Raw genomic sequence first — 49,546 nt, 5'->3', positions numbered from 1 at the left:
AGGGAAGAAAGGGGCCCGGGAGGGAACGGGGGCGGTAACACAGGGGGGGGGGGGGGGGCCCCCCCCCCCCCCCGGCCCGTCGGCCCGTTCCCCCTCGCCAGCACAGTCCAGGAAGAGACCACGACATGACCGCCGACCCCATAGCGGCGACAGCCCCGCCGCCGGCGCAGACCGCCCCCGCCAGCGTCCCCGCCCGCCGCAGACGGAACTGGGCGCCCGTCTTCTTTCTCCTGCCGTTCTTCGTGCCGTTCGTGCTGTTCACCCTGGTGCCGGTCGGCTACGCCTTCTACCAGAGCCTGCTCAAGACCGAGCGGACCGGCGGCACCTTCGGCCACAAGACGACCGTGTTCGCCGGCCTGGACCAGTACAAGGAGGTGCTCGGCGACTCCGAGTTCCTCGGCAGCGTCGGCCGGGTGCTGGTCTTCGGGCTGGTGCAGATCCCGGTGATGCTGCTGCTGGCGCTGGTGCTCGCGCTGCTGCTGGACTCGACGGTGGCCCGCCTCAAGCGCTTCTTCCGGATCACCTACTTCGTGCCGTACGGCATCCCCGGCGTGGTGGCGGCGCTGATGTGGGCCTTCCTCTACGACCCGCGGCTGTCGCCCATCGTGGACCTGCTCGACAAGGCCGGCTCCGCGCCGGACTTCCTCGGCTCGTCGATGATGCTGTGGTCCATCGGCAACATCGTGACCTGGACGTACACCGGGTACAACATGCTGATCATCTACGCCGCCCTGCAGGCCATCCCGTCCGACATCTACGAGGCGGCCCGTATGGACGGCGCGAGCGAGGCGAAGATCGCCTGGCGGATCAAGGTGCCGATCCTGCGTCCGGCACTCATCCTGACGGGCGTCTTCTCCATCATCGGGACGCTGCAACTGTTCACCGAACCGCAGGTGCTGCGTTCCATCTCCACCAGCGTCACCAGCACCTACACCCCCAACCTGGCGGCCTACTCGCTCGCCTCGTCGAACAACTACAGCGAGGCCGCGGCCATGTCGGTGACACTGGCGCTGGCCACGTTCGTCCTGTCGTTCGGATTCCTCAAGCTCACGGGGCGAAAGGCCGAGTCATGAGCCTCCTCACCGACACCCGGGGCGCCCACGCGCCCCGTCAGACCGCACAGAACGCACCGCGCGGCCCTCGGGAGAGCCGCCTCTCGGTGATCGTGGCCACCGGTTTCCTGGCCGTCGTCGCCGTCTACATGCTGCTGCCGGTGTTCTGGCTGATCGTTTCCGCGACCAAGAGCCAGGGCGACCTGGTCGACTCGTTCGGTCTGTGGTTCTCCGACTTCCACCTGTTCGACAACCTGCGGGCGCTGTTCGCCAAGCAGGACGGGGTGTACCTGCCCTGGCTCCTCAACAGCCTCCTCTACGCGGGGGCCGGTGCGGCCGTCGGCACGCTGCTGTCCGCGATGGCCGGCTATGCCCTGGCCAAGTACCGCTTCCGGGGACGGGAGCTGCTGTTCAACGTCGTGCTCGGCGGTGTCCTGGTCCCCGCCACGGCGCTGGCGCTGCCGCTGTTCCTGCTGTTCGCGGAGGTGGACGCCACCGACACCTTCTGGTCGGTCTTCCTGCCCAGCATCGTCAGCCCGTTCGGCGTCTACCTCTCGCGCATCTTCGCGGCGGCCTCCGTGCCCGACGAGCTGCTGGAGGCGGCCCGGATCGACGGTGCGGGCGAGCTGCGGACCTTCTTCACCATGTCGCTGCGGCTGATGTCACCCGCCATGGTCACGATCTTCCTCTTCCAGTTCGTGGTCATCTGGAACAACTTCCTGCTGCCGCTGGTGATGCTGCAGAACGACCGTCTCTACCCGGTCACCCTCGGACTGTTCACCTGGCAGTCCCAGGTCAGCCGCGACCCCTCGCTGCAGATCCTGAGCCTCACCGGCTCCCTGGTGTCGGTGGTGCCGATCGTCATCGCCTTCCTGGTGCTCCAGCGGTACTGGAAGGCGGGCCTGGCGGCGGGAGCGGTGAAGTCGTGACCGACGCGCTCAAGACCGACGCGCTCAAGCAACTGTCCGACCGGCTCGGCGGCATCGCCTACGGCGGCGACTACAACCCGGAGCAGTGGCCCCGCGAGGTGTGGGACGAGGACGTGCGGCTCATGCGGGAGGCCGGCGTCAACCTCGTCACCGTCGGCGTCTTCTCCTGGGCTTTCCTGGAGCCGCGCCCCGGGCAGTACGAGTTCGGCCTGCTCGACGAGGTGCTGGACCTGCTGCACGCGAACGGCATCGCCGCCGACCTGGCGACGGCCACCGCGTCCCCGCCGCCGTGGTTCTCGCTGCGGCACCCCGAGGCGCTGCCGGTGACCGCGGACGGCGTCCGGCTCACCCACGGCTCGCGGCAGACGTTCTGCGCGAGCAGTCCCGCGTACGCCGAGGCGGCCGGCCGGCTCGTCGAACGGCTCGTGGAGCGGTACCGCGACCATCCCGCGCTCGCGCTGTGGCACCTGCACAACGAGTGGGGCAACCACAACGCGCACTGCTACTGCGACACCAGCGCCGAGGCGTTCCGGGACTGGCTGCGGGACCGGTACGGGGACCTCGACGGCCTGAACGAGGCCTGGGGCACCGCGTTCTGGAGCCAGCGCTACGGCGACTGGGCGGAGATCATGCCGCCGCGCGCCACCGCCGCCGTACCGAATCCGACGCAGCAGCTCGACTTCTGGCGGTTCTCCTCGGACGCGCTGCTGAGGCTGCACCGGCGGGAGGCGGAGATCGTGCGCCGCCTCTCCCCCGGCGTGCCGCTCACCACGAACCTCCTGGTCACGCTGGAGAAGAAGGTCGACGGCTTCTCCTTCGCCGGTGAGTGCGACTTCGTCTCCGTGGACCAGTACCTCACGGCCGCGGACCGCGAGGCGCACATCGGGCTGTCGCTCGACGCCGACCTCGCGCGCGGCATGGGCGGCGGCGCTCCGTGGCTGCTGATGGAGCACTCCACCTCCGCGGTGAACTGGCAGCCGCGCAACGTGGCGAAGACCCCGGGGCAGATGCGGCGCAACAGCCTCGCGCACATGGCGCGCGGCGCGGACGGCGTCCTGTACTTCCAGTGGCGCCAGTCGCGGGCCGGCGCCGAGAAGTGGCATTCGGCGATGCTGCCGCACGGCGGCACCGACACCAAGGTCTGGCGCGAGGTCACCGCTCTGGGGCAGGACCTGCGGGCCCTCGCCGAGGTGGGCGGCAGCCGCGTCGTGTCGGACGTGGCCCTGCTCTTCGACTGGAACGCCTGGTGGGCGCTGGAGATGGACGCCACTCCGTCGCGTGACGTGCGCTACCTCGACCTGGTGCGCGCCTGGTACGAGGCGCTGTGGTCGCTGGGTGTCACGTGCGACCTGGTGCATCCGGCGAGCGACCTGAGCGGCCGCCGGCTGGTGCTGGTGCCCAGCCTCCCCCTGACGTCCGACGCGGACGCGTCGTCGCTGGACGCCTTCGTCCAAGGCGGCGGGCACGCGGCCGTCGGCTTCTTCAGCGGTGTGGTGGACGAGAACGACCACGTGCGGCTCGGCGGTCACCCCGGGGCGTACCGGGACATGCTGGGTGTCCGCGTCGACGAGTTCTTCCCGCTGCGCGAGGCGGAGACCGTCCGGCTCTCCGACGGCTCCGGGGCCACGGTGTGGAGTGAACTGGTGGAGCCGCGCGGCGCCGAGACGATCGTGTCGTTCGCGTCGGACCCGGCGTGCGGCGGCCCGGTCGCTGGACACCCCGCGGTCACCCGCAACTCGCACGGCGCCGGCGTGTCCTGGTACGTGGCGACGCGGCCGGACGCGGACTCCCTGCGCGGGCTGCTGGCCCGGGTCTGCCGGGAGGCCGGCGTCACGGCCGCGGCCGAGGTTCCGGCCGGGGTGGAGGCGGTCCGCAGGCGCGGGCCGGACGCCGCCTACCTCTTCCTGCTCAACCACACTTCCCGGGACGTGACCGTCCCGGCGAGCGGCGTCGACCTGCTGACCGGCACCGTCGCCGACGGCAAGACCGTCGTCCGCGCGGGCGACGTCGTGGTGCTCCGGGAAGACGGCACGCCCTCGTCGGAGCGGTGAGGGGATGCTCGCGAGGCAACGGCAGGAGAGGATCGCCGAACTCGTCCGGCAGCACGGCTCCATCCGGGTCGGCGCGCTGACCGAACGGTTCGGCGTGTCCCACATGACGATCCGGCGCGATCTGGAGTCCCTCGCGCGCCGGGGCCATCTCGACAAGGTCCACGGAGGCGCGGTCACCCCGGAGCACGGCAGCACCGCGGAGCCCGCGTTCGGGGAGAAGCGGTCCCGCGAGGTCACCGCCAAGGAGGCCATCGCGGCCGAGGCCGCCCGGCTGGTGGCTCCGGGCTCCGCGGTCGCGCTGACCGCGGGAACCACCACCTGGACCCTGGCCCGGCACCTGCTCGACATCCCGGACATCACGGTGGTCACCAACAGCCTCCGGGCGGCGCAGACCCTGGAGGCCCACCGGCGGCAGAAGCAGACGGTCGTCCTCACCGGTGGCGTGCGCACCCCCTCCGACGCCCTGGTGGGGCCGGTCGCGGTCGCCGCACTGGCCTCGCTCCGGGTCGACGTGCTGTTCATGGGGGTCCACGGCATGGACGCCCGGACCGGCTTCAGCACGCCCAATCTCGAGGAGGCGGAGACGAACCGGGCGATGTGCCGCTCGGCACGGCGGGTGGTGGTGCTCGCCGACCACACCAAGTGGGACACGCCCGGCCTGGCGGCCATCGCCGGGCTGGAGGCGGCCGACCTGCTCATCACCGACTCGGGCATCGACGCGCGTGCCCGAGAATCACTGGAGGCCGGCGTCGGTGAGCTGACCGTCGTCGAGCCGGCCGCGCCCATCCGACCGATCGAAAGCGTACGCACGTGACCACCGAGCACCTCCTCCACTTCCGAGCCGGCGGCACGAGCCTCGTCCTCGACTGTTCCGGCCCCCGGCTGCCGCGGATCCTGCACTGGGGGGCCGACCTCGGGGATCTGAGCGACCCGGGCGACGACGCGCCCGGCGGCCCGGGCGTCCTCGCCTCGCTCGCCGTGGCGAGCCGCGCCGAGCTGGGCACCAGCGTTCCCGACGTCCCGGTCCCGGTGAGCGTGCTGCCCGAGCAGTCGGCCGGCTGGCTGGGCACTCCGGGGCTGTCCGGCCACCGTGAGGGCTCCGACTTCTCCAGCTCCTTCACCGTCCGGGAGATACGCGTCCCGGCCCCTCGCACCCTCACGGTCGAAGCCGTCGACGACCGGGCCCGGCTCGCCCTGCGGTGGGAGCTGGAGCTGACCGCGTCCGGTCTCGTGCGCCAGCGCGCGCGGCTCACCAACGAAGGCGCCGCCCCCTACACGGTGGACGCGCTGCACCTCACCCTCCCGGTGCCGGCGCACGCCACCGAGATCCTCGACCTGACCGGCCGTCACCTGCGGGAACGTTCCCCGCAGCGGCACGAGTTCACGCTCGGCACGCATCTGCGGGAGAACCGCCGCGGGCGCACCGGCGTCGACGCCACGCTGCTGCACGCGGCGGGCGAGCGTGGCTTCGGCTTCCGCGGCGGTGAGGTGTGGGCTCTGCACGTCGCGTGGAGCGGCAACCACCGCACCTTCGCCGAGCGGACGAACTCCGGGGTCTCGCTGCTCGGCGGCGGTGAGCTGCTGCTGCCGGGCGAGCTGCGTCTCCAGCCCGGCGCCGCGTACACGACGCCGTGGCTGCTGGGTTCGTACGGCCGGGGCCTGGACGACATGGCGGCGCGCTTCCACACCTACCTGCGGCAGCGCCCCCACCACCCGGCCACGCCGCGGCCGGTCACGCTCAACACCTGGGAAGCCGTCTACTTCCGGCAGGACCTGGACACCCTCTCCGCCCTGGCGGACGCGGCGGCCGAGGTCGGAGCCGAGCGGTTCGTGCTGGACGACGGCTGGTTCCGCGGGCGCCGCGACGACCGGGCCGGGCTCGGCGACTGGTACGTGGACCCCGAGATCTGGCCGCACGGGCTGCACCCGCTCGTCGGGCACGTCCGCTCCCTCGGGCTGCAGTTCGGCCTCTGGGTCGAGCCGGAGATGATCAACCCGGACTCGGACCTGGCCCGGGCGCACCCGGAGTGGATCCTGTCCGCCGCCGGGCGCATGCCGCCCGAGGCCCGGCACCAGCAGGTGCTGGACCTGGGCCGGCCGGAGGCGTACGCCTACGTGCTCGAACGCCTGGACGCCCTGGTCGGCGAGTACGCCATCGACTATCTGAAGTGGGACCACAACCGCGACCTGATCGACGCGGGCAGCGGCCCGTACGGCGTCGGCGGGGTGCACGCCCAGACCACCGCGGTGTACGCGCTGATGGACGAGTTGCGGCGACGGCACCCCGGGCTGGAGATCGAGTCCTGCTCGTCGGGCGGCGCCCGGGTGGATCTCGGCATCCTCGAACGCAGCGACCGGGTGTGGACGAGCGACTGCATCGACGCCCTGGAGCGGCAGCAGATCCAGCTCTGGACGGGGATGCTGCTGCCGCCCGAGCTGATGGGCGCGCATGTCGGCGCCCCCGCTTCGCACACCACGGGCCGCACGCACGGTCTCGACTTCCGCGCCGGCACCGCCCTGTTCGGCCACATGGGCATCGAGTGGGACCTGACCCGGGCGACGCCGGAGGAACGCCGCCGGCTGGCCGAGTGGATCGAGACCCACAAGCGGCTCCGGCCGCTGCTGCACACCGGAACAGTCGTCCACGGCGACCACCACGACCCCGCCGTGCTCGTGCACGGCGTCGTGGCCCCCGACCGGTCCCGTGCCGTGTACGCGGTGGTGCAGAAGGCCACCAGCGTGCAGGTGCCGACCGGCCGCGTGCGCCTGCCCGGCCTTGCGGAGGACGCGCTCTACACCGTCACCCCGCTGCCGCCGGGGGACGCGGTGCGGGGCCCGGTCACCAGTCCGCTGCCCTGGTGGACGCCGGAGGGTGTCGAGCTGCCGGGCCGGGTCCTGTCCGCGCTCGGTGTCCAGGCGCCGACCCTCCACCCGGAGAGCCTGGCGCTGATCGAGGTCCGGCGGGTCACGCCCGGGGCCTGACACGGCCGTGCGGGGGAGGCGGAGGCCGGTATGCCTCGTCGCCTCCCCCGCTCGGGACCGGTTCCCGCTGCTCGCCGCTTGCTACTTGACGAAGCCGTTGTCCACCAGCCAGTCGTGGGCGATGTCCTCCGGGTCCTCGCCCTCCACGTCCGCGAGCGCGTTGAGCTTCTGCATCTCGGTCGTGGTGAGCTTCTCGGCCAGCGGCGCGAAGATCTTCTTCAGGGCCGGGTACTTCTTCAGCGTCTCCTGCTTGAGCGTGAGCGCGGGCTGGTAGACGGGGAAGAAGTGCTTGTCGTCCTCCAGGACCACCAGCTTGTTGGCCGGGATCCGGCCGTCGGTGGCGAAGACCTCGCCGAAGTTGCAGGTGTCGCCCTTGGCGGTCTCGGTGTAGATCAGCCCGGTGTCGAGCATCTTGACGTTGTCCTTGGGCGCCTTGATGCCGTAGGCCTTCACGAGCCCGGGGAAGCCGTCGTCGCGGGTGGAGAACTCGCTCTCGATGCAGAACGTGGCCTCGTTCGGCTTGCTCTTGCTCAGCTCGGCGAGGTCGGACAGGGTCTTCACGCCGAGCTTCTCGGCCTCGTCCTTGCGGACGGCGAACGCGTAGGTGTTGTTCAGCGGGGCCGGCGGGTCGATCCAGGCGATGTTGTTCTTCGCCAGGTCGTCGGCGGCCACCTTCTCGAACTGCTCGCGCTGGTCGGCGATCGGCTTGGTGTTCTGCAGGTAGGTGATCCAGCCGGTGCCGGTGTACTCCCAGTACATGGAGATGTCACCGGACTCCAGCGCCTTTCTGGTGCTGGCCGAGCCCTTGATGTTTGTCTTGTCGGTGACCTTGGCGCCGTTCGCCTCCAGCAGCTCGACGGTCATCCGGCCGAGGATGATCTGCTCGGAGAAGTCCTTGGAGCCGACGGTGAAGGAGGCGCCCTTCAGCGCCGTGCCCGACCCCGAGACGGGCTTGACGTCCTTGTCCCCGCCGCAGGCGGTCAGCAGGAGGGAGGCGGAGGCGAGGGACGCCGCGAGGGCCAGTGAGGTACGGCGGGAAGGCATGGCGGTACTCCTGAGTGGTGCGGGTGACGGGGAGATGCGGGGACGGTTCGGGGTGGGCGGGCAGGGGACGCCCCGACGGAGAGGGAGAGGGAGACGCAGGGGGCCGGGCGGACGCCGTCGGGCAGCGGTCAGACGCCCTTCGGCTTGAGGACCTTCTCGGCCAGGCCGCCGGTCCAGTCGACGAGCAGCGCGATGGAGGCGGTGACGACGCTTCCGGTGATCAGGACGGGGTCGCGGTCCAGCTTGATCCCGTTGACGATGATGTCCCCGAGTCCGCCGGCGTTGACGAAGGTGGCGAGGGTGGCGACGCCCACGCAGAACACCAGCGCGGTGCGCAGCCCCGCCAGTACCACCGGGACGGCGAGCGGGAGTTCGACGCGCAGCAGGATCTGCGCCGGCTTCATGCCCATGCCGCGGGCCGCCTCGATCAGTGAGCGGTCGACCTGCTGGATGCCGATCAGCGTGTTGCGCAGTACGGGCAGTGCCGAGTAGGCGACCAGGCTGGTCATGGCGATGCCGAAGCCGGGCCCGTACACGATGGTCAGCAGGACCAGCACGCCGATGGCCGGGGTGGCCTGCCCGATGTTGGCGAGGCCCAGCACCAGGGGCGGGATCCACCGGGCGCGGACCCGGCTGATCAGGATGCCCAGCGGTACGGCGATCACCATGATCAGTACGGTGGCGACGACGGTGAGCGTGAGGTGCTCGGTGGTCTTGCTGACCAGGTAGTCGCTGTTGAGGGTGCGCTTTTCGATGCTGTCGAGCTGGAGCGAGCGCACCCAGAGGTAGTCGGCCAGCAGAGCGACCGCGACGATGACCGGGGTGGCGATGCCGCCGCGCAGGCCGCGCATCCTTCTCGCTCCCGCCCCGGAGGCGGCACGGGTGCCGGTCGTGAGGGCGGTCACCGTGCGCCCCCGGTCTCCGCCGCCGTCGCGAGGGTGTCGAGGTCCAGCTCGCCGCGGACGGTGCCGTCGGCGTCGAGCACGGCGATCCGGTGCGCACGGTGCGCCACGATCGCGTCGAGGGCGTCGCGCAGGGTGGCGTCGGCGGCGACGGAGGGCAGCGCGCCGGAGCCCGCGGGCAGCAGGTCCAGGTCACCGGCCCGGATCAGGCCCAGCCGCTTGATCGCGGCCTGTCCGCCGATGAAGGAACGGACGTAGTCGTCGGCGGGCGCGGCGAGGATGCGTTCGGGCGTGTCGTACTGCACGATCCGGGACCGCTCGCCGAGCACGGCGATCCGGTCGCCGAGGCGGAGCGCCTCCTCGAAGTCGTGGGTGACGAAGATGATCGTCTTGCGCATCCGCTGCTGCAGCGCCAGGAACTCGTTCTGCAGCCGCTCCCGGGTGATCGGGTCGGTGGCGCCGAACGGCTCGTCCATCAGCATCACGGGGGGATCGGCGGCGAGCGCGCGGGCGACGCCGACGCGCTGCTGCTGACCGCCGGAGAGCTGGCGAGGGTAGCGGGAGCGGAAACGGCCGGGTTCGAGCCCGACGACGTTCAGCAGCTCGTCGACACGCTCGGCGATCCGCTTCTTGTTCCAGCCGAGCATCCGGGGCACCAGGCCCACGTTGTCCGCGATGCTCATGTGCGGGAAGAGACCGATCTGCTGGATCACGTAGCCGACGCGGCGGCGCAGGTCGTGCGGGTCGAGGGAGAGCAGGTCCTCGCCGTCCATGGTGATGCGGCCGCCGCTCGGCTCGATCAGCCGGTTGACCATCTTCATGGTGGTCGTCTTGCCGCATCCGGAGGGCCCGACGAAGCAGACCAGTTCACCGGCCGGGATCACCATGGAGAAGGACTCCACGGCGGGTTCCTCCTGGCCCGGGTAGACCTTGGTGACATCGGTGAGTTCGATCCGCGCACCGTGTCGTGCGGCGGTGTCCTCGCCGGAGCCGGCCGTCGCCGCAACGGTTGCGGTCAGCGAGACGTGGTCAGACACGGAGCCCCCTCGGGGTGGTGAGTCGCCGGACGGCGAAGAAGAACAGGTCGAACAGCAGCGCCAGGACGATGACGCCGAGGGTGCCGGCGAGCGCCTGATTGATGGCGTTCTTGGAGCCGAGGCGCGAGAGACCGTCGAAGATCTCGTTGCCCAGGCCGGGGCCCGCGACATAGGCGGCGATGGCCGCGATACCGACGGTGAGCTGGGTGGAGATCCGCACGCCGGTGAGGATCACCGGCCAGGCCAGCGGCAGCTGCACACGCAGCAGCCTGCGCACGGGACCCATCCCGGTGCCCCGCGCCGCCTCCAGGATCGCCGGGCTGACCTCCCTCAGACCCACGATGGTGTTGCGCGTGATCGGCAGCAGCGCGTACACGACCAGAGCGACCACGGTCGGTGTCCAGCCGAGTCCCAGCAGCGGGATGAGCAGGCCGAGCAGCGCGAAGCTGGGGATGGTGAGGAACGTCCCCGTCGTCGCGACGGCGGCGGTACGGGCCGCGGGCCGGTCCCAGGTGGCGACCCCCAGCGCGACACCGATCACCGTGGCGATGGCGATCGCCGTGCCCACCACGGCGGCATGATCCAGCCCCTGCTGCCACAGGTCGTCGGTGTGCCTTCCGACGTACTCGACAAACCGATCCATTTTCCCTCCGGACCCGGGCGCCTCGGGGGCGGGCGCCGATCGGTGGCCTGAACGGTAGGGGCGCGTAACATGCTGGACAACTAGAGTTGCCGATGCTGCAACAGAAAGGGGTTTATCGTGGCACGTCCGACGTCAGGGCTGCGCCGGGACACCGATCTCCTCGAAGTCCTCGCGGGCCAGGAAGCCCACACCCAGGGCGGTCTGGGGGTGACCCGGATCGCGGAGATCGCCGGACGTGAGAAGAGCCAGGTCTCCCGCGCCCTGGCCAACCTCGCGGAGGAAGGCCTGGTGGACCGGGATCCGGACACCCAGGCCTACCGGATCGGCTGGCGGTTCTACGCCCTGGCCGCCCGCACCGGCGAGGCCAGGCTGGCCTACGTCGCGAAACCCTTCCTGCGCCGGCTCGTCGCGCAGATCTACGAGACCGTCCACCTCTGCGTGCTTCGCGGCAACGGCGTCCTGACCCTGGTCAGCGAGTCGTCCACGCACGCCTTCCGCAGCCTGGGCTGGGAAGGCGTCATGGTCCCCGCCCTGCACACCTCGGCCGGCCGGGTCCTGGTGTCCGACTGGGAAGAGCCCGTGCTGCGCGCGTGGTTCCCCGAGAAGCAGTTCGCCGACATGCCCGCCAGCCAGCGCATCCGTACCATCGACGACCTGCTGGAGGAGATCCAGGCCATCCGCTCCCGCGGCTACGCCACGGCGGACGAGGAGTTCGAAGCCGGACTCGTCGGCGTCTCCGCGCCGGTCCGCGACCACCACGGACGCGTGATCGCGGCGATCAACATGGGCGCCCCCAAGGGCAGGATGGGGCAGCGGCTCGACGCGGCCGGACGGACCACCGCCCGCTGCGCCCTGGAACTGTCCCGCGCCCTGGGCTACGAGAGCACCAACGGCCACACGGGAGCGCCCCACACACCTCCTCTCCCCTCCCTCCGCGCGAACACCCAGCCGCCCAGGCATGGCTGACGAGACGTCAGATGGTTACGGCCCCGTCGTCGACGCGGAGCCGTGGCCCTCTCGCACCCTCTCGCCGGGCGCCGGGGCCGCGCCGGTGATCCGGCACGGCCCCCCAACTCGCGCTCCGGTCAGCCGGAGGCGAGGCGGTTCTTCAGCCCCTGCCCATAGGCGGTCGGGGTGCCGCTGTAGTCGGTGATGAGCGACGGGCCGGAACTGCAGTCCCAGGTGTTCCAGGTCCAGCCCAGGTAGCTGAGGCTGCGGGCGTCCAGCCAGTTCATCAGGGTGTCGATGTAGCCGTGCGCGCAGTCGTTCTCGCCGATCTCACCCACCACCAGCGGGTACTTGGCGGCGACCGGCGCGATCTGGGAGTCCCAGCAGCTCTGCGTGTTGCAGTAGTTGAAGTTGTACGAGTGCCAGGAAGCGGCGAGCTTCCCGGCGGAGTCGGAGGGCGCGTAGGTCAGCCACTGCGACAGGTCGTTGGAGAAGCTGATGCCGCCGACCATGACGTAGTTGGTGGCCCCGGTGGACCGCACGGCGTTGACCAGGGTCTGCATGCCGGCGACCGTGTAGCTGAAGCCGGTGCACGCCGAGCCGCCGTCGCGCCAGCACTTCCACGAGGCGTTGTAGTCGGACATCACCATGTTCGGGAAGGGCTCGTTGAACAGGTCGAAGAGCACACCCTGGTCGCTCTTGAAGGTGCCGGCCACCGACTTCCAGAAGGCCGGGGCGTGGTCGTTGTCGGGCATGGGCTTCTGGCACTGCGAGGCGTACGTCGAGCAGTTGGAGCCGGAGCCGGTGTAGACGCCGCTGCTCCAGTGCAGTTCGAGGATGACGTACAGCCCGGCCGAGCGGAGCCGGGAGACGAAGCCGGAGATGGCGGTGCGGTAATTGGTGCCGCTGTACGCGGAGTTGACGCCGTTGATGCCGAGCCAGCAGTCCTCGTTGAGCGGCACCCGGACGGTATTGGCGCGCCAGCTCGTGATGGCCTGGATCGAGGCGGCGTCGGAGGGCCCGTCGAAGATGCCCCTGTTCTGCACGCACATGAACTCGGTACCTGAGCGGTTGACTCCGCGCAGCCGAGCGGGCAGCGCGGCGGCGGCCGCGGCGGCGGTCTGCCCGGAGACGGACGTCCCCTGCGGCGTCAACTGCGCTGCCGACACCGCGCCCGGCACGAGCAGGGCGCCGACCAGGCCCAGCAGTAGGACGAGAACACCCGCGGCCCAGCGGCTCCTCGCGGTCGAGCGGCGATCTCTCATCGTGTCTCCCGATGGTGTGTGGGGAGCGTGGGGCGCGTCCCGTTGAACACCCCACGCGTGGACGATCGGGGGCGGGCCGGCTCAGCGGACGCGGCGGCCGTGCGCGCCGCGCGGCCCCGCAGCAGGCCCGCCGTGCAACGGAGTTGACGGGACCGTCGGTCCCGGTGAAGCGACTCCGTCGTGGTCCGCGCCGCGGCTCACACGGTCATCGCCGTTCCCGGGAGGCGTAGCCGCCGTCCGGCCACCGACGGCCTGACAACGTTGTCCGAGCTGCTGGGGAGCAGAGCCACGGATACCTCCGGATTTCGGGTGGGAGCAGCACTCGGGCCGACGACGCACAGGGGTGAGCGCGACCCGTCCACGGTGCGGACGCGGAGCCGATGGAAGCACTGATCCGGTTCAGAGGTCAACAGCTCTGACATCACTACTGACTTAGCAGCTGGGGAATTCGTTTTGCTAAACCGCTTTAGTCAGTCGCTCGCGATGGTCCGTCAGCGGAGCCGGCGGCGCGGCCAGACCGCGAGGACCGGACGAGGACGTCTGGTCGGGCTGCGTGCGATGGATCCAGCGGCGGGCCGAAGCGCCGACCGGGCATGTCCGGCCCTGGTGAGCGACGGCCAGAGCCCGCTCCGGGCCGGGGTCGGCCCTCGCCGTTGCCGAGGGCCCTGCTCTGCCGGCGAGCGAAGCACCGGTGCCCTCGCTCAGAGCTGCAACGGCACCAGAATCCGCAGGCGTTGCAGCTCGGCGATGTGCTCCGCCGCGCGTCGCGGTGCTTCCCCACCGGTGATCAACACACCGGCTTCGATGTTGCGCCGGGCCGCGGACTCGGTCAGGTTGGCGCTGCCGAGGAAGAGGGTGTGGCGGTCGGCGACCGCGAGCTTCGCGTGCTGGCGTGATCCGGCCTGTCGGACCGGGTCACGGGCCCACGCCCACAGGCTCAGTCCGGGCACCGACGTGAACGCGTCGGCTGGCTCCCTTCCCGAGAGAAGCCCGCCGGCGCCGGCCAGGGTCTCGACCACGATGTGCGTCCGCACACCCCGGTCCGCGGCCTGGGTCAGTGCCTGTGTCAGGGCGGCGTAGGGACGCGCCGCGTACGTCATGGCCAGCAGTTCATGTCGAGCCGCGTTGATGACTTCGACGAGCACCTGGGCGGTGGCGCGGACGGGTACGGCAGGAGTAGAGGGTCCGCTCCACACCGTGCGGACCCGGACCATGTCCCGCGCCCGGTGCAGGGCGGCGACGTACCCGCGCAGATAGGCAGCCGCCTCGGCCGGCGGCACCGAATCCGACTCCATCGCGTCGCAGAGCCGCGCCACGGCCTCGCCGACCCGCGGTGTCGCCAGTTCGGTCAGTATTCGTTCCCTGGATCGCGCCTGGGCGAGCAGCCCGACGAGGTCCTTGCTGCGGGAAAGGCCGAGGACCGCGACGGCCGCCTCGGCCGCGGCCTCGAACTCGGGTCGGCTCACGGCAGCAGGACGGTCGGCGTCAGCACCGCTTCCTTGTCCCCGGCCAGGGGGACCAGGAACCGACGGTCCAGGAACCGGTTGCCGCGTTCGCACGTCGTCTCCGACACGAACAGGCAGACGTGACACGCGGCTCCGTGCAGGAAGTCCGCCGGGTCGTGCGGCAGGCGCTCGGCGCAGAGCGGATCGGCCGAGCAGTGGCCGGCGTCGGTCAGGGCCCGGCGCACGATCCGGTCGAATTCGCGCTCCTCGGCCAGGGAGACCAGACCGCCCAGCGTGCCCTCGGAGTCCGGAACCGCGGTGTAGATGAGGATGCCCGTCCTGGGGTTCTGTTCGTCTCCCGCGTAGATCCGTTCGGCGAGCGAGGCCGAGTTGTAGCCGCATTCCAGGGCGATGGCGCGGATCAGCAGGTGGGAGAGGGTGTGCAGGGCGATGTACCGTGATCCGGGCCAGCCGTAGTGAGGGTCGAAGTCGCCCTTCTTCCGGTCCGACCTCCGGTTCTCGCGGAATCGTGCGTACGCCTCTCGGTGCGCCTCCATCTGCGGCGACTTCTCCATGCGGGCGGCCCATTCGGCCATCAGATCGTCCCGCACGCGCAGGAATACACCCTCACCGCGCACCTCACTCGCCGGCACCCAGTCCCGGGCACCGCGGGACAGTTCGACGCGCGTGGCGATCTCGGGGGATTCCGGGTCGGGCGCGTCGAGCCGGGTGAAACCGATCAGTGCCCGCGCTTCGCGCAGCCGCTCGACCTGCCTGATGTCGGCGAAGAACTCGCCCAGCCGGGGCGGCACCGGGACCTGCCGTAGTGCGAAGTCGTCGCTGGGAGTGGGGACGGGGCCGGAGAGGGCGTCCCATTCCGGCCCGAAGAGGTCGGCTTGCACATCGGGCGCGGACGGAGCCGGCCCGGCCGTCCCCTGCTTGCGCGCCGCGATGGCCGCGACCACCGCGTCGGCGTCGAACTCCTGCAGAAATGCGAACTTGGGCATGCGCGCCATGAAGTCGAACTGTCCTCGCTCCTCGATGAGTTGGATGTCGGGCCAGTGGTCGTCGAGGAGCTTGTCGACGTCCCCGCCCTGCGCCTTGGGCAGGGCCAGGGCGCTGAGCGTGAGCGGGAACCACTGGTTGGAGGCGCCCGCCACCATCAGGACCGGTTCCTGCGCACAGCCGTTCGACTCGAAGGTGCCCAGGTGCGGGTGGCGTCCGCGGCACGCGGGCAGGTTGCGGCGGCCCCGCTCGCCCATGGCCTCCCGGATGTTGCGCTTCACGCCGCAGGCGACGCATTCGATGGTGACATTGGCGGCCTGGTTGCCGCCGTGGTCCTTCATGCGCAGTTTCGGGCGCACGGTCTTGCCACAGGCCTGCCCGTGGTGGACATACGCGGTGTACGGGAACTCGTCGAGATGGCCGGCCGTGCAGACGAGGGTGAAGCGCGCGGCGACGGCGAGCGGCTTGCCCCGCTTGCAGTCGTGGACGAACTTCGCCTCGTGCGGTGTCCGTGCGTTGGAGTTGACGAAGGCGAACTCACCGGAGTCGATGGCGGCCAGCACGTTGCACGCGGTGCAGCGCAGCCACTGCGGGAAGGGCATGACGGGCACGCCGACTCCCTGAGCCGCCCAGCCCTTGGGGTCCGAGTCGGCGCCTTCGAGCCAGGGAGCGGCACGCAACTGCTCGACCTGTCCGCGTCCGTAGCGCTGGAGGGCGCGGTTGACGGCGGCGCGGAGCCGGGGCTCGTCGATGTCGTAGTCGGTGACGCCGGAGTGGCTCCAGGCATCGATGCCCCGGATGAGGACGGAGAAGTTGGGCAGGTCGACCAGGGCGCCGACACCGGCGGTGAACATGAGGTGGCTCGGCCGTACCGCACCGACCCTGCGGTTGCCATGGTTGCTCATCGCTGTGCCTTCCTGACCACGTCAGCCGTGACGGGACCGTACTCGTCGCTGTCCACGGTGATCACCGCGTCGGGGTCGGGGTCGGTCCCGGAGACGCCGAACGACCATTCGGGACCGGTACCGGAGGGTTCTTCCAGGAACGCGCCGCCGCCGGGCAGGAGGAGGTTGATCTCGTTCTCCGTCTCACGCATCGACATTCCGACGGTGAGTTCGGTCCACCGGGACCCGTCCGCCCGCCTCAGCAGTCCGTTCACGACGGTCGTCTTGTGCTTTTCCTTGCGGTAGCCGAGCGCCGAACTGCTCTCGTCCCGCTTGCGGCGCCATTCGTCCTTCAGCCGGTCCAGCCGTTCGCTGAGGTACTGGCGCGACCGGTCGCCTCCGACTCGCTCGGCCCGTTCCAGGAACCGCCGTTCGACATCCTGCGCCAGCGGTCCGTCGAGGTCCACGTGGTGGGCGTCGAGGTTGCGGGAGGTGTCGTAGGCCGCGTGCCGCAGGGCGGCGACGTAGGTGGCGGCGACGCCCCGGTCGAGGGCGCGGCGGGTGTACGGGGTGACGGAGAGTGCTTCCACCTGGCGGTAGAAAGTGGCGTGATAGTGCTCGAAGTCCTCGTAGTGCGCGAGGTCGCGGGGGCGCGACCAGTTGTAGAGGGTCACCACCAGGCCCGGGCGTCCGGCATCACGGCCGACCCGGGAGGAGGCCTGGATGTACTCGGCGGTGTTCTTGGGCTGGCCGACGACCAGCATCAGGCCGAAGCGGGAGACGTCGACACCGACCTGCAGCATGGAGGTGGCGAGGACCACGTCGACGGCCTGCCGGACGCTCGGCGTCATCGACGCGCGGGGCTCGCGCTTCTCCTTCATGGCGGCCGCGTACTCGCGGATGAAGGCCCGCCGTCGAACCGAGGTGTCACGCTCGGGGTCGAACTCGATTTCCAGCCGCTTCAGCGCGGCCCCGATGTCGGCCGAGGAGATACGGGAGGTCAGCTCCTGGATGCTCAGCATCCCCGCTTTGCTGACGATGCGCTCCGAGAGCGTGTCCTGTCCCTTGCGGCTGCCGTTGGAGCGCACCCGAGTGGTGATGTCGTCGTCCATGTACCGTCGCATGCCGGCGAGTTCGCGGGTCGCGTTGAAGTAGCCGACAAGAGTCATGTACGGGTCCGCGGGCCTGCCGTAGTCGTCGAAGAGCTGCTGTGCCGCGAGCAGCAGGATCTCCGCGACGCGGATCTCGGCGGCCTTCAGCCGCGTGCCGTGCGCGCATACGCCGAGGTAGCGCCGCCCGGGGTTCTCTCGGCTCAGCTTCACCTGCCGGGAGAAGAACGTGTCGCCGACGTCCAGTACCTGGGGCGGGAAGACGGCGACATCGCGGCCGAAGACGCCGCGCACCTGGTCGGCGGCCCGCTTGGTGGTCGCGGTGGACGCGACGATCTTGGGGCCGGTCTCCTGGCGCCGTCCGTGGGCGTCGGTGAAGCTCCACGTGCACAACTGGTCGACGGCGGCCTCGAAGAGGCCCACGGTGGTGCCGAGGGCTCCGGAGATGAGATGCAGCTCGTCCTGGATGATCAGGTCCGGCGGCCGCAGGCGGGTGACCGGCTGGGCTGTGACACGAGGCAGGTCGCCCTTCGCGTTGTGCCGGCTGCCGCAGCCGGTCTTGGCGTCCAGGTCGTCATGACGGTAACCGTGGCGGGGGCAGAGCTCGGTGACCCTGCCGAACAGCAGGCCCGCGTAGCCGTTCCACGGCAGCTGGGCGAACTTGTCGACCGTGGCGATCAGCAGCGAGGGCGCCAGCCGGTAGATCTCCTCGTCGACGGTGAGCACCGGAATGCCCTCTCCGAGCGCGTCGCGACGGGAGAACGGGCAGCGGTCCTCTCCCTCGCCGCGCGGGCAGTACAGCAGGATCCTGCGGCGGCCTTCGTCGTACTCCATGTTGGAGCGGGCGGTCAGTCCGCTGCCGCACCAGGGGCAGGTGAGGACCTGGAGAACGCGGGCGTGCTTGTCACTGGCGCTCTCCTTGGCCTCGGCGATCTGTTCCTTCGCCTCGTCGAACCAGTTCGGCGAGACGGAGGTGCCCACCCACAGTCCGATACGGAAGGGAGTGGCTCCCCAGCGCCGGTCCCCGGCGAACTCCTCGCGACGCAACACCTCGCAGGCGCTCACCAGCGCGGCGGCACGCTGGAACTGCTGAGCCGTCAGCAGCCGCAGGGTGTAGCGCATGAGCACCCCCACCCCGGCCTCGCCGCTGCGGGCGTCGGCTCCCGAGCCGATCGTCCCCTGAAGGCGCCTGAGCGCGAAGGTGTAGGCGGCGAGGCCGAGATACGCCTCGGTCTTGCCGCCGCCGGTGGGGAAGAACAGCAGGTCGACGAGGGCACTGCGGCCGGTGCCGCGGTGCGGGTGCCCGGGCTGGGTGAGAGAGGCGAGGTTCAGCAGCACGAAGGCGAGCTGGAACGGACGCCAACTGGCCGCCTCCTTGCCCTTGCCGTAGACCTGCTCCCGGGCTTCCCGATAGGAGACGGGGTCGTTCTCACGGCCCGCGCGGGCCGCCGCGACGGCGGTGTTGCGCCGCTGCAGGGCCATGGCCCGGTTGGCGAACCGGAAGGCCGTCAGGGCGGTGTCGTCGGCCACGAGCCGGTCGATGCCGAGGGTGATGCGGTCACAGACCTCGAGTGCCTGCTCGATCGCGGCCTCGGCCGATTCCCGCAGGTCGTCGGGGAGCGAACGGGCGGCGCGGCGTTGCTGTTCCAGCCAGGTGCCGTACCCGTCGGCCAGCGGGGCGAGGGCGGCGCTGAGTTCGGACCTGCGGTCAGGCACGGCCAGCGCGGCCAGTTCATCCATGCCCAGTTCCAGGCCCTGGAGCAGGTCCTGTTCCTCGAGTGTCGGTGCGGTCGTGGCCCTCACGTCGTACCCGGGGAGCCAGACGGTGGTCAGGCGGTGGGCGTTGCGCTCGCCGTCGCGGACGTGTGCGTGGACGGCCACGTTGCGGCCCTTGGCGTGGCTGAGGCTGTCGCGGTAGAGGAGGCGAAGCCGCCGTTCCTCCGGGTCCTCGGGTGCCTTGCCGGGGCCGGACGCGTCGAGGGGGTCATCGACCGGCAGGAACACCGCGGCCTGGTCGTCGGGAAAGGCGGTGACGTCGACCTCCGTCTGGAAGAGCCAGTTGGCGTCGCGGGCGTCACGGCTGTCCGGCTGCCGGTTCACCAGGGCCAGCTCGACTATGCGCAGGTCCTCGGCGCCCGTACGGCCGGTGTGCCGGCGCACCTGGACGTCCAGGATCACGGCTTCCCCGTCGAGTTCGACGGCACGGTCGGCCCCGCCGGTCACGTCGATGTCCACCAGCCGCTCGACGGGCTCACGTGACCAGACCCTGCGGGTCGTCCCCCGCTCGGTGGCTTCCTCCGACTGCGTGTAGCGCCCCCAGCGGACGGTGGCGGTGAGGGTGCCGACGGAGGCCGGGACGGTGAAGGACAAGCCCATGGAGGAGGCCCAGATGTGCCCGGCGGCCTGCGGGCTCAGCCGTTCCTGCAAGTCGCTGTCATCACCTTCCTGTTCGTCGCCGGACTCGCCGTCCGCGCTCTGCGCGGCCGCACGGGCGATACGATCGGTGGTGACCGCCTCGGGGCGCGGACCGAGCATGCCGACGAGATACCGGTCGCGTGGCCCGGACGAGGCACTGGGCAGGGTCTCCGTCTCACCGTCCCAGGGCCCCAGCAGATCCCGGCGGATGTATGTCACGAGTGCGTCCCGGACCGCGTAGGAATCCCCCGCGCGGAACGTCTGGGGAACCTCGTCGAGCGGGTGTGGGACAGCGGCCTGGGCAGGCTGGGCCGGCATGCGGTGGGTCCTTTCGGACTGGTCCGTGGAAGCGCGGGCGTGCGCCGTCGGTGTGACAGCACCAAAATATAGGTCGTTGACTCAGTTCACACAACGAGTATCGGCAGCCTCGTCCCTCGGTATCCCGGTCAGTCTCTAGTCTGGTGCTCGCCAGCCGCCCGCAAGTGACCCGAGGACGCCCATGCCCCGCCTCGCTCTCTCCGACGACTTCGTCGCGGATCTGATCTCTCTGCAGAGACCGGTCCAGAAGGAGGTCAACGACGCCATCCAGATGTTCCGGAGCATGACCGTGCCTCAGTTGCACGCCAGCAAGGGGATGCACCTGGAGAAGCTCGAAGGAGCGCGCGACCCGCGGATCCGTACGATCCGGATCACCAGGTTCTACCGGGGTGTTCTTCTCGCCCCGGACGACGGGAGCGAGTTGTACACGCTGCTGCGGGTCGCCGCGCACGACGAGGCGATCAACTGGGCCTGCAAGCGCGCCTACTCGGTCAACGGCGCCACCGGCGGACTGGAAGTGCGCAATGTCGAGGCGCTCGAACAGATGGAGACCTACTTCGAGACGAAGGCGGTCGAGACCCCGACCCGTCTGTTCGCCCGGCACTCCGACACGGTGCTGCGCGACCTGGGCGTCGACGAGCAGGTCCTGCGGCTGGCGCGGGTGTGCGTCACGGCCGACGACCTGACGGTCATGGCTCCGCCGATGATGCCCGCGGACCAGTACGAGGTGCTGGAGTACCTGGCGGCCGGTTATTCGCCCGAGGACGTCTGGGAGCAGTTGATCGCTCCGCGCGGGCAGACGGTACGCTCGGCCGAGGACCGCCCGGCCGTCACCCTCAGCGAGGCGATCCTCAACACGCCCAACCGCATGGTGGAGGTCACCGGTCCCGGTGAGCTGGAGCGGATCCTCACCGAGGACTTCACCCGCTGGCGCGTCTTCCTGCACCCCGCCCAGCGCCGGTACGCCTACCACCCCGGCTTCAACGGACCGGCTCAGGTGACGGGCGGCCCGGGCACCGGCAAGACCGTCGTCGCACTGCACCGGGTGCGGCATCTGCTGCGCTCGGGAGGCGAGGGCGACCGGATCCTGCTCACCACGTTCACCAACGCCATGGCGGCAGCCCTGCGGGACAGCCTGGCCCTGCTGCTCGGCGACGCCGACGCCCACCTCCTCGGCCGGGTCGACGTCACCACGGTCGACTCGCTGGCCGCCCGCGTCATACGGGAGTCACGGGGCAGCTCTCCGAAGCCGTTGTCGGCGGCAGCGGAGAAAAGCGCCTGGACCCGTGCCGCCGCGCGTGAGGAACTGCCGTGGTCGGAGCGCTTCCTGTCCCAGGAGTTCCGCAACGTCGTCCTGGCCCAGGGCCTGCGGACTCCCGAGGAGTACCTGCGGTGCGTGCGCAAGGGGCGCGGCACACAGGTGGGACGGGTGCAACGGGCGCGCCTGTGGCGGGTCATGGAACGGTTCACCAAGGACCTGGCCTCGCGCGACTCGGCGACGTACACGATGCTCTGCGACCAGGCCGCCCGGATCCTGGCCGACGAGGGGCCCCGCTACCGTCATGTCGTCATCGACGAGGCGCAGGACCTGCACCCGGCCCAGTGGCGGGTCCTGCGCGCCGCCGTCGCCGAACAGGGCGACGACCTGTTCCTCGTCGGCGACCCCCACCAGCGCATCTACGACTGCCGGGTCTCGCTCCGCTCGCTGGGCGTTCACGTGCGCGGGCGCACGTCCCGGCTGCGCGTCAACTACCGCAGTACGGAGGAGATCCTGCGCTGGTCGGCGTCGCTCCTGGACGGTCAGCCGGTGGGCCGGCTCGGTGAGGACGACGACGATGACGGCGGCCGTGACTCGCTGCGGGGCTACCGGTCCGAGTTGCACGGCCGCGTACCGGCGGCCCGGGGCCACGCCAGCCAGGACGACGAGCTGCGCGCTCTGGTGGAACAGATCCGCGTCTGGGTGGACCAGGACGGCGTCAAGCCCTCCGAGGTGGCGGTGTGCGCCCGGTTCAACACGCTGGTCGACGCCGTCATCGCGCGGCTGCGCCGGGAGGGCGTCCCGGCGGTCGCGGTCAGGGACGACCCGGGGCCGGAGGTGTCGGGTGTCCGGGTGGCGACGATGCACGCGATGAAGGGACTGGAGTTCCGCTGCGTGGCCGTCGTGGGTGTGACGTCGAACGTGCTTCCCTTCGCGCCGCAGGTGACACCGGCCGACGAGGACGCCGTACAGCACCGTTCCGATCTGCTGGCCGAGCACTGTCTGCTCTTCGTGGCCTGCACCCGGGCACGTGACGCGCTGGCCATCTCATGGAGCGGAGAGCGGAGCCATCTGCTGGACCCGGTCGCCGGCTGAGACGCATCAGGCCCTGTCACCCGGACCGTGCGGTACGCGTGACAGGGCCGGCTGCTGTCGGCGTGCTCAGACCCGGATCTCCCGCACGGTGACCGTGCGGGTCTTGCCCTGGGACGCGTCGTAGGAGATCTCGCGGCCGGCGGGCTGCCACATCAGCGCATGCCCCAGGGGAGACGACGGGGAGACGATGTCCGCCTCCGCGGTGGGCAGTTCGGCGATGGTGTACAGGGTGTCCTCGTCGATGTCGCCGTCGAACTCCAGGACCAGCAGCGAGCCCGGGATCACGACGTCCGGGACAGCTCCTTCGCGGCCGACGCCGACGGCGTCGAGGAACGTCCGCAGAAACGCGAGGCGCTTCGTGCGCCGGTCACGCTGGTCGGCCTGGGTCTTCCTGAGGAAGACGAGCTGCGCCGGTTCCGCCCCGGCGGGGGTCTCGTCGGAAGCGTCGAGGGCCGCCTGCAACTGCTGCACCTCGCGCACGAGCCGCTGGAACGCCGCCGCGGGTATGTCCCGGACCGGGAGGGGGACCCGCCCGGCGGAGGTGAGCGCCGTCCGAGGACCCGCCGACCGGGCCGGAGCGTCCGCGGACGGTCCGGTGGCAGCGTCGGCCTGCGAGACGACCGCGGGCGGCTGCTGGGCAGCGGGCGTCGTCTCCCGGACCGGACCACGCGGTGACACGCGCGGGTCCGCGGGATGCGGCGCGGTGAGCGTGTCGGGGGCGGGGGTGATCCCGGTGCTCGCGTCGGGGGCGGCAGGAGCCGGGGGCACCACGTCAGTGACGGCAGTCGTCACGGGCACCACGCCCGGCACGGCGGTGCTCACTGCCACGGCGCCGGGGACGGCGGTGGCCGTGGTCGGCGTGTCCTCGCCGCCCGACTCCTCGTTCTGCTCCTCGCTCTGCCGCTCGGTCGACGCCGCCCCGTCGGCCGGCTCGGCACCTGCGCCTCCCGTGCCGGCCGCGCTGCCGGGCTCCTCGGCTCCCCGCGCCGGCTCGATGCCCAGGCGTTCCAGCTCGGCCCACAGTGGCGCCAGCGCCTGCTCGCGGTCGAGGTGGAACCTGCTCCCCCGGATCCGGACGAACGTCCAGTCGACGCGCTCCAGGTCGCGCTGTCTGGCGGCCGCGGTGGAGGCGTCCTCGCCCTCGGCGAAGGCGTCACCGTCGCAGGCGACCGCGAGCCGGCGCGTGCCGCCCTCCACGACCAGGTCGATGGTGTGGCGGCCCACCCGGTATCCCGGCCGGACCCGGTAGCCCCGCGCGGTCAGCTCCAGGTACACCTTCTGCTGGAACAGGCTGTCGAACGCTTCGTGTCTGACGTCGGGCAGGACCTCGCCCTCGATCGCGACGGCGTCCTCCTCCGCCGGCCGGGCGAGGTGGTCGAGCCACCGCCTGCGCAGGTCGTTCTCGTGGAACTGCCCGGCGCGCGCGCTGTGGAACACCCACACCTGGTCCTGGGCGCGGGAAGCCGCCACGTTGATCCGCTGCTCGTAGGTCTTGCCGTTGAAGCCGCCGGGGACGGAACCGGCCGCGGTGGACGGCGAGTTGACGCACGAGATGAACATGACGTGCCGCTCGTCGCCCTGGAAGTCCTCGGCGTCGCCGACGCGGATGCGCCGCGCCTCGCGCTGCTCGTAGTCGACGCGCTCGGCGAGCAGGTTCTCCAGCTCCGTGAGGTGGGCCTTGGCGCCACGGAGGCTGATGACGCCCATGGTCTTCCCGTCGTAGGCGGGGTCGGCGCAGCAGCGCACGATCGCGTCGACGAGCGCCTCGGCCTCGGCGGGGTTGGCCAGCCGGGAGTTGGCGCCGAGCGCCTCGCCGTGTTCGACGTGCACGGTGCGCACCGGGGGCAGCCGGTCGGCGCCGTACTGCCGCAGCGGCAGCAGGTCACGGTTGTAGCAGAGGTCGTTGGAGAAGGAGATGATCTCCGGCATGCACCGGAAGTGCTCCTTGAGCATGAGCGTGCCGCGGCCCGCCGAGAGCGCTTCGGTGAGGTCGAAGAAGCTGGACTCGGGGCCGAAGAGGCTGCGGACGTCCGGCTCCAGCGCGGTGAGCAGACGGTCCCTGAGGTGGAAGTACTCGTCCTGCTTGAGTCCGACGTTGGACGGGCTGACCTGCTTGCTGTCGCCGACGACGACCATCCGGTCGGCGAGCCAGCTCAGCAGCATGGCCTCCAGGCCCGACTGGCTGGCCTCGTCGACGATGACGACGTCGAACATGCCGGGCCGGTCCATGGGCACCGTCTCGGCGACCTGGTGCAGCGGCATGATCCAGGCCGGCACGGCCGTCTGTGCCTTGCGCAGGGCGGCCTGCGCGTCACGCCGGTAGCGGTGCTGGTACTTGCCCTTGATCCGCCGGGCGGCCTGCTGGTAGGCGCTGAGTGCCCGGGACTGGTCGCCCGTGAGCAGGCCGAGGCAGCGGTGCCAGGCGCGGGCGGCGGCGAGCCGGGCGAGCATGATGCGGGCCTCGTCGTCGGCCTCGGTCAGCCGCGTGCGCAGGGCGCGCTCGGCGTCGGGGTCGGTGAGCCGTTCCATGCGCTCGCGCCACGCGGACCAGGCCCACGCCTCGGCGAGGGAGGGCAGCCGGGTGTCCCAGGCGGTGTCCTCGTGCGTGGCGGTGATCCGCTCGGCGAGGGCCGAAAAGGCCTCGCTCACACGGGTGAGCGCGGCGTGCTGTTCGGCCCGCAGCCGGGTGGCCTCGCGCACCTCGGCCATCTCGTCGCTGAAGGAGCGGTAGCGGTCGGGGTCCCGGTCGCGCACGGCGTCGAGGGCGCGTACGACCGCGGGTGCGACACCGGGCCGGTCGCTCCAGGCCCGCAGCAGTTCCTCGGCGTCGGCGATGACCTTGCGGGACTGTTCGGCGGCGCGCAGGGTGGTCGCCGCCCGCAGCAGGGCGCGTACGGCGTTCTCGACGGGCGCGTCGTGCCAGGTGGCGACGGCGAGCGACGGCGAGGTGGCCGCGGCGGTCAGGACATCGGTGCGCGCGGCGGTGACGGCGAGCAGCGCGTCCAGCACCTCGGCGTCCTGACGCAGCCGGGCGAGGCGCGGGCCGTGTCCGTGCCAGGCGGAGGCGGGAGTGCCCCATTCGGACTCCACCTGGGCCAGGCGCAGTTCGAGCTGCACACGGGCGAGGACGACGGCCGCCGTCGGGACGTCCTCGGGGCTGCGTCCGTCGACCCGTACCGCCTCCACGAACGCGCCGACCGCTTTCGCCAGCTTGGAGCGCATGCCGAGGGGCCCGCGCAGCTTCTGGCCCTGGCCGAGTCCGTCGTGCAGGGCGGTGGCCTGGGCGAGCGCGGTGGCCGGGGCGTACTGCTCCAGGCCGCTGACCATGGCCGTGCCCAGCGTGGCGAGGGAGGCTTCGACGGCCGCCAGCGTCTCGGTGACGGCGGACCGGCGGCTGCGGGCCTGCCAGTCCTGGCCCTCGGTCACCTGCTTCAGGAGCGCTGTCGCCCAGTCGCCGGCCGGTGCGGCGAGTGACGCGGCGCGGGCCCGGGCGGCGGAGAACGCGTCCAGTGCCGCGGACAGCCGCTGCTGTTCGGTCTCGTTGAGGCTCCGTACGGCCGTGTCGTACTCCGCGCACAGCGGGTCCTGGCGTGCGGCGGCGTGTGCGTCCTCGGCCGACCGTACGACCCGCACGGCTTCCTCGAAGTCACCGGGTGCCGGCAGCTCGGACGGGCCGGGCACATCGGCCGCGAGCGCCTGGTGGTGCGGGGTGTACGCACAGGTGGCGTGCAGCAGTCGCAGGGCGTCGTCGGCGCCTAGGGCGGGCTGCTCCTGCGGGACCGGGCCGAGCCAGTCGTGTCGTGCCGTCTCCGCGGTGAGGCGCTCGGCGATCTCCTGGAGGCTGCCGCTGTAGTCGCCGATCTCGGCTTCGAAGCGGTGGGTCTCCTGCTGGCGGAGCACCGCGAGGTCGCGCAGCATTGCCTGCTGGGCGGCGCGGGCCTTGGCGAGGCGTGCCTGCAGGGTCTTGATCTCCTTGGCGGAGGCCTTCTCGTCGTAGCCGGCGTACTCCCTGAGGATCCTGGTCACGGACGCCTCCAGCTCCCGCTGGGCGGCGGCGCCGTCCTCGGTGCGGCTCACGCACAGGTCGCGGACGGACTCCGGCAGCTTGTCCCGCAGCACGCGCAGGGCGCGCGGGGTGTGGCTGGTGATGAGAACCCGCTTGCCCTGGGCGAGCAGGTCCGTGACGAGGTTGGCGATGGTGTGCGTCTTGCCGGTACCGGGCGGGCCCTGGACGACGACGAGCCGGTTGGCGCGCAGGCGTTCGGCGATGGTGCGCTGCTCCTCGTTGGCGGGGAGCGCGAAGTACATCTCGGCGCTGTCGTTCGCCGGGTCGTTGCCGTCCCCCTCCGCCGCGGCGAGGTCTCGCGCGGTGAGGGCGCCGTCCCGGCCCGCGATGTAGCTGAGCAGTTCGGTGGGCGGGGTGCCGGCGTCGATCTGCCGGGCGATGGCCTTGAGGGCGTCCATGGTCGAGCGGCGGCTGCGTTCCCGCAGCACGAGGGCGGGGGTGAGTCCCACCTGCGGGACCTCGAGGCTGCGCGGCTTGGCGCGTTCCACGGTCGGCGCGTAGCTTCCGGCGCTGTGCGCGGCGTTGACCCAGCTGCGCAGGGCGGTGTGTACGGCGTCGAGGTGCTGGGGGTCCGTCACGTCCGAGGCGCCTTCCAGCAGCTGGACGATCTCCTCCCGCACGGGGCCGGGCACGTGCTGGGCGCCCTCGAGCATGCCTTCCTCGAGTTCCAGGCCGGCGCCGGTCGGGTCGGGGGTGGCGGTGAGGGTGCCGGTGGACGGGTCGAGGTGGAGGTTGGCCCGGTGGGTGACGAGGTGCCGTTCCACCCGCTGCCCCGTGGTCGTCTGCCAGGTCAGCCGGCCCAGGCCGAGCACGAGTTCGTAGGCCTCACCGAGGTTGGCGGCGTCCTCGTGCATCTTGTGCAGCCGGTCGTACAGCCGGACGAGGGGGTCGATCGCGCGGCGCCGCTCCGCCCAGGCGAGCCATTCCTGTTCCCAGGCCGCGTACAGCTTCTCGATCTTCTCCCGCTGGGGGTGCTCTTCCAGCTCGTGGTAGGTCTTGTCGAGCGGGATGCCGTGCGACCAGTCGGGGAACTCCGGTTCGATGCGCCGGCGCAGGTGCGGAGCGCGGGTCTGCTTGAAGTCGCGGATGCGGGTGTCGTCCAGCCAGGGGGCAAGCAGCGCGTCGGGGTGGGGGGCGTCCTCGCGTTCGGGGCGGGCCACGGTCAGCCAGGCCGGTTCATCGGTGCCGAGCACGCCGTCGATCATCACCTGGACGCCGTCGTCGTCCGGCAGTTCGTCGAACCACACGGTGCCGGCCGCGCCGTCGAGCGTGCGCACCGGGCGCGTCTTCGACTCCTCCGCCTCGGCGAGGAACCGGAAGATCTGCCGCACTCGTGCGGCGTCGAGTTCGTCGGCGGACATATGGGGCGCGGGGGCCTGCGTGACCTGGCGCGGGGGGCCGGCCGGCTGGTCGGGTACGGCGTCGAGCGTGGCGTCGCGCACGGGCTCGGCTCCCGAGTCTGCCGGTAGGCGAGAGGTCGACACCGTGGCCGTGGCCGTGGTGAAAGTGACGCTCTCGCGGCCATGGTCACGCGGAAAACGGACCTCGACGTCCAACTCGTCGGTGGTACCGGCAGGGATGCTGTAGGCCCAGGTCGCGGAGATCCTGCGTCCCGCGCGCAGGGTTCCCTCCAGCTCGTCGTCGAGCACATCACTGCGGTAGTCCTGCACCTGACGGGCCGTCTTGCCGTACGGCCCGCCGCGCACCAGCAGGGTGATGCCGTCCACGTCGACGGGCCGTCCGGTGCCGTTGCTGAGGTGCAAGGTGCAGCGCACCAGGTCGTCACCCGGCCGGTGGCCGTGGCTGTCGTCGGGGTCGGCCAGTTCGTACGGCGCGACCTCGTCCACCCGTACGTACAGGCCGTCGTCGTACTGGAAGACGGAACCGACCGATCGCAGACCGTCACCCAGCACGCTCTCGTCCTGACTCACACGCCCCACCCCACTGGATACCGAGGGCCACCTGGTGACCCGTTCAGCGACATCACGCCCGGCCACCTCAAGCTGGCCACAAGGCGCCCCCCGGCGCGCAAAACTTGAGTGTGAACTGAGCACACGCAGCGAGGGTATCAGCAACGCCGACGCCTCACACGACCCCAGAAGCTCACCGATCCACTACGCCACCGACGGCGACTTCCCGACATCTCCGAGCTCCCCACAGCGACCCACGGCGACCACTGAAGATCATTGACTTAGTTCACGAAAAGCATCAACATGTCACCGGCGCCACGCACAAGATCTCGTGTGGGTCGAGGGCCGCGGCATCACACTGCCGCGCCGTCCCCCCCCGACGAGACGATGCCGCACGTCTCGTCGGGCCGCTCAGCCTCCGCATCGGCACACAACTACGCCTGAAAAGGCATAGATTCACCAGACAGCCGCTCCCGGCCCGAGAGACACGGGGCATGGACGGGGCCGGACCTGTGCGCCCGACAGGGGATGCCCGTAGGAAAGGAGGCGCATGCGCGCCCAGGAGATCACCTTCCTCAAGCTCGTCCAGGGGGACAAGCAGTTCCAGGTGCCGCTCTACCAGCGCACGTATAGCTGGGGCCGGGATCAGCTCCAGCGGCTGTGGGAGGACGTCGGGGAACTCGTCGAGCAGCATCTGGCCGGTGAGGCGACGGCCGCGCACTTCCTCGGCTCGGTGGTGCTCGCGCCGGGCCAGATCCAGGCGGGCGGGGTGCAGAGATGGCTGGTGGTGGACGGGCAGCAGCGGCTGACGACGCTGATGCTGGCGTTCACCGCGCTGCGTGACCATCTGCGGGAGACGGGCGACGCGCGCGGTGTGGACCGGGTGCACCGTCAGATACTGGTCAACGAGTTCCACGAGGGCGCCGACCACTACCGGCTGCTGCCCACGCAGGCGGACCGTGAGGCGTACACCGCCTGCGTCCAGTCCCGGGCCGACGCCGGCGGAAGCGACAACGTCGGGGCTGCCTACCGGTTCTTCCGCGGCGCGCTGGCCCAGGGTCATGAGGCGGGCGACGAGCGGTGGGCCGCCACGGTCGAGACGGTCCTCAAGGACCTGCTGTCCATCGTGGAGATCACCGCCGAGTCCGGCGACAACGTCTACCGGATCTTCGAGTCGATCAACAACACAGGGGTAGGGCTCAGCCAGAGCGACCTGCTGCGCAACTACGTGTTCATGCTGCTGCCCAGCCGGGGCGAGCGGATCTACCAGGAACTGTGGCTGCCCATGCAGCAGAGCCTGGGCCCGAAGAACCTCGAACTGCTGGTCTGGCTGGACCTGGTGGTGCGCGGCCACTACAAGACCAAGCAGAGCGAGATCTACCGTGAGCAGCAGAAACGGCTCCAGTCGCTGGCCGGCGACGAGAGCGCGCTGCAGCACGAGATCGAGCAACTGGCCGAGCGAGCCGCGAGGTTCCTGCGCATCGTCGACCCCACCCGCGAGCAGTCCCCCGCACTGCGCGCGGTCCTGGAGCGCCTGGCTTCCTGGGGCGGCCAGACCCACTACCCGCTCGCGCTGCACCTGCTGGACCTCGTCGCGGCCGGCAGGACGACCCCCGACGACGCGGCCCAGGCCCTGACCTACGTCGAGTCCTACCTGGTACGGCGGCTGATCTGTCAGACACCGACGACCGGCCTCAACCGGATCTTCATGGAGGCGCCGAAGGAACTGGAGACCGACCGGCCGGCCGCCGAGGCGGTACGGCGGTTCCTGTCCGGCCGGCGCCGCCGCTGGCCGAGCGACGAGGAACTGCGCGAGGCGATCCGCACCAAGCCGTTCTACTGGAGCGGCCGCCCGCCGCAGCGCAGCTTCATCCTGCGCCGCCTGGAGGAGAGTTACCGTCCCTCCGAACCCGTGGACTTCGCCAGGGCGTCCCTCAGCGTGGAGCACGTACTGCCACAGCGTCCCGCCCGGGCGTGGTTCGACCTGCTCGCCGAGGAGACGGAGCCGAACCAGACCCCGCAGGAGCTGCACGACCTGCTGGTGCACACCCTCGGCAATCTCACGCTCACCGGCGACAACGCCAAGCTGTCCAATCACCCCTTCGAGCGCAAGCAGCAGATCCTCGACTCCAGCGCCCTGCGCATGAACCTGGAGATCGCCTCCGCGCAGCGCTGGGGCAAGGCGGAGATCCTGGCGCGCGCCGACCGTCTGGCCGAGCGCGCGGTGGAGTTGTGGCCCGGCCCGATCGGCGGGGTCAAGCCGACCGGGGAGGAATCCCCGGGTTGGGCCGAACTGCGGGCCGCGCTGGTGGCGATGCCGAGCGGCACGTGGACCACGTACGGCGACATCGCCGAGCTGATCGGCAGTCACCCGGTCGCCGTCGGGGCGTACCTGAGCGGCAACTCGGCGGCGATCGGCGCCTACCGGGTCCTCACCTCGGAGGGCAAGGTCTCGCCCTCCTTCCGCTGGGCGGACGGCGACGACCGGCAGCCGCCGCAGGAACTGCTGGCGAGCGAAGGAGTGCGCTTCGACTCCTGGGGACGGGCGCACCGCCCGCAGCGCCTGACCGCCGCGGAACTGGCCACCTTGCTGGGCAAGGACGTCGCCCAGCCGGCCTCGAACGATCCGGTTCCCGAACAGGAGGACCCGGCGGCGGCCGAGCGCTTCCGGGCGCAGTTGCAGGAGCACTGGCCCGACGCGCATCCCGGCGTCATGGCGGTCCTGGACTTCTGGCGTCGGCAGGGCGGCTACGTCAACTACGGCCGGTACGAGGAGACCAGTTGCTTCCCGATGCTGGACACCGGGACGAGCCGTGGCCCCCACCTGCTCTGGCCGGTGGGGATCTACCCCGTGAGCGGCACGGTCGAGGTGGTCTTCCAGTACCTGAAGTCCCGCACGCCCTTCGACGACACGGAACAGCGCCGGGAATTGCTGAACCGCCTGAACAAGATCGACGGCATCGACCTGCCCGAGGCGAAGCTGGAACTGCGCCCGTCCTTCCCGGTGAGCGTCTTCGCGGAGCACGGTGAAGAGATCTGCGAGGTGCTGGACTGGTTCGTGGGGGTGGCGGCGCTGGATCTGGCGCGGCGGGACTGAGGCCCCGCCGCTTTTCACGCGTCGAGGCTCCGCCCCGCCCGGCGGCGGAGCCGACCGCGCGAAGGCTCTCCCACACCACCCCACTATCGTCTCATTGACGATAACAGGGGTTTTGTGCCAAGCTGACAAGGCGTCAAGCACCGTGGACCACCAACCGCGAGGGCGGACGCCGCGCCCCTTCCTCCCACCCCGGTCGCCCCCCGGACGGGATCCCGTCTCACGACCACCGCCGACCGGTCTTGCCCGCCGCACGCCGCCGAACGTCTGGAGTTGCCCGTGGCCAATACACGCATACCGAATCCCCGCCTCGACGCGCGCGGATCCGACCGGGCCGCAGGGGTGCTGCTCGGCGCCGCGGTGGGGGACGCGCTGGGCGTGCCGTACGAGTTCCAGGCGACCCTGTCGGACGACCAGCAGCCGCGGATGATCGGCGGCGGCCTGGGACCGTACGAGCCCGGCGAATACTCCGACGACACTCAGATGCAGGTCTGCATAGCCGAGGTGGCGGCGACCGGGGCCGATCTGCGCGGCCCCGACGCCCTCGACGCGATCGCGGCCAACTTCCAGCGCTGGCTCGCCGGGGGCGCCAGCGACGTCGGCAACCAGACCAGAGCCGTCCTGTCGGCCGCGGGCCGCGCTTCCGGGACCGCCGGCGCGGCCATGCTGGGCGCCGCCCGTGACTACGCCGCCCAGCACCCCCAGAGCGCGGGCAACGGCTCGCTGATGCGCACCGGGATCGTCGCCCTCGCCCATCTCGGGGACGCGGCCGCCATGGCCGAGGCGGCCGTCGCGGTCAGCGCGCTCACCCACCCGGACCCCGACTGCGCCGACGCCTGCGTGCTGTGGTGCTCCGGCATCCGCACCGCCGTGCTCGAGGGAACCTTCGAGGGCGTACGCGCCGGCCTGGACCTGCTGCCCGCGGACCGCCGAGGTCTCTGGGCCGAGCGGCTGGACGAGGCGGAGGCTCACCCTCCGCACCACTTCTCCCCCAACGGCTGGGTCGTCGCCGCTCTCCAGGCCGCCTGGTCGGCAATCACCCGCACCCCCGTCCCCGAACTGGTCCCCGCCGAGCAGAGTTTCCCCGCCCAGCATCTGCGCCTAGCCCTGGAGGCGGCCGTGCGTGCCGGGAACGACACCGACACCGTCGCGGCGATCGCCGGCGCCCTGCTCGGCGCGCGCTGGGGCTGCTCCGGCATCCCGCTGCAGTGGCAGCAGGCCGTGCACGGCTGGCCCGGTCTCACCGGCGTCGACCTGGTGCGCCTGGCGGTGCGCACCGGCAGGGGCGGGCAGGACGACAGCGCCGGCTGGCCCTCGGCGGCCCACGCCCCCGTCCCGGCCGGCGCGCACCGCGGCTTCTCCGTGCCCCACCCGCACGACCCCGGGGTGGTGCTGGGCAACCTCGCCCTGCTTCAGGGGAGCGAGCCGGTCGACGTCGACGCGGTGGTGTCGCTGTGCCGCATGGGCACGGCCCCGGTGCTGCCCGGCGCCGACGCCGAGCACGTCCGCGTCTGGCTGGTGGACAGCGACGGTGACAACGCCAACTTGCACTACGTCGTGGACCAGGCCGCTCGTGAGGTGCTGCGACTGCGCGGCGCGGGCAAGCGGGTCCTGCTCCACTGCGCCGCCGGTCAGAGCCGCACCCCGGCCGTCGCCGCCGTGTACAGCCACCTGGCCACCGGCGCGGACGCCGGAACCGCGTTGAAGGAACTGCGCGAGGTGCTGGTGGGCGGCTGGCAGCTCTCGGCGCACGCCGAACTGCTGGACGCCGTGCACGCGTTGGCCGGCCCGGCGGTCAACAGCCAGGCTTCGCTGTTCAACTGGTCCGAAGAGGAGAACGGGGAGCAAGGGGCCCTGCTGGCCGTTGATCCGGAGCCGGAGGCACGGACCGAGTTCCTGAAGAAGAAGTGGGCGGCTTCGCGTGTCCGAGGGCTGCTGCTCGGCCTGGCCGTGGGGGACACCCTGGGCACGGCCCGGGGCAAGCTGCCCGCCGACGTCTCGTTGCGGGCCGGAGTGAGTACCCAGTTGGCCTGCTTCACGGCCGAGGGAACCATCCGCGCGTTCGTGCGGGGTGACCACAAGGGCATCTGCTCGCCCTCGGGGATGGTGTGGCACGCGTACTGCCGTTGGGCCGCCCTGCAGGGCATAGAGGTGGACCGGATGCGGCGCCACTACGCCTCGGACGGCGACGAAGTGTGGCCCGACGGCTGGCTCGCCCAGGTGCCGGTGCTCGCGCAGCGGCGGGGTTCGGCGCCCGCGACCGTCACCGCCTTGTCCGGGAGTGAGCCGGGCACCATGGGCAAGCCCACGGCGAGCCGCGGCTGCCATGCCCTCACCCGCACCCTCCCTGTCGCCGTGGCCGCCGCCGGAACCGGGCCACAGCTCTGGGCACGGGAAGCCCGCGCGATGGCCGCCCTCACCCACGGCGACCGCGCCGCCCAGTCCGCGGCCGCTCACGCGGTCGTGCTGGCCGGTCGCTGCCTGACCAGTACGCCCAGGACACAGGAGAACATGTTCGGTGAGCAGTCTCAGGTGCACCGTGCCCTGACAGACGGCATCGCCTCCCTCCACGACGTCGACCCCGAGGTGACGGCCGAAGAAGTCGAGCGGCTCACGACAGCCCTCCAGCTGGCCGAGACCCACCCCGCCGACGCGAAGCAACTCGCCGCCCTTGCCCCGGACGCCACCGCGCCCTCGGCCTTGCTGGGCGGTGTGTACGTCGCCGCGTCCTTCCCGGAGCGGGACCGGGTGGGCGACGCGCTGCGCTTCGCCGCCGGGGCACCGGACGGTGATTCGGTGGCCTGCGTGACCGGCGCGCTGCTCGGAGCAGCCCACGGCGCGGAGGCGCTGCCCGTCGATCTGGTGAGCCGGCACGAACTGGCCTGGGTGCTCGACACCTTGGCCCGCGACCTCATCGCCCAGATCACCGACTCCCCCAGCGGCGGCGAGTACACCGCGGGCTGGGACGAGCACTGGTTGGGCCGCTACCCCGGCTGATGACGCCTCCCGGCCCGGCACGTCGAGCGGCCGGGCACGATCCCTGTGGGATTGTGCCCGGCACTCACCGCGTTCGTACCCGACAACGCACGGGGTGAGTCTCGTCCGGTCCCTCTCGGCCGAACAGGGCCACCGCCGGCCGATGCGCCACCACCCCACGGCCGCCGCCTCCCGCCCCTCCGTCACACCCCGGCCCGCCCAGGCCACACCTCTGTTCAAGGAAGTGCTCGTGAGCGCAATCGGCTCCGTTGGAAGAGTGCAGCCGGCCCGTCCCGGCGACCCCGCCCGGATAGGCCCCTACCGCATCGTCGGCCGTCTCGGCGCCGGAGGCATGGGCACCGTCCACGCCGGAGTCGCGTCCGACGGAACACGTGTCGCGGTGAAGGTGATCCACCCTGAGCAGGCGCAGGATCCGCAGTTCCGCGCGCGTTTCCGGCGCGAGGTCGAACTGTCGTCGCGGGTCACCGGTCCGCACCTGGTCCCGCTGCTCGCCGCCGATCCCGACGCGCCGACCCCGTGGCTGGCCACCGCCTACGTTCCCGGGCCGACGCTGAACCAGCATGTCACCGCCCACGGCCCGCTCGCGGAGGGCAGCCTGTACGCCTTCGCCGCCGCCACGGCACAGGCGCTGGCCGCGATCCACGCCGCCGGTGTGGTGCACCGCGACGTGAAGCCGCAGAACGTGCTGCTCACCCCCGCCGGACCCCGCATGCTGGACTTCGGCATCGCCCACGCCGCCGACGGCACCAGCGTCACCCGCACCGGGGTGATGACTGGTACCCCCGGCTGGATCAGCCCCGAGCAGTACCGTCAGGGCACCGCGGGCCCGGCGGGCGACGTCTTCGCGTGGGCGGCGCTCGTGGCCTACGCCGCCACCGGGCGTCTGCCGTTCGGGACCGGCGCACCCGACGTGGTGGCCTTCCGCGTGATGTCCGGCGAGGCGGACCTGAACGGTGTCCCCGCGCCGCTGCGCGAGATCGTTGAGCAGGCCATGACCCAGGACCCGGCCGACCGCCCGTCGGCCGCCGAGGCCGTCCAGGCGTGCGCCGCCCCGCTGGCCGCCCAGGTCACCCAGGTGGTGCGCCCCGACGCGATGCCGGCGACGGCCGTGGACATGGTCGCGGCGGCGTGGGACATGCCCACCGGGGAGGATCCCGCCTGGCACCTGCCCCCGGACCGTGGCCGTTCCAGGAAACGACTGATCGGAGCGGTCGTCCTCGCGGCGGGCGTCATCGGCGGCCTGGCCGGAGGCGCGGCGGCGCTGCTGCCCCCGGGCACCGGGAACGACCCGCAGGCGTCGTCGACGGCGTCCGCCACGCCTGCCTCCGCGGCCGTTTCCGGGCAGCCTTCCACCGGCGCGGCGAAGGCGGACACGACCGCCGAGCAGCAGAGTACGGACGGGGCTTCGGCGACCGCAGAGAGCTGGAACCAGGCGCGGACGGCGCAGAGCGCGGGCGAGCACGACGTGGCGCGCGCCGTCCTGCACGACGAGGGCGTGGAGGCACAGGACCTCAGCGGCGGCATCGACTTCATCCCGGGGGCCGTGCGGTTCCACCCGTCACGCCGGGAGGTCTACCTGTCGTACACGCTGAGCTCCGACGAGGAGGGAGTGATGTACGCCGAAACGGAGATCGCCAGGATCATGTGTCTGTCGCTGCGGGACGTCGTTCCGCGCCTGCACCCGGATCTGCCGTACCGCAAGTACGTCATGGTGAAGTCGGAGAACGGACAGGGTCCCCAGGTCACGTGGCAGGACGACTTCATCACGAACACCGAGTGCCGGTCGGCCGCCGACAACGACACCGGGCAGGACTCGGACGGAACCGCGCAGGGCTGGCAGCCGGACGAGGACGGCCTGGGGCAGGCGATGATCCCCAGCACCGACGGCGACGAGATCCGGGTCGCAGATCGCGCCGCCCGGCAGATCATCCAGCGGAGCAACGCCATGCGCCAGGACCTCGGCACCGACCGCGTGCTCGGCAACGCCCAGATCAAAGTGGGCTTCGACCCCGGCAACTCGGTGATGTACGTCTGGTCGGACTATGCACCGTGGAATGGAGGGAAGGTGGAGTCATGGGCAGCCATGGCCGCCGGTGAGGCGTGCCGGGCTCTCGTGGCCCAACGGGAGAGCGCGGGTAGCGCGTGGCCGTACTCGCGCTACGCCGTGGCGCAGATCGGTGGATCCCACTACCTGATGATGCGTTGGGGCACGGCTACCACGCAGGCGGACTGTCCGGCCTGAGCGGTGTGCCGGAGCCGAGGCCGGGGTTGACCCTCGACCTTGTCGAGGGCCCAGAGTTCCGGGTGTGGAGAGCGAGATGCGCAGCATCGGGGAGATGGCCCGGGACAGTGGACTGAGCGTGAGCGCGCTGCGGTTCTACGACCGGGCCGGTGTGCTGGTCCCCGCCTGGGTGGACCCGGTCAGCGGCTACCGCTGGTACGAACCCGGACAGATGGAAGAGGCCTGTTTGCTGGCCCGGCTGCGCCAGGCCGGCATGCCCCTGGCGGACATCCGGCTGGTACTGGCCGCCTGGTCCAACGCGGACACCGACCTGGTGCGCGGGCTCCTCCAGGCGCACCTGCGCCGCCTGGAACGGGGCCTGGCCGACGCCCGCGGCGAGTTCTCCACGCTCCGAGCCCTACTCGACCACAGGGAGAACCCCATGACTTCGCTCCGCACCGCCAACGCCCACCTTTCACTCCCCGCACCGGATCTGGCCGCCGCTCTGGACGCGGTGCGCTTCGCGGCCGGTACGAACCCGGAACTGCCGATGCTCGGCGGGATCCTGTTCGACATCGAGGGCAAGAACCTGACCGTGGTGGCCACCGACCGCTACCGGATGGCCGTCGCGCAGGCCACCGCCGCCGGTCAGGGCGGCGGCCCCCACGTACAGGCCATCGTGCCGCTGCCCCTCGCCGACGCCATGCGGGCGCTACTGCCGGACGAGAACCCGGTGCGGCTCGCCGTGGAAGGTGACCGCGTCTGCCTGGAGACCGACGGCCGCCAGGCAGCCGGCCAGTTCCTCGACCACGACTTCCCCGACTACCGCCGCCTGGTCCGGCGACCGGAGAGCCGCCGTCTGCTCGTGGATATGGCAGCCTTCCGGGAGGCGTTGAAGACCGGCCCGGTCCGCGCGAGCGAGTCGCGCGAGCAGGACGGCGAGTCCTACGACGTCAGCGTGCTCAGGGCGGCGGACGACGGCACGGTGATCGTCTGCGCGGACGGTGACGACGACCCGGACAACGTCGGCGTCAACCGCGAGTTCCTGCTGGACGCGCTCGCGGCCGCGGCCCGGGACGCCCTGATCCTCGAACTGGGCGCCCCCACCGCGCCGCTCGCGATCCGCCGCCCCGACGACGAACGCGCCTTCTCGCTGCTGATGCCGGTGCGTCTGGAGGACTGAAGTCCGTCTTCAACGGAACAGGAGTGCGGATATGATCAGAAAATGGAGATCGCTTCGCCCCGGCGTGTGAACCGGAAGTGGCCAGTGCTGGGCATGTGGGTGGCCATGGGCGCGGACGGCCAAGCGGTCGTGTCCCTGAAGAAGATCAAAGCAGGTGTGCCGGTCGAGGTGCCCCTGCCGGAGAACATGACGGCTTTGCGGCGGCTGGCCACCAACGCGCGCAGAGGTGTACGGGGGCCGGGTCTGAAGGTGCGGGTCACGGGCACTCGGCAGGCTCCCGAGGTCACCGTTCTGACGGCGAGCAACGCGGTCGGCATCCTGGTCGTCGGCGCCCTGGCCGAATCGTTCAAAGCACGCCTGGCCGATGACGCCGAACGAGCCCTGCTCCTGCTTCGCAGCCGCGAGGAGGAGCGCCGCCGCCAAGAGCACTCCTATCTCGGCCGTGTCGACGCGCAGCGAGTCGACGAGTTCGGTTCTTCCACCGGCCTCCGCACTGTCTCAGGGGGACTTCCCACCCTTGGCCGCCGTCGCTGAACCGTCACCCCACAAGCTGCGACCGCCACGCCCTGGGTATCCTGGCGCACTCCGCCTCATGTACGATGATCACGAGGGTAGTGCTCCTGAGCGCTCTCTCCTCTCAGACGAAGGCCCCCGGAGCCTTACCAACTCCAACGCAGGGGGCCTTCGTCGTTCCCAGGAATCGGCGGTGCTCGCCAGGGCGGCCGAGCCACCCGACGACTGCCTCGTTGCAGTGCGGTGTCGCGCTCGCCGTCGCCCGCCAGTAATGGTCCAGCTACTGGCCCGGGTCCGAAGTGACCGCCCTGCATCCGGCTTCGGGCCGGGCCCCTTCAGGACCGACCCGTACGGACGGCGTCACCCGGCGTTCTTCTCCGCCCAGGTCGCGAGCCCGACCATACCTCCCTGTTCCGCGGCCGCCAGCGCCTCGCGGGCGCGCTCTATCGCCTTGGCGAGTACGTCCAGTTGGGCCGAATCGAGTATCAGGACGACCGTCGAGTCCTCGAAGGTCTCATCGTCCTCGTAGTGCGCGGTCATCACGGCCCGGTTACCGAGGCCGGGATCGTTGTAGATGCTGAGCGCGGCGGTGCCGCCGATCTGTGCGTCGACCGTGCCGAGAGTGATCTTGAACATGAAGTCTGGTTCTCCGTTCGAGGCGGGCGTGAGCAGTCCCGCTCGGTGCGTTCGATCGCGCGGGGGCGACATTGTGAAACCGGCGGGCTCACCGGGTGCGGGGGCAGGGAAGACGTGTGATTCGCCGGAAGTGCGTGGAGGCCCGTGGGTACCGGTACCGGCCCCCGGCGTCAGCAGCTCTCGCCGAACTTGACGGCCTCGATCGTCACCGGCTGTCCGTCGAGCTTCGCCCCGGCCGCCGGATCGGTCGAGCAGACCTCCCAGTTCGACTCGACGAGCACCCAGCGGCCCTCGCCCGACGCGTCGTTGACGGTGATGCTGGTGGAACCGTCGAGCGCCTGGCGGGCGACCTTGACGGACTTCCCCACGAAGTTCGGCATGGTGGAGCCGGCCTTCTCGGGTTCACCCTGGCCACCGCCCGCGGGGCAGGTCTCCTCCAGCTTGACCGTACTGAAGTCGATCTTCGTGTCCGTCGCGCGCTTGCCGGGCTTCGGGGTCTGGGCGCAAACCTTCCAGCCCCGGTCGAGAATCTGGTTGCGCCCCCGGCCGAGCGCGTCGTGCGACGTCAGGTAGTAGAAGCCTGCCGCCTGCGCCTGGTCCTGGGCGCTCTGCAGCCCCTTGCCCACCATGTCCGGCAGCACGGCGGTGGCCTCGGCGGTGGCCGGGGATTTCTGGGCGTCCCCGGGTTCCCGGGTCCCCTCACCGGCGGGGGTGGCCGACGCCTCGGGGGTGGGGGCGCTGCTGGGCTTGGCGTCCGGGCCGGTGCCGGCGGTCGGGCCGCAGGCGGTGAGCACGGCGAGCGCCAGCGCGACGGTCACGGCGGTGCGGGTGATGAGCATGGTGAAACCCCAGGGATGTCTCAGGCGGGAGTGGACCGTTGTGCGTCGGCAGGTTCGGCCCGCCGTACCGACGACCGGGACCGGCAGGACGCTCGGCCGACGGTCGACCGGGGACCCCTCGATGGCAACCGGTCGGCCCAGTATGCAGTTCGTGCACTGAGTTCACAACTTCATGCTAGAAATCTGGCGTGCACCTCTGCCCCTGCGGGCAGCGGACGTCTAGGCTCTGAGCCGGGCTCAAGAACGGACGCCGGGGTGGGGGAGAGCGCGATGAAGAAGGACGCGCTGGAGTACGAGCAGGCTCTGGACGCCGCGGTCGACATCATGTCGGCCACCACGCGGGCCGGCTGCCCCGCCCGACCGCCGGCGGCGGCGTTCGCCACGGAAGCCGGTCAGCGCACGCGACGGCTACGCGTCCTTGTCAGCCGTGTCCCGGGCCGGTAGCGGCACGCCGTCGAGCGCGCTGTGCTGGACCACCTCGCACCGCATCTCCCGGACGGCAGCGAAGAGGCGTCGCCGGACCGTTTCGATGTCATCGGGAGGGAACGAGATCCGGATCTGGTGCGGGCGTGACATGTCGGAGGTGAGCAGCCAGTCCGTGTCCGCGGTGGCGAAGTGGTCCTGGCCCGAGTCACCGTCTTCCGAGCGCCAGTTGCCTCGGTCCACGGTCGAGGCCAGGGCCCGCCGGAGGATCGCCAGGCACTGGTCGTGGGCGAGCGGGCTCTCGGTGAGCCGGAGGCAGCGGTGGATACGGGGCCGGAACGAGTTGAACCACGGAGCCAGATCCGGCTCCATGTCCGCGAGCAACCGGGAGGCGAGCCGACCCCCGGTCCATGCCTCGACGAACCCCGCCGCGCCCATGGGGTGGGGCTCGTAGCGCCCCGCTCTGTCCCACACCACGGTGGACCAGCTCGCGGCTTCGCCTTCGGTGAGCCAGCAGAGCTGGTCGCCGTCGATGGTGGCGCCCCAGATCAGCAACCCTCCCGGCGCCGGATGGAGAGGGTACGGGTACCGCCCCTGGTCTCTCCCGGGCGTGCCCGACGGCCCGCCCCTCTGCCATTCGACCCTGTCGTGCCCGCTCCTGCCGACCGGCCTCCGCAGGCGGACGAAGTCGCAGAACTCGCCCCGCCCGTACGTCTCCACCAGCCACTTGTAGTCGTCGGGCAGCCGCACGCCGAGCCCGGTCTCCGCGGCGGCCCAACTGCCGCGGGCGTCGACAGGAGCCATCGGCGGCGGCACGAGCCGCACCAGGCCCGGGTTCCCCGTCACGGCACGTCGCGGCGTACGAGCGACCTGGCGAAGGGCTCGCCGGTACGGCGGGCGTACACCATCCGCTCGCGTACCTCCCTCACGGTGCGCGGGCGGTACCCGGGCCCGCCGCAGCAGCTCTTGTGGAAGCGGACACCCGCGTGCAGCAGGACGGACAGTGCCCTCCAGGCCGCGGTGTCCCGGCGCGGCGGCGCGGCGAAGGCCGACCCCACATGGATCAGCGTCCCCGCACAGCGCGGACAGATCCGCTGCCGGTCGCTGTCGTACGGCTGCTTGTACGAGGCCCTGCACGGAAGGCAGACGTACGAGGTCTTGGCGTGGCCCATGCCGCCAGGTTAGACGGCACCCGGACCGGACTCGACGGGATTACGGGCCCCGGGTCTCTCGAACACCCGCATGCTCATGCGACCCGATGCAGCAAGCCCAGGCGGACGGCCTCACCGCGAAGCACCACGGCAGATACCTGCGTTCCGCGTGGCGACGGTTGCAGCACCGACGCCACCGACGCTGCTTCAACGGGCAGTCGCGTCCCACCACCTCTGCATCTGACTCACGGGCCCCATCGCAATGTGGTGAAAGGAGGCTACTGAAGCCGCCAGACGAACTCGCCTTGGCCGTTCTGCACAGTGACATTCGCCATAGCCGAACTACCATCGGAACCCGTCACCACGCACTGGAAGCTCTCACCGGTACGGACCGATACCGAGGACGGGCAGTCGACGGTCACCGACATCCCCAACTGCTGTTCCACGCCGGTCCGTATCTCCTGTTCGACCATGTCGGTGTCCATCTGGACCCCGATCGTGTTCTCGATGACTCCGGCTCCGCCGAGAGAAACGAGAAAACACACGCACCACACGATCGGAATCGCATAGTTCTGGCGCAATTTGCCTTGCCGCATGAACAGGTACACCGGGATTAGAAGGACGGCCAAGGCGGTCGGCACGGCATGGCCCGCCGCTTGCACTCGGCGAGCGTCCTGGACGGACAACGCCACGTTCAGACCCACCGCGGCCAGGACAGCCGGAACGGCGAAAGACGGTCCGGCGAGGCTGGCGATCAGGCTGCTGACGAGAACGAAAAGCAGCGGCGCGAAGGCCAGCGCCCACGCGAAGGAGTTGTCCAGCGGGGCGGGCGGGGTCGGAGCCCCATAAGCGGGTGAGGCGGCAGGCCGGACAGGAGGCCCCGGCGGCGGTGGCGGAAACTGAGGGTTGGGCTGCCAGGAATTTCCGTTCCAGTACCACTGTCCATCCGGCGGCATCGGCGGTCGACCACTGTCGAATGCCATTTCTTCCCTTCCTTCATGTTCCGTAGAAAGCGCTCAACGACGTCACCGGTTCGGGTGGCGTAGCGGGCAACGAAGACGCGCGTGATCGAGGCGGCATGGCAGCTCGCCTCGAAAATGGTTCTCACAGGCACGGCGACCTGCACATATGATGGTTGAACGTTGATCCAATGAGCAAGATGTGAAGATAACGATTCATGGACCATCAATGACTTCGCTCCGCACCGCCAACGCCCACCTTTCCCTTTCCGTATCGGATTTGGCCGCCGTTCTGGACACGGTGTGCTTCACGGCCAGACGAACCCGGAAACTGCCGATGCTCGGCGGGATTCTGTTCGACATCGAGGGCGAGAATCCAGAAGAAGGTGGCCGCGTCGGCCTGGAGTCCGGCGGCCGCCAGGTCCAGCGACCAGAGGGCCGCGGTCAGGGGGACTTCCCACTCTTGGCCGCCGTCGCTTGGCCGCCACCCCGCAAGCCGCGACGCCAGCACCACCACTATGCTCTCTATGCACTGAGTTCACAAGAGGAGATGTTGCTAGATGCCGTCTCTGGCTGTCCGTCAGTGGCCTTGAGTCATAGGCTCACACCGAGCGATCAGGCGACCGAGGAGCAGTACATGCGGGACAGCGTTGCGGAGTGCCACCAGGCGTCGGCCGACGTGGAATCCATGCCGCCAGGGATCTCCGTTCCCGGCCGTGACGAGGTGCTCGGCCAGGCGATCCCTTTCGACCGGGCTCGGTGGCTGACTCATCTGCCCAGCGCCGACTGGTGGCCGCCGGAACTCGACGACTGCCCGACGGTGGCCGGCCGACGGAGGGGCGACCGCAACACGGTGTTCGCCGTCGCCCGCCGCTCGGACACCGTCGAAGGCCGTCGGCACCTGCTGACCGCCGCCCTCGTCTGGGGCACGGGAACCAAGGCCCGGTCGGTCGCGCGTCGCGCTCACATCTTCGCGGCGGCCTCCGCCGAGGACATCGACGCACGCCTGGAGGGCGCGCTGGGCACACTCCGGAAAGAGGGCCCCGTCGCGGCGTACTACGCCTTCAACAACGACCAGCGGATCAAACACCTGGGTCCGGCGTTCTTCACGAAGGTGCTCTACTTCGCCGGTCATGAGCGGGGCGTGACGGCATGGCGGCCACTGATCCTGGACCGTTTCGTCGCACTGGCTCTGCGGGCCGAGGACACCGGCGAGAAGTGGCGCACGAGCGGATGGACAACACCCTGCTACGGCCGGTACCTGTCCTTCGCCCACGAGCGAGCCCGGCGAGCGGGTGTCCTCCCGGACCAGATCGAGGCCGCGTTGTTCGCCCATGGCAAGCAACTGGCGTAGCCCTCAGGGTGCCTGCGGAGCGATCAACAGGACTTGGCCGTCACTGACATCAACTCCACCATGATTCCGTTCAGTTCGGCCTGCAGCTCGGCTGCGCTCGTCCTGAGCGCCTGCGCCTCCTGCGGCGAGCGGTTGGCAGGAATCACCGCGCCAGGGGCGGTAAGGGTCAGCCACGCGCGGGCGACGCCCATCGTCCGGCGTGTCTGTTTGCTCGCCTTGAACGCCTTACCGAGGACGGACATCCTCTCCTCGATGCGGGCGACCGACTCACGGACGTGCCGTCTTTCCTCGGCAGTGGAGTCCTGGGCCTTCGTCCGGTCCTGTTTCGTCTTTTGCTCTTGGACACGTCTGATGGACGCGCCCACCTCCCTCCACTGCTGCGCGGTCAATGTGCGCGCCCGACTGGTGACGGGTGGTCGGCTCGACACGGGGCGGGGCGGCTTCGCGTACAGCGCGATGGCCCGTTCCCTCTCCTGATTCGCCCAGGCGCGCAGGGCCGGCGAATCGGCCGACAGGCCCTCGGCACCCCGCACTCCGAGCTTCTCCAGAACAGCGGGCAGGCAGGACAAGAGGCCGCCATCGTCACGAAGCAGCACCGACAGTACTGCCTTGGTATCCCAGAGAGGGCTGTCGACCTCGAGAGGAAGTCGACGCGCTCGGAAGCGGACATGCTGGTGAGCGGCTCACCGAGTTGCGCGGCGAGGGCGGACCAGCGCTGTGTGCGCCCACTCGGTGCGGCAGCCCTCAGGAGTTCGCGGACACGGACGACGGCCTGGTCCCGGGTGAGCGCCACCCCCTTCTTCGCCCGCCGCTGCTGGTCCGCCGCCGGGCGCTGTACCCTCGCGGCCGCGACGGTCGGCTGCTGAACCGTCTGCCGCGCCCGAGGGGCCGTGACCGGCTTCGCCTCAGGGGCTTCGGGGAGGACCCGGGCCAGGCCCGTGTGGGCGGCCTGGTGTGCGTCGAGACGCACGAAGTGGTCCAGGTGGACGGCCCATCCGCCGGCGCCCTCACGAACCAGTAGACGTGCGCGGTCGACTGCTCGGTAGACGTACTGCGCCGGAGGCAGTGCACTGTCGCCCGGCAGGGACAACACCGCTCGTACGATGGGACTGCCGAGAGGCTTGACGTCCGCCATGACGAGGCGGCGCCCCTCGGCGGCGAACTGCGAGTCGCCGGGGACGGGAGCTTCCGGGTCCAGGGCGAAGACCATGGAGACATCCACGGGAAACGCGAACGGCTCCGGACGCCGGGCCGGCCCGCATATGGCCTCCGCGGACGGTGTCAGCAGGCCGGCCTCCCCGATCCGGCACTCCTCCAGGGGGCTCCAGCGGACGGACCGTTCGTCGAAGGTCCGGGTGCCGATGAACACGCGGCGCTCACCGCCCACGGTCTCCAGACGGAAGCGCAGGCTGTAGCCGTTGCGGGCGAGGAGTTCCTCGGTGAGCGGGCCGTCCGTGCCGAAGAGCCAGTCGACCTCGTCGACGCCGCCGCTGAGGGCGAGGTTCGCCGTGCGCCAGCTTCGGTAGTCGAGGCGCGCGAGTTGGAAGCGGAGCCTGCGGCGGGCGGCGGGCAGGTGCAGGTCCACCGCGCCGCCGGGCCCCGAGCCGAGGTCATGGGTCCGCACATCGCCCCGCTGCCCCTGCTTGCCCAGCAGGTCGCGCAGGCCCCGCTTGATGAACAGGTGGTCGGCGCTGGACTCGCCGGTGGCAGCACGGCCGCAGGTGCGGCCACCGGCCACATGGGCGAAGTGGCATACTTCGTCATGGTAGAGCCGGTCCATCAACTTGCCGCCGCAGCCGCCGAGTTCATAGCCACACCAGTACGTGTAGCGGGGGTGGCGCCTGCGCCAGGCTTCCAGCTCCGCGGCTTCCATGGGGAGGATCACCGGATGGTCGGAGCTGCTGCTGCCGATCACGGCTGTCTGCACGAGACGGTGGTCGAGCACGGGACCTCACAGGAAACGCCCGGAAGTGTCCGCCCAACCGGGCACGGGCGACGCGAACCAGCACAGTATCTGCTCCGTGCGCTAAGTTCACAAGAGCCGTCTCGCTGGGGTCGTTGTCGCCTGCTGCCTCGCTACGGCAACCCGGATGAGGAGGGGAGTGCCACTTCGCCCCACACGGTCTTCGTGTAGGCGTCCCTGCTTTCCCAGCCCCAGCGTTCGGCGTACGACTCCACCAGCAGCAGTCCCCGTCCCGATGGGGCGTCGAGCGAGTGTGAGGCGCGGTGAGTGGGCTCGGGGAGGCGCTCCGGGCGGGTGTCGGTCACCTCGACGCGGAACACGTACGGCATGAGGAGCAGCGCGAGCCGGAAGTCGCGGCCGGGGAGGCTGCCGTGGCGGATGGCGTTGGCCGCGAGTTCGGCCGTGACGAGGGCGACGGTTCGGGCGGGGTCGGAGGCGTGCGGGAAACCGGTCCACTCGGTGAACTGCTGGACGGCGAGCCTACGGGCGAGGCCGGCGCCGCGTCTGGTGCTGCTGAAGCGCAGGGCCAGGTGGCGGGTGGGCGAGTGCGGGGGCTTCGGCTCGTCGGTGAGGTGAGGGTGTGTCACGGAGGCAGCGTGGCGGGCTCGGCAGTGGCCTGACCAGGTACGACGGCCGTACTTCCGGCTCGCTGTACGGAGGAGACGGCTGGTCCTGGAGCTGGATGTACGGCCAGTTGTACGGGCGTTACTGGCTCAGGGGGTCGGACACGGATGCGGTGCGGGGCCTCAGGTTCGGCCGGCTTCATGGCCGCCACCGATCAGGGCGGGCATGGCGGCGTGATCGGGGCCTTCCGCCATGCCCCCGGTGAGCGGCCTCTTGCGGCCTCTTGCCGCCTCTTGTGCGTTCGGCCGGGCACACCGACGCGACCGGGCCGTCACGCCTCGATGCGCAGCCAGGTGTCGCCGGTGCGGAGCCAGGGACTCCGGGGGCCTGCAACGGCCGGAGATCCCCTCGTCTGTTTGACCTGAACCTCGGTTGAGGTCCTAGCGTGCGACGGACGTGATCACCGGCCGACGGCAGGAGAGGACAACGATGATCCTTGTGACGGGTGCCACCGGAAACATCGGAAGCGCTTTGGTGCGCCAGTTGCGCAGGTCCGGCGGCTTGCCCGTGCGAGGCCTGACCCGTGACGCCGCCCGAGCCTCGTTCCCCGACGGGGTCGAAGCCGTCGAGGGTGACCTCGCCCGGCCCGCCACGCGCGACCTGCGAAGTCTGCCTGGAGTCCGGCGGCCGCCAGGTCCAGCGACCGGAGAGTCCTCGTCATGCACTGAGTGCACAATATTGCGCTAGAGATCGGACGTGCGCCCCTGCCCTGCGGGCAGCGGGCGTCCAGGCTCTGATCCGGACTCAAGGACCGACACCAGCGGTGGGGGGAGAGGGCGATGAAGAAGGACACGCCGGAGTAGGCGCACTCTGGACGCCGTGGTCGACATCCCACAGGAACGGGCGCGCGCGGGTGCGGCACTGCTGTCGCACGGCGACCTCAGCGCCGAGTTGGCCCGGCGGCGGGCATCAAGTGCCACGAGCCTCGGGGTCACCTGCTGACTCCATGCCGTTCGGCCAGCGCCCCCTCGGAGGGACAGCAGCCGGACGAACTCCTTATCCTCTCGCCATGACATCTGGATTGACTCCTCAACTAACTCTCCGAACCTGGCTGTTGACCACGCTTGGGGAGATGGGCGGTAGCGCACCGACCGCTCGCGCACTCAAGCAGATGGAACGGCACTACGGACCACTGCTGTCACCCGAGGACCACGAAGGAACAAAGCGAGACGATGAGCCCAAATGGCACAACAGAACCAGGTTCGAGCGGAAGAAGATGGAACGATCAGGCCTCCTGGTCCCGGCCCGGCAGTCGCACGGGGTCTGGACACTGACCGAAGCCGGCTGGGACGAGTATCGCCGCCTCCGAGGCGTAAATGACGCGGCACAAGCCGACACCGACAGAGAAGACTCTTCTTCTCCCTCTGCGCCGCCTCCCCACAGCCCGACAGGGGACGAGGCACCATCACGCGCCGAAGAGACCATTGAACGCATAGTCCGAAGCACCGCCGTTGCGGATTACGTGAAACGAGTGCACAACTACACCTGCCAAGCGTGCGGGACTCGACTCGCCACACCAACAGGGGCGTACGCGGAAGCAGCACACATCCGAGCCCTGGGGCGGCCTCACAACGGCCCTGACATCACTGCCAACGTATTGTGCCTGTGCCCGAATCATCATGTCCTCTTCGATTTCGGCATGCTGACCATAAATGGCGATCTCACCATCACTGATCACTCTTCCGGCGTTTCAACCGGCCGGCTCAGAGAGATACCGGAGCACAGAATCGACCCTCAGTACCTCGCCTACCACCGAGCCCATCACAGCCGACCGGGGCGCCATCTCGGCTCGTGACGAAGACCCTCTTCGTTCTCCGTCCCCCGATGCGAAGCAGGTCGCGACTCGCCTGAGTACCTGAACGACCGGTCCGGCAGGCTCTTGCGCCTCCACCGGGAACACGAGCAGGCGCTCACAAGGCGCACTCCGCCCAGACGGTCTTGGTGCAGGTGTCGCGGGCTTCGCATCCCCAGCGGTCCGCGTACGCCGTGACGAGCAGCAGCCCACGTCCCGACGGGGCGTCGGGCGGCGCCGGTTCGGTCGCCGCCGGGTCGGGGGGGAAGGCGCTCCGGGCGGGTGTCGGTCACCTCGACGCGGACGGCGTCGCGCCCGGGCAGCAGGAGGAGCGTCAGCCGGAAGTCCCGCCCGGGGGCATGGCCGTGGACGACGGCGTTGGACGCCAGCTCGGCCGTGACGAGGGCGACGGCCTGCGCGGACTCGGAGTCGTACGGGATCCCCCAGGCCGCGAGCTACTGCCCGGCGAGACGGCGGGCGAGACGGGCGTCACGTCTGGTGCTGCTGAGGCGGATGGTGAACTGCGGTGCGCGAGTGGGTGGTTCGACGCTGACATTGGACGACTTCACGGAGTAACCATCCCGTCACGCAGACGGCGTGGCGAGGTCGGACTTCCGTACCCGGTCGCGCGTACGGCAGGTGTACGGGTCCGCGCTCGTTGCCGGAACGGCGGACCGGTCGTTGACCGATCATAACGGAACGCTGTGCAGGACAGGGGGCGTGATGAGCAGGACGACACAGCGGGCGTGCGGGACCACCGGCCGGCGCGGACCAGGCAAGGAGCGACCTGCCGCGTGGAGCGCCTACGGCAAGCTCGTCCGCCTCTTCCGCGAGCGCGCGGGCCTCACCCAGCAGGCCCTCGCGGACGCCATCGGCTACTCGCTTGAACAGGTCGCCTCCGTCGAGCAGGGCCGCAGACCGGCGAAGGCTGCCTTCACTGAGGCCGCGGAACGCGTCCTCGACGCGGGCGGGGCCCTGCGGGTGCTCCAGGGCGACGTGGACCGGGCAAAACTCCCCCTGTTCTTCCAGGACTTCGCCTCGTTGGAGGCCGAGGCCGTCAGCCGCTTCTCGTACGACCCGATGCTGGTGCCGGGGGAGCAATGCTCAAGACCTGTGGATCGGCCTTCGGGACGGGACGTGAAGGGCGTACCTTCCCGAATGATCCTTTGATGGTCACCGAGTAGGCCCGCGTTCGCAGCGCGGGTCGGGAAGGCACGCCCATGCTCAGCGTAGTCAACGCCGATGGCACCACCGAGACCGGTTCCCTGATCGACGAGATCGTCCGCGAGGGTGCCCGGCGGATGCTCGCCGCCGCGCTGGAGGCAGAAGTCAACCAGTACATAGCCGAGTTGGCGGCCGAGACGGACGGGGCCGGACGTCGCCTGGTGGTCCGCAACGGCCACCATCGGCCCCGCACCGTGACGACCGCCGCAGGCGCC

The 49,546-nt window shown here is 70.7% G+C and carries 34 protein-coding genes and 3 pseudogenes; 19 read left to right on the top strand and 18 right to left on the bottom strand.

The genetic code is table 11. The features are described 5' to 3' along the window. The first annotated feature begins 125 nt into the window (after positions 1-125). From ACZ5GT_RS32485 to ACZ5GT_RS32465, 5 genes are read left to right on the top strand one after another with little or no spacing between them, the layout of a single operon-like run. Positions 126-1,073, top strand: a complete 948-nt coding sequence (locus ACZ5GT_RS32485) for a carbohydrate ABC transporter permease (RefSeq protein ID WP_469033466.1) — start codon at positions 126-128, stop codon at positions 1,071-1,073. Then, positions 1,070-1,981 carry a carbohydrate ABC transporter permease gene (locus ACZ5GT_RS32480; protein WP_469033463.1) on the top strand — a complete coding sequence of 304 codons (912 nt, stop codon included), beginning with the start codon at positions 1,070-1,072 and terminating at the stop codon, positions 1,979-1,981. The genes ACZ5GT_RS32485 and ACZ5GT_RS32480 overlap by 4 nt, the downstream gene beginning before the upstream one ends. Continuing rightward, positions 1,978-4,032 (top strand): beta-galactosidase, encoded by a 2,055-nt coding sequence (locus ACZ5GT_RS32475; RefSeq protein WP_469033460.1) that lies wholly within the window; start codon positions 1,978-1,980, stop codon positions 4,030-4,032. Before ACZ5GT_RS32480 ends, ACZ5GT_RS32475 begins: the two co-directional genes overlap by 4 nt. 4 nt (positions 4,033-4,036) lie before the next feature. Then, positions 4,037-4,846, top strand: coding sequence for a DeoR/GlpR family DNA-binding transcription regulator (locus ACZ5GT_RS32470; protein WP_469033458.1), 810 nt, complete (start codon positions 4,037-4,039; stop codon positions 4,844-4,846). Next, on the top strand, positions 4,843-7,014 hold the full coding sequence (locus ACZ5GT_RS32465; RefSeq protein ID WP_469033456.1) for an alpha-galactosidase: 2,172 nt from the start codon (positions 4,843-4,845) through the stop codon (positions 7,012-7,014). The genes ACZ5GT_RS32470 and ACZ5GT_RS32465 overlap by 4 nt, the downstream gene beginning before the upstream one ends. An 81-nt stretch (positions 7,015-7,095) precedes the next feature. Here ACZ5GT_RS32465 and ACZ5GT_RS32460 read toward each other — a convergent pair whose 3' ends face one another. The 4 genes from ACZ5GT_RS32460 to ACZ5GT_RS32445 form a co-directional block, all read right to left on the bottom strand. Next, a complete protein-coding gene (locus ACZ5GT_RS32460; RefSeq protein ID WP_469033454.1) occupies positions 7,096-8,058 on the bottom strand; it encodes a glycine betaine ABC transporter substrate-binding protein in 963 nt (320 codons plus the stop codon). 128 nt (positions 8,059-8,186) lie between these two features. Further along, positions 8,187-8,963: an ABC transporter permease gene (locus ACZ5GT_RS32455; RefSeq protein WP_469033451.1), complete on the bottom strand. Its 777-nt coding sequence runs from the start codon at positions 8,961-8,963 to the stop codon at positions 8,187-8,189. Further along, positions 8,960-9,997, bottom strand: coding sequence for an ABC transporter ATP-binding protein (locus ACZ5GT_RS32450; protein WP_469033449.1), 1,038 nt, complete (start codon positions 9,995-9,997; stop codon positions 8,960-8,962). The genes ACZ5GT_RS32455 and ACZ5GT_RS32450 overlap by 4 nt, the downstream gene beginning before the upstream one ends. Next, positions 9,990-10,640, bottom strand: a complete 651-nt coding sequence (locus tag ACZ5GT_RS32445; RefSeq protein WP_469033447.1) for an ABC transporter permease — start codon at positions 10,638-10,640, stop codon at positions 9,990-9,992. The genes ACZ5GT_RS32450 and ACZ5GT_RS32445 overlap by 8 nt, the downstream gene beginning before the upstream one ends. Positions 10,641-10,757: 117 nt before the next feature. On the opposite strand from ACZ5GT_RS32445, the gene ACZ5GT_RS32440 reads away from it, so the two are divergent. Then, positions 10,758-11,606 carry an IclR family transcriptional regulator gene (locus ACZ5GT_RS32440; RefSeq protein WP_469033445.1) on the top strand — a complete coding sequence of 283 codons (849 nt, stop codon included), beginning with the start codon at positions 10,758-10,760 and terminating at the stop codon, positions 11,604-11,606. 119 nt (positions 11,607-11,725) lie between these two features. On the opposite strand, the gene ACZ5GT_RS32435 is transcribed toward ACZ5GT_RS32440, so the two are convergent. The 4 genes from ACZ5GT_RS32435 to drmA all read right to left on the bottom strand — a co-directional run bounded on the left by ACZ5GT_RS32435 (position 11,726) and on the right by drmA (position 20,029). Continuing rightward, entirely contained in the window at positions 11,726-12,853 is a 1,128-nt protein-coding gene (locus ACZ5GT_RS32435; RefSeq protein ID WP_469033442.1) for a glycoside hydrolase family 5 protein, read from the bottom strand. A gap of 701 nt (positions 12,854-13,554) precedes the next feature. Next, positions 13,555-14,319 carry a DISARM system phospholipase D-like protein DrmC gene (gene drmC, locus ACZ5GT_RS32430; RefSeq protein ID WP_469033440.1) on the bottom strand — a complete coding sequence of 255 codons (765 nt, stop codon included), beginning with the start codon at positions 14,317-14,319 and terminating at the stop codon, positions 13,555-13,557. Next, the gene (gene drmB, locus ACZ5GT_RS32425; protein WP_469033439.1) at positions 14,316-16,208 is read right to left on the bottom strand and encodes a DrmB family protein; all 1,893 of its coding nucleotides are present in this window, start codon (positions 16,206-16,208) and stop codon (positions 14,316-14,318) included. Before drmB ends, drmC begins: the two co-directional genes overlap by 4 nt. Next, on the bottom strand, positions 16,205-20,029 hold the full coding sequence (gene drmA, locus ACZ5GT_RS32420) for a DISARM system helicase DrmA (protein ID WP_469033436.1): 3,825 nt from the start codon (positions 20,027-20,029) through the stop codon (positions 16,205-16,207). Before drmA ends, drmB begins: the two co-directional genes overlap by 4 nt. Positions 20,030-20,210: 181 nt before the next feature. Here drmA and ACZ5GT_RS32415 point away from each other — a divergent pair, with 181 nt between their 5' ends. After that, a complete protein-coding gene (locus ACZ5GT_RS32415; protein ID WP_469033434.1) occupies positions 20,211-22,382 on the top strand; it encodes a UvrD-helicase domain-containing protein in 2,172 nt (723 codons plus the stop codon). 66 nt (positions 22,383-22,448) lie between these two features. On the opposite strand, the gene ACZ5GT_RS32410 is transcribed toward ACZ5GT_RS32415, so the two are convergent. Beyond that, positions 22,449-28,379, bottom strand: a complete 5,931-nt coding sequence (locus ACZ5GT_RS32410; protein ID WP_469033433.1) for an AAA domain-containing protein — start codon at positions 28,377-28,379, stop codon at positions 22,449-22,451. A gap of 529 nt (positions 28,380-28,908) precedes the next feature. On the opposite strand from ACZ5GT_RS32410, the gene ACZ5GT_RS32405 reads away from it, so the two are divergent. The 5 genes from ACZ5GT_RS32405 (at position 28,909) to ACZ5GT_RS32385 (ending at position 38,387) form a co-directional block, all read left to right on the top strand. Continuing rightward, complete coding sequence (locus ACZ5GT_RS32405; protein ID WP_469033431.1) at positions 28,909-31,455, top strand: GmrSD restriction endonuclease domain-containing protein; 2,547 nt, start codon at positions 28,909-28,911, stop codon at positions 31,453-31,455. A 276-nt stretch (positions 31,456-31,731) separates the two neighbouring features. Further along, entirely contained in the window at positions 31,732-34,449 is a 2,718-nt protein-coding gene (locus tag ACZ5GT_RS32400; protein WP_469033429.1) for an ADP-ribosylglycohydrolase family protein, read from the top strand. A 229-nt stretch (positions 34,450-34,678) separates the two neighbouring features. After that, a complete protein-coding gene (locus ACZ5GT_RS32395) occupies positions 34,679-36,691 on the top strand; it encodes a serine/threonine-protein kinase (RefSeq protein ID WP_469033426.1) in 2,013 nt (670 codons plus the stop codon). A 76-nt stretch (positions 36,692-36,767) separates the two neighbouring features. Next, positions 36,768-37,853 (top strand): DNA polymerase III subunit beta family protein, encoded by a 1,086-nt coding sequence (locus tag ACZ5GT_RS32390; RefSeq protein WP_469033424.1) that lies wholly within the window; start codon positions 36,768-36,770, stop codon positions 37,851-37,853. 42 nt (positions 37,854-37,895) lie between these two features. Further along, the gene (locus ACZ5GT_RS32385; RefSeq protein ID WP_469033421.1) at positions 37,896-38,387 is read left to right on the top strand and encodes a hypothetical protein; all 492 of its coding nucleotides are present in this window, start codon (positions 37,896-37,898) and stop codon (positions 38,385-38,387) included. Between the two features lie 339 nt (positions 38,388-38,726). Here ACZ5GT_RS32385 and ACZ5GT_RS32380 read toward each other — a convergent pair whose 3' ends face one another. Both ACZ5GT_RS32380 and ACZ5GT_RS32375 read right to left on the bottom strand, forming a co-directional pair. Then, positions 38,727-39,002 (bottom strand): hypothetical protein, encoded by a 276-nt coding sequence (locus ACZ5GT_RS32380; protein ID WP_469033419.1) that lies wholly within the window; start codon positions 39,000-39,002, stop codon positions 38,727-38,729. 170 nt (positions 39,003-39,172) lie between these two features. Then, positions 39,173-39,841 carry a PASTA domain-containing protein gene (locus tag ACZ5GT_RS32375; RefSeq protein ID WP_469033416.1) on the bottom strand — a complete coding sequence of 223 codons (669 nt, stop codon included), beginning with the start codon at positions 39,839-39,841 and terminating at the stop codon, positions 39,173-39,175. 270 nt (positions 39,842-40,111) lie between these two features. On the opposite strand from ACZ5GT_RS32375, the gene ACZ5GT_RS32370 reads away from it, so the two are divergent. Next, the gene (locus ACZ5GT_RS32370; RefSeq protein WP_469033413.1) at positions 40,112-40,285 is read left to right on the top strand and encodes a hypothetical protein; all 174 of its coding nucleotides are present in this window, start codon (positions 40,112-40,114) and stop codon (positions 40,283-40,285) included. Here the strand turns inward: ACZ5GT_RS32370 and ACZ5GT_RS32365 are convergent. The 4 genes from ACZ5GT_RS32365 to ACZ5GT_RS32350 form a co-directional block, all read right to left on the bottom strand. After that, positions 40,250-41,110: an SMI1/KNR4 family protein gene (locus ACZ5GT_RS32365; protein WP_469033410.1), complete on the bottom strand. Its 861-nt coding sequence runs from the start codon at positions 41,108-41,110 to the stop codon at positions 40,250-40,252. The genes ACZ5GT_RS32370 and ACZ5GT_RS32365 overlap by 36 nt on opposite strands. Further along, positions 41,107-41,436 carry a deoxyxylulose-5-phosphate synthase gene (locus ACZ5GT_RS32360; RefSeq protein ID WP_469033408.1) on the bottom strand — a complete coding sequence of 110 codons (330 nt, stop codon included), beginning with the start codon at positions 41,434-41,436 and terminating at the stop codon, positions 41,107-41,109. The genes ACZ5GT_RS32365 and ACZ5GT_RS32360 overlap by 4 nt, the downstream gene beginning before the upstream one ends. Positions 41,437-41,693: 257 nt before the next feature. Next, on the bottom strand, positions 41,694-42,398 hold the full coding sequence (locus ACZ5GT_RS32355) for a DUF4333 domain-containing protein (RefSeq protein ID WP_469033406.1): 705 nt from the start codon (positions 42,396-42,398) through the stop codon (positions 41,694-41,696). A gap of 202 nt (positions 42,399-42,600) precedes the next feature. Next, entirely contained in the window at positions 42,601-42,891 is a 291-nt protein-coding gene (locus tag ACZ5GT_RS32350; RefSeq protein WP_469033405.1) for a hypothetical protein, read from the bottom strand. A 120-nt stretch (positions 42,892-43,011) separates the two neighbouring features. Here ACZ5GT_RS32350 and ACZ5GT_RS32345 point away from each other — a divergent pair, with 120 nt between their 5' ends. Next, complete coding sequence (locus ACZ5GT_RS32345) at positions 43,012-43,728, top strand: 8-oxoguanine DNA glycosylase OGG fold protein (RefSeq protein WP_469033403.1); 717 nt, start codon at positions 43,012-43,014, stop codon at positions 43,726-43,728. A 23-nt stretch (positions 43,729-43,751) separates the two neighbouring features. On the opposite strand, the gene ACZ5GT_RS32340 is transcribed toward ACZ5GT_RS32345, so the two are convergent. The 3 genes from ACZ5GT_RS32340 to ACZ5GT_RS32330 form a co-directional block, all read right to left on the bottom strand. Then, positions 43,752-44,093 carry a hypothetical protein gene (locus ACZ5GT_RS32340; protein WP_469033400.1) on the bottom strand — a complete coding sequence of 114 codons (342 nt, stop codon included), beginning with the start codon at positions 44,091-44,093 and terminating at the stop codon, positions 43,752-43,754. A gap of 20 nt (positions 44,094-44,113) precedes the next feature. Beyond that, positions 44,114-45,655, bottom strand: coding sequence for a hypothetical protein (locus ACZ5GT_RS32335; RefSeq protein WP_469033397.1), 1,542 nt, complete (start codon positions 45,653-45,655; stop codon positions 44,114-44,116). A gap of 149 nt (positions 45,656-45,804) precedes the next feature. Then, on the bottom strand, positions 45,805-46,278 hold the full coding sequence (locus tag ACZ5GT_RS32330; protein ID WP_469033393.1) for an ATP-binding protein: 474 nt from the start codon (positions 46,276-46,278) through the stop codon (positions 45,805-45,807). Positions 46,279-46,744: 466 nt separating this feature from the next. Here ACZ5GT_RS32330 and ACZ5GT_RS32325 point away from each other — a divergent pair. From ACZ5GT_RS32325 to ACZ5GT_RS32305, 5 genes and pseudogenes are all read left to right on the top strand, one after another. Beyond that, a pseudogene (locus ACZ5GT_RS32325) lies at positions 46,745-46,927 on the top strand (NAD(P)H-binding protein); the annotation flags it as partial. 207 nt (positions 46,928-47,134) lie between these two features. Next, positions 47,135-47,257, top strand: coding sequence for a hypothetical protein (locus ACZ5GT_RS32320; RefSeq protein WP_469033390.1), 123 nt, complete (start codon positions 47,135-47,137; stop codon positions 47,255-47,257). A 4-nt stretch (positions 47,258-47,261) separates the two neighbouring features. Beyond that, positions 47,262-48,110, top strand: a complete 849-nt coding sequence (locus ACZ5GT_RS32315) for an HNH endonuclease (protein WP_469033386.1) — start codon at positions 47,262-47,264, stop codon at positions 48,108-48,110. 720 nt (positions 48,111-48,830) lie between these two features. Further along, positions 48,831-49,202: pseudogene (locus ACZ5GT_RS32310) on the top strand (helix-turn-helix domain-containing protein); the annotation flags it as partial. 125 nt (positions 49,203-49,327) lie between these two features. Then, positions 49,328-49,546: pseudogene (locus tag ACZ5GT_RS32305) on the top strand (IS256 family transposase); the annotation flags it as partial.

The organism is Streptomyces sp. NPDC031340 (assembly GCF_055569945.1).
This window is presented reverse-complemented; position numbering and strand designations above follow the sequence as displayed.

What these genes read in the sequence shown, in the direction of transcription:
- ACZ5GT_RS32485 (WP_469033466.1), top strand. Translation starts at nt 126, where the DNA reads ATGACCGCCGACCCCATAGCGGCGACAGCCCCGCCGCCGGCGCAGACC.
- ACZ5GT_RS32480 (WP_469033463.1), top strand. Translation starts at nt 1,070, where the DNA reads ATGAGCCTCCTCACCGACACCCGGGGCGCCCACGCGCCCCGTCAGACC.
- ACZ5GT_RS32470 (WP_469033458.1), top strand. Translation starts at nt 4,037, where the DNA reads ATGCTCGCGAGGCAACGGCAGGAGAGGATCGCCGAACTCGTCCGGCAG.
- ACZ5GT_RS32460 (WP_469033454.1), bottom strand. Translation starts at nt 8,058, where the DNA reads ATGCCTTCCCGCCGTACCTCACTGGCCCTCGCGGCGTCCCTCGCCTCC.
- ACZ5GT_RS32445 (WP_469033447.1), bottom strand. Translation starts at nt 10,640, where the DNA reads ATGGATCGGTTTGTCGAGTACGTCGGAAGGCACACCGACGACCTGTGG.
- ACZ5GT_RS32435 (WP_469033442.1), bottom strand. Translation starts at nt 12,853, where the DNA reads ATGAGAGATCGCCGCTCGACCGCGAGGAGCCGCTGGGCCGCGGGTGTT.
- drmB (WP_469033439.1), bottom strand. Translation starts at nt 16,208, where the DNA reads ATGAGCAACCATGGCAACCGCAGGGTCGGTGCGGTACGGCCGAGCCAC.
- drmA (WP_469033436.1), bottom strand. Translation starts at nt 20,029, where the DNA reads ATGCCGGCCCAGCCTGCCCAGGCCGCTGTCCCACACCCGCTCGACGAG.
- ACZ5GT_RS32415 (WP_469033434.1), top strand. Translation starts at nt 20,211, where the DNA reads ATGCCCCGCCTCGCTCTCTCCGACGACTTCGTCGCGGATCTGATCTCT.
- ACZ5GT_RS32405 (WP_469033431.1), top strand. Translation starts at nt 28,909, where the DNA reads ATGCGCGCCCAGGAGATCACCTTCCTCAAGCTCGTCCAGGGGGACAAG.
- ACZ5GT_RS32390 (WP_469033424.1), top strand. Translation starts at nt 36,768, where the DNA reads ATGCGCAGCATCGGGGAGATGGCCCGGGACAGTGGACTGAGCGTGAGC.
- ACZ5GT_RS32385 (WP_469033421.1), top strand. Translation starts at nt 37,896, where the DNA reads ATGGAGATCGCTTCGCCCCGGCGTGTGAACCGGAAGTGGCCAGTGCTG.
- ACZ5GT_RS32380 (WP_469033419.1), bottom strand. Translation starts at nt 39,002, where the DNA reads ATGTTCAAGATCACTCTCGGCACGGTCGACGCACAGATCGGCGGCACC.
- ACZ5GT_RS32375 (WP_469033416.1), bottom strand. Translation starts at nt 39,841, where the DNA reads ATGCTCATCACCCGCACCGCCGTGACCGTCGCGCTGGCGCTCGCCGTG.
- ACZ5GT_RS32370 (WP_469033413.1), top strand. Translation starts at nt 40,112, where the DNA reads ATGAAGAAGGACGCGCTGGAGTACGAGCAGGCTCTGGACGCCGCGGTC.
- ACZ5GT_RS32360 (WP_469033408.1), bottom strand. Translation starts at nt 41,436, where the DNA reads ATGGGCCACGCCAAGACCTCGTACGTCTGCCTTCCGTGCAGGGCCTCG.
- ACZ5GT_RS32355 (WP_469033406.1), bottom strand. Translation starts at nt 42,398, where the DNA reads ATGGCATTCGACAGTGGTCGACCGCCGATGCCGCCGGATGGACAGTGG.
- ACZ5GT_RS32345 (WP_469033403.1), top strand. Translation starts at nt 43,012, where the DNA reads ATGCGGGACAGCGTTGCGGAGTGCCACCAGGCGTCGGCCGACGTGGAA.
- ACZ5GT_RS32315 (WP_469033386.1), top strand. Translation starts at nt 47,262, where the DNA reads ATGCCGTTCGGCCAGCGCCCCCTCGGAGGGACAGCAGCCGGACGAACT.